At 72.4% G+C, this 50,464-nt stretch carries 46 protein-coding genes; 26 read left to right on the plus strand and 20 right to left on the minus strand.

The features are described 5' to 3' along the window. Positions 1–250: 250 nt before the first annotated feature. From ACFY6U_RS34000 to ACFY6U_RS34010, 3 genes are all read right to left on the minus strand, one after another. Positions 251–1,075 (minus strand): purine-nucleoside phosphorylase, encoded by an 825-nt coding sequence (locus ACFY6U_RS34000; RefSeq protein WP_351485257.1) that lies wholly within the window; start codon positions 1,073–1,075, stop codon positions 251–253. A gap of 149 nt (positions 1,076–1,224) precedes the next feature. Then, positions 1,225–1,503: a hypothetical protein gene (locus ACFY6U_RS34005; protein ID WP_351485255.1), complete on the minus strand. Its 279-nt coding sequence runs from the start codon at positions 1,501–1,503 to the stop codon at positions 1,225–1,227. 49 nt (positions 1,504–1,552) lie between these two features. Continuing rightward, positions 1,553–1,993 carry a gamma-glutamylcyclotransferase gene (locus ACFY6U_RS34010; protein WP_390044379.1) on the minus strand — a complete coding sequence of 147 codons (441 nt, stop codon included), beginning with the start codon at positions 1,991–1,993 and terminating at the stop codon, positions 1,553–1,555. A 97-nt stretch (positions 1,994–2,090) separates the two neighbouring features. On the opposite strand from ACFY6U_RS34010, the gene ACFY6U_RS34015 reads away from it, so the two are divergent. Beyond that, the gene (locus ACFY6U_RS34015) at positions 2,091–3,539 is read left to right on the plus strand and encodes an NAD(P)H-quinone dehydrogenase (RefSeq protein ID WP_351485252.1); all 1,449 of its coding nucleotides are present in this window, start codon (positions 2,091–2,093) and stop codon (positions 3,537–3,539) included. 166 nt (positions 3,540–3,705) lie between these two features. After that, the gene (locus ACFY6U_RS34020; RefSeq protein ID WP_351485251.1) at positions 3,706–4,671 is read left to right on the plus strand and encodes a DeoR/GlpR family DNA-binding transcription regulator; all 966 of its coding nucleotides are present in this window, start codon (positions 3,706–3,708) and stop codon (positions 4,669–4,671) included. Positions 4,672–4,756: 85 nt separating this feature from the next. Here ACFY6U_RS34020 and ACFY6U_RS34025 read toward each other — a convergent pair whose 3' ends face one another. Both ACFY6U_RS34025 and ACFY6U_RS34030 read right to left on the minus strand, forming a co-directional pair. Next, on the minus strand, positions 4,757–5,323 hold the full coding sequence (locus ACFY6U_RS34025; protein ID WP_390044381.1) for a TetR/AcrR family transcriptional regulator: 567 nt from the start codon (positions 5,321–5,323) through the stop codon (positions 4,757–4,759). A 77-nt stretch (positions 5,324–5,400) separates the two neighbouring features. Continuing rightward, positions 5,401–7,173: an acetyl/propionyl/methylcrotonyl-CoA carboxylase subunit alpha gene (locus ACFY6U_RS34030; RefSeq protein ID WP_390044383.1), complete on the minus strand. Its 1,773-nt coding sequence runs from the start codon at positions 7,171–7,173 to the stop codon at positions 5,401–5,403. 373 nt (positions 7,174–7,546) lie between these two features. Here ACFY6U_RS34030 and ACFY6U_RS34035 point away from each other — a divergent pair, with 373 nt between their 5' ends. After that, positions 7,547–8,101: a hypothetical protein gene (locus tag ACFY6U_RS34035; RefSeq protein ID WP_390044385.1), complete on the plus strand. Its 555-nt coding sequence runs from the start codon at positions 7,547–7,549 to the stop codon at positions 8,099–8,101. Here the strand turns inward: ACFY6U_RS34035 and ACFY6U_RS34040 are convergent. From ACFY6U_RS34040 to ACFY6U_RS34055, 4 genes are all read right to left on the minus strand, one after another. Continuing rightward, positions 8,073–8,675: a Maf family protein gene (locus ACFY6U_RS34040; RefSeq protein ID WP_390044387.1), complete on the minus strand. Its 603-nt coding sequence runs from the start codon at positions 8,673–8,675 to the stop codon at positions 8,073–8,075. The genes ACFY6U_RS34035 and ACFY6U_RS34040 overlap by 29 nt on opposite strands. A 37-nt stretch (positions 8,676–8,712) precedes the next feature. Further along, positions 8,713–8,841: a morphogenic membrane protein MmpB gene (mmpB, locus tag ACFY6U_RS34045; RefSeq protein WP_093499434.1), complete on the minus strand. Its 129-nt coding sequence runs from the start codon at positions 8,839–8,841 to the stop codon at positions 8,713–8,715. A gap of 106 nt (positions 8,842–8,947) precedes the next feature. Next, positions 8,948–9,157: an acyl-CoA carboxylase epsilon subunit gene (locus ACFY6U_RS34050; protein ID WP_390044389.1), complete on the minus strand. Its 210-nt coding sequence runs from the start codon at positions 9,155–9,157 to the stop codon at positions 8,948–8,950. Positions 9,158–9,166: 9 nt separating this feature from the next. Beyond that, entirely contained in the window at positions 9,167–10,759 is a 1,593-nt protein-coding gene (locus ACFY6U_RS34055; RefSeq protein ID WP_390044391.1) for an acyl-CoA carboxylase subunit beta, read from the minus strand. A 110-nt stretch (positions 10,760–10,869) separates the two neighbouring features. On the opposite strand from ACFY6U_RS34055, the gene ACFY6U_RS34060 reads away from it, so the two are divergent. Then, positions 10,870–11,745 carry a biotin--[acetyl-CoA-carboxylase] ligase gene (locus ACFY6U_RS34060; RefSeq protein WP_390044393.1) on the plus strand — a complete coding sequence of 292 codons (876 nt, stop codon included), beginning with the start codon at positions 10,870–10,872 and terminating at the stop codon, positions 11,743–11,745. Positions 11,746–12,088: 343 nt separating this feature from the next. Beyond that, positions 12,089–13,195 carry an adenylate/guanylate cyclase domain-containing protein gene (locus ACFY6U_RS34065; protein ID WP_351485238.1) on the plus strand — a complete coding sequence of 369 codons (1,107 nt, stop codon included), beginning with the start codon at positions 12,089–12,091 and terminating at the stop codon, positions 13,193–13,195. On the opposite strand, the gene ACFY6U_RS34070 is transcribed toward ACFY6U_RS34065, so the two are convergent. After that, the gene (locus ACFY6U_RS34070) at positions 13,170–13,727 is read right to left on the minus strand and encodes a hypothetical protein (protein ID WP_390044395.1); all 558 of its coding nucleotides are present in this window, start codon (positions 13,725–13,727) and stop codon (positions 13,170–13,172) included. The genes ACFY6U_RS34065 and ACFY6U_RS34070 overlap by 26 nt on opposite strands. A gap of 214 nt (positions 13,728–13,941) precedes the next feature. On the opposite strand from ACFY6U_RS34070, the gene ACFY6U_RS34075 reads away from it, so the two are divergent. From ACFY6U_RS34075 to hutH, 3 genes are all read left to right on the plus strand, one after another. Beyond that, complete coding sequence (locus ACFY6U_RS34075) at positions 13,942–14,736, plus strand: enoyl-CoA hydratase-related protein (RefSeq protein ID WP_351485234.1); 795 nt, start codon at positions 13,942–13,944, stop codon at positions 14,734–14,736. Between the two features lie 193 nt (positions 14,737–14,929). Then, on the plus strand, positions 14,930–16,075 hold the full coding sequence (locus tag ACFY6U_RS34080; RefSeq protein WP_390044397.1) for a diguanylate cyclase domain-containing protein: 1,146 nt from the start codon (positions 14,930–14,932) through the stop codon (positions 16,073–16,075). A gap of 104 nt (positions 16,076–16,179) precedes the next feature. Continuing rightward, positions 16,180–17,718 (plus strand): histidine ammonia-lyase, encoded by a 1,539-nt coding sequence (gene hutH / locus ACFY6U_RS34085; RefSeq protein WP_390044462.1) that lies wholly within the window; start codon positions 16,180–16,182, stop codon positions 17,716–17,718. A 102-nt stretch (positions 17,719–17,820) separates the two neighbouring features. Here the strand turns inward: hutH and ACFY6U_RS34090 are convergent, their stop codons facing one another. Beyond that, positions 17,821–18,600: a hypothetical protein gene (locus ACFY6U_RS34090; protein WP_390044399.1), complete on the minus strand. Its 780-nt coding sequence runs from the start codon at positions 18,598–18,600 to the stop codon at positions 17,821–17,823. A 41-nt stretch (positions 18,601–18,641) separates the two neighbouring features. Further along, positions 18,642–18,959, minus strand: coding sequence for a hypothetical protein (locus ACFY6U_RS34095; RefSeq protein ID WP_390044401.1), 318 nt, complete (start codon positions 18,957–18,959; stop codon positions 18,642–18,644). A gap of 109 nt (positions 18,960–19,068) precedes the next feature. Here ACFY6U_RS34095 and ACFY6U_RS34100 point away from each other — a divergent pair, with 109 nt between their 5' ends. Beyond that, a complete protein-coding gene (locus tag ACFY6U_RS34100) occupies positions 19,069–19,413 on the plus strand; it encodes a hypothetical protein (RefSeq protein WP_390044402.1) in 345 nt (114 codons plus the stop codon). A gap of 223 nt (positions 19,414–19,636) precedes the next feature. Next, a complete protein-coding gene (locus tag ACFY6U_RS34105; RefSeq protein WP_351486182.1) occupies positions 19,637–20,881 on the plus strand; it encodes an Ig-like domain-containing protein in 1,245 nt (414 codons plus the stop codon). A gap of 66 nt (positions 20,882–20,947) precedes the next feature. Here ACFY6U_RS34105 and ACFY6U_RS34110 read toward each other — a convergent pair whose 3' ends face one another. Further along, a complete protein-coding gene (locus ACFY6U_RS34110) occupies positions 20,948–22,024 on the minus strand; it encodes a helix-turn-helix domain-containing protein (RefSeq protein ID WP_390044404.1) in 1,077 nt (358 codons plus the stop codon). A gap of 650 nt (positions 22,025–22,674) precedes the next feature. Here ACFY6U_RS34110 and otsB point away from each other — a divergent pair. The 8 genes from otsB (at position 22,675) to ACFY6U_RS34150 (ending at position 31,480) form a co-directional block, all read left to right on the plus strand. Further along, entirely contained in the window at positions 22,675–23,589 is a 915-nt protein-coding gene (otsB, locus tag ACFY6U_RS34115; protein ID WP_390044406.1) for a trehalose-phosphatase, read from the plus strand. Continuing rightward, positions 23,586–24,560 (plus strand): ParB/RepB/Spo0J family partition protein, encoded by a 975-nt coding sequence (locus ACFY6U_RS34120; RefSeq protein WP_390044408.1) that lies wholly within the window; start codon positions 23,586–23,588, stop codon positions 24,558–24,560. Before otsB ends, ACFY6U_RS34120 begins: the two co-directional genes overlap by 4 nt. A 391-nt stretch (positions 24,561–24,951) precedes the next feature. Beyond that, complete coding sequence (locus ACFY6U_RS34125; protein ID WP_390044410.1) at positions 24,952–26,166, plus strand: acyl-CoA dehydrogenase family protein; 1,215 nt, start codon at positions 24,952–24,954, stop codon at positions 26,164–26,166. Between the two features lie 55 nt (positions 26,167–26,221). Further along, entirely contained in the window at positions 26,222–27,298 is a 1,077-nt protein-coding gene (locus ACFY6U_RS34130) for a zinc-binding dehydrogenase (RefSeq protein WP_390044412.1), read from the plus strand. A gap of 136 nt (positions 27,299–27,434) precedes the next feature. After that, positions 27,435–28,943, plus strand: coding sequence for a trehalose-6-phosphate synthase (locus ACFY6U_RS34135; protein ID WP_390044414.1), 1,509 nt, complete (start codon positions 27,435–27,437; stop codon positions 28,941–28,943). A gap of 29 nt (positions 28,944–28,972) precedes the next feature. Continuing rightward, positions 28,973–29,914 (plus strand): UTP--glucose-1-phosphate uridylyltransferase, encoded by a 942-nt coding sequence (locus tag ACFY6U_RS34140; RefSeq protein WP_390044416.1) that lies wholly within the window; start codon positions 28,973–28,975, stop codon positions 29,912–29,914. Positions 29,915–29,940: 26 nt separating this feature from the next. After that, positions 29,941–30,495 (plus strand): flavin reductase family protein, encoded by a 555-nt coding sequence (locus ACFY6U_RS34145; RefSeq protein WP_390044418.1) that lies wholly within the window; start codon positions 29,941–29,943, stop codon positions 30,493–30,495. Then, positions 30,485–31,480, plus strand: a complete 996-nt coding sequence (locus ACFY6U_RS34150) for a Gfo/Idh/MocA family protein (protein ID WP_390044420.1) — start codon at positions 30,485–30,487, stop codon at positions 31,478–31,480. Before ACFY6U_RS34145 ends, ACFY6U_RS34150 begins: the two co-directional genes overlap by 11 nt. A 125-nt stretch (positions 31,481–31,605) precedes the next feature. Here ACFY6U_RS34150 and ACFY6U_RS34155 read toward each other — a convergent pair whose 3' ends face one another. Next, positions 31,606–32,205, minus strand: coding sequence for a CGNR zinc finger domain-containing protein (locus tag ACFY6U_RS34155; protein ID WP_390044422.1), 600 nt, complete (start codon positions 32,203–32,205; stop codon positions 31,606–31,608). Between the two features lie 156 nt (positions 32,206–32,361). Between ACFY6U_RS34155 and ACFY6U_RS34160 the strand changes: the two genes are divergently transcribed. From ACFY6U_RS34160 to ACFY6U_RS34180, 5 genes are all read left to right on the plus strand, one after another. Further along, a complete protein-coding gene (locus ACFY6U_RS34160) occupies positions 32,362–33,627 on the plus strand; it encodes an MFS transporter (RefSeq protein ID WP_390044424.1) in 1,266 nt (421 codons plus the stop codon). A gap of 148 nt (positions 33,628–33,775) precedes the next feature. Then, positions 33,776–35,305: a GMC family oxidoreductase gene (locus tag ACFY6U_RS34165; RefSeq protein ID WP_390044426.1), complete on the plus strand. Its 1,530-nt coding sequence runs from the start codon at positions 33,776–33,778 to the stop codon at positions 35,303–35,305. A 195-nt stretch (positions 35,306–35,500) separates the two neighbouring features. Continuing rightward, entirely contained in the window at positions 35,501–36,985 is a 1,485-nt protein-coding gene (locus ACFY6U_RS34170; protein ID WP_390044428.1) for an ABC transporter permease, read from the plus strand. Between the two features lie 252 nt (positions 36,986–37,237). Then, positions 37,238–37,921: an ABC transporter ATP-binding protein gene (locus ACFY6U_RS34175; protein ID WP_390044430.1), complete on the plus strand. Its 684-nt coding sequence runs from the start codon at positions 37,238–37,240 to the stop codon at positions 37,919–37,921. Between the two features lie 230 nt (positions 37,922–38,151). Beyond that, positions 38,152–41,457, plus strand: coding sequence for a S8 family serine peptidase (locus ACFY6U_RS34180; RefSeq protein WP_390044432.1), 3,306 nt, complete (start codon positions 38,152–38,154; stop codon positions 41,455–41,457). 98 nt (positions 41,458–41,555) lie between these two features. Here ACFY6U_RS34180 and ACFY6U_RS34185 read toward each other — a convergent pair whose 3' ends face one another. Further along, complete coding sequence (locus ACFY6U_RS34185) at positions 41,556–42,470, minus strand: helix-turn-helix domain-containing protein (protein ID WP_390044434.1); 915 nt, start codon at positions 42,468–42,470, stop codon at positions 41,556–41,558. A gap of 174 nt (positions 42,471–42,644) precedes the next feature. Here ACFY6U_RS34185 and ACFY6U_RS34190 point away from each other — a divergent pair, with 174 nt between their 5' ends. Beyond that, positions 42,645–43,688 carry an NAD(P)-dependent alcohol dehydrogenase gene (locus ACFY6U_RS34190; protein WP_390044436.1) on the plus strand — a complete coding sequence of 348 codons (1,044 nt, stop codon included), beginning with the start codon at positions 42,645–42,647 and terminating at the stop codon, positions 43,686–43,688. Between the two features lies 1 nt (position 43,689). Here the strand turns inward: ACFY6U_RS34190 and ACFY6U_RS34195 are convergent, their stop codons facing one another. From ACFY6U_RS34195 to ACFY6U_RS34205, 3 genes are all read right to left on the minus strand, one after another. Continuing rightward, a complete protein-coding gene (locus ACFY6U_RS34195) occupies positions 43,690–44,766 on the minus strand; it encodes a FecCD family ABC transporter permease (RefSeq protein ID WP_390044438.1) in 1,077 nt (358 codons plus the stop codon). Between the two features lie 173 nt (positions 44,767–44,939). Next, on the minus strand, positions 44,940–45,932 hold the full coding sequence (locus ACFY6U_RS34200) for a FecCD family ABC transporter permease (RefSeq protein WP_390044440.1): 993 nt from the start codon (positions 45,930–45,932) through the stop codon (positions 44,940–44,942). Next, a complete protein-coding gene (locus tag ACFY6U_RS34205) occupies positions 45,933–46,985 on the minus strand; it encodes an ABC transporter substrate-binding protein (protein ID WP_390044464.1) in 1,053 nt (350 codons plus the stop codon). It abuts the gene before it with no gap. Between the two features lie 91 nt (positions 46,986–47,076). Between ACFY6U_RS34205 and ACFY6U_RS34210 the strand changes: the two genes are divergently transcribed. Continuing rightward, a complete protein-coding gene (locus ACFY6U_RS34210) occupies positions 47,077–47,460 on the plus strand; it encodes a VOC family protein (protein ID WP_390044442.1) in 384 nt (127 codons plus the stop codon). A gap of 16 nt (positions 47,461–47,476) precedes the next feature. Here the strand turns inward: ACFY6U_RS34210 and ACFY6U_RS34215 are convergent, their stop codons facing one another. Continuing rightward, positions 47,477–48,592 (minus strand): serine hydrolase domain-containing protein, encoded by a 1,116-nt coding sequence (locus tag ACFY6U_RS34215; protein ID WP_390044444.1) that lies wholly within the window; start codon positions 48,590–48,592, stop codon positions 47,477–47,479. 505 nt (positions 48,593–49,097) lie between these two features. Between ACFY6U_RS34215 and msrA the strand changes: the two genes are divergently transcribed. Continuing rightward, a complete protein-coding gene (gene msrA / locus ACFY6U_RS34220; protein WP_351486150.1) occupies positions 49,098–49,610 on the plus strand; it encodes a peptide-methionine (S)-S-oxide reductase MsrA in 513 nt (170 codons plus the stop codon). Between the two features lie 90 nt (positions 49,611–49,700). Here msrA and ACFY6U_RS34225 read toward each other — a convergent pair whose 3' ends face one another. Next, positions 49,701–50,231 (minus strand): hypothetical protein, encoded by a 531-nt coding sequence (locus tag ACFY6U_RS34225; protein ID WP_390044446.1) that lies wholly within the window; start codon positions 50,229–50,231, stop codon positions 49,701–49,703. Between the last annotated feature and the right edge of the window lie 233 nt (positions 50,232–50,464).

Below are 50,464 nucleotides of genomic sequence, written 5' to 3' on the forward strand. Positions count from 1 at the left end.
CTCGTGCCGTGCGGGTCGACCGACGCCGGCCACTGCGGGCGGGAACTCCCCGTCCCCTCCCCGCCGTGGGCGGCTGCAACCCGCCGGGGGCCGGGGACGGCACCTGTCCGGCGGGGGTGGCAGCAGCGGCCCGTCCGCTTTTCGGCGGGGTGAGTGCAGCGTCCCCGTAAGGGGCGCGGCAAACTGCGCGAGGGGCCACGACGGGCCTGTGGACGCGGTCGGACCGTGCGTGGCAACCCGGATGGCGTCCTCAGAGCCTGCCCAGCACCTGGGCGAGCAGCTCGCCCATGCGTGCCGCCGAGTCGCGGCCCGCCTGGAGGACCTCCTCGTGGTTGAGGGGCTCGCCCGTCATGCCCGCGGCGAGGTTGGTGACGAGGGAGATGCCGAGGACCTCGGCGCCCGCCTCGCGCGCAGCGATCGCCTCCAGGACCGTCGACATGCCCACCAGGTCCGCCCCGATCACGCGGGCCATGCGGATCTCGGCCGGCGTCTCGTAGTGCGGGCCGGGGAACTGCGCGTAGACGCCCTCTTCGAGGCTGGGGTCGATCTCCTTGCACAGGGCGCGCAGGCGGGGGGAGTAGAGGTCGGTGAGGTCGACGAAGTTGGCGCCGATGATGGGGGAGGTCGCCGTCAGGTTGATGTGGTCGCTGATGAGGACCGGCTGGCCGGGGCGCATGCCCTCGCGCAGGCCGCCGCAGCCGTTGGTGAGGATGATCGTCTTGCAGCCCGCGGCCACGGCGGTGCGGACGCCGTGGGCGACGGCGGCGACGCCCCGGCCCTCGTAGTAGTGCGTGCGGCCCAGGAAGACCAGCGCGCGCTTGTCACCGGAGGAGTACGAGCGGATCTTGCCGCCGTGTCCCGCTACGGCCGGCGGCGGGAAGCCGGGCAGCTCGGTGACCTGGAACTCGGCGTCGGGAGCGCCCAGGGCGTCGACGGCCGGCGCCCAGCCGGAGCCCATCACGAGGGCGACGTCGTGGGTGTCGGCGCCCGTGAGTTCGCGCAGGCGGGCGGCGGCCGCGTCGGCGGCGGCGTGGGGGTCGCCCTGGATGTCGTCCGGAAGAAGAGATGCGTTCACGCCGACGAGAGTAGCCGGTCCGGGCCTACGCGCGTAGATGACGGAGCTCATGGGATTGCGATCGTTGTCTTGTCGTTTCCGACGAGGGGCGTGACGCAGGGCAACCTTTGTGGTTGCTGTGAGGGGTCTGTGTGGCTTTCGGCGTGCGGTCACTCGTCGGTGACGAGGACGTCCTTGTCGTTGAAGACCTCGACGATGAAGATCAGCAGGCGGCCACGGCTGACCGTGTACTCCACGAGGACGTTCTGGGTGAGACGGATGGTCCGGTCGTCCCCCGTGGAGCTTATGGGGCGGGACACGGAGAGGAAGGGGTCGCGGGCGAGGAGGGCGATGCCCTTGTCGAACGCGATGCGCTGACGGTCCTCCAGCCGGTCGCGGGCGGCCGCGGCCTGCACCGTGTAGTAGACGTCGTACGTGGTGGGGGACATCTGCTCTCCCGTTGGTGCGTCGGTCACACAAGTGTAGGGACGCGGCGTCTCAGCAGGGTCGCTTGCGCAGCTCCATCACGTAATCGTGTGGGGCGCCCGCGGATTCCGCTGCGTCGGCGATCTCGCCCAGGTAACGGGCCGAGGGCAGGCCGCCCTCGTAGCCGTCGAGGACGTAGAGCCAGGCGGTCTCCTCGCCCTCCAGGGTGTGCACGCGTGCGCGTGCGCGGCGGTAGATGCCCAGGCCGACGCCCTCCCAGCGGTCCATGGACTCCTCGTCCATCGGGGCGATGTCGTAGAGACCGACGAAGACCTGGGACATCGGGTCCTCGACGATCGTCGCCAGGGCGCCCTCCCAGCCCATCTGCTCGCCGCCGAAGGTCAGCCGCCATCCGTTCAGCCACCCGGTGGCGCGCAGGGGCGAGTGCGGGGCGCGGCGGGACATCAGCCGCGCGTCGAGATTGCCGGCGTACGCGGCGTAGAGCGACGACATGGAGAGAGGGTACGGCAGGCGTCACGGGTGTCACTCCCGTCCCGGGAGGCGCCGGGCGCGGCCCCCCGGGCAGTAGCACCTTGAAGCGTGCGGGACAATGGAGTACGTGACTCGGATCGTGATCATCGGTGGCGGACCCGGCGGCTATGAAGCGGCGCTGGTGGCCGCGCAGCTCGGCGCGGAGGTGACCGTCGTCGACTGCGACGGTCTGGGCGGAGCGTCGGTGCTGACCGACTGCGTGCCGTCGAAGACCCTTATCGCTACGGCCGAGGTCATGACGACCTTCGACTCGTCGTACGAGGAGCTGGGGATCATCGTCGCCGATGACACCCCGCCGCTGGAGCAGGCGGCGCGGGTGGTGGGCGTCGATCTGGGGAAGGTCAACCGGCGTGTGAAGCGGCTGGCGCTGGCGCAGTCGCACGACATCACGGCTTCGGTGACGCGTGCGGGTGCGCGGGTCATGCGCGGGCGTGGGCGGCTGGAGGGCATGCAGGCCCTGGACGGGTCGCGCAAGGTCGTCGTCAGCGCTGCGGACGGCAGTGAGGAGACTCTTGTCGCGGACGCGGTGCTGATCGCGACCGGCGGGCATCCGCGGGAGGTGCCCGACGCCCTGCCCGACGGCGAGCGGATTCTGAACTGGACGCAGGTGTACGACCTGACCGAGCTGCCCGAAGAGCTGATCGTGGTCGGGTCGGGTGTGACCGGTGCCGAGTTCGCCGGTGCGTACCAGGCGCTCGGGTCGCGGGTCACGCTGGTGTCCTCGCGGGACCGGGTGCTGCCGGGTGAGGACCCGGACGCGGCCGCCGTCCTGGAGGACGTGTTCCGGCGCCGTGGCATGAACGTCATGGCGCGGTCGCGGGCGGCCGCGGCCAAGCGGGTCGGGGACCGGGTCGAGGTGACGCTCGCGGACGGGCGGGTCATCAGCGGTTCGCACTGTCTGATGGCCGTCGGTGCCATTCCGAACAGTGCGGGGCTGGGCTTGGAGGAGGCCGGCGTCAAGCTGCGCGACTCCGGGCACATCTGGACCGACAAGGTGTCCCGGACGACGGCTCCGGGGGTGTACGCCGCCGGTGACGTGACGGGTGTGTTCGCGCTGGCGTCGGTGGCCGCCATGCAGGGGCGGATCGCCATGTACCACTTCCTGGGCGACGCGGTGGCCCCGCTGAACCTGAAGACCGTGTCGTCGAACGTCTTCACCGACCCGGAGATCGCGACGGTCGGGTACACGCAGGCCGATGTGGACGCCGGCAAGATCGACGCCCGGGTCGTGAAGCTGCCGTTGCTGCGCAACCCGCGCGCGAAGATGCAGGGCATCCGGGACGGCTTCGTGAAGATGTTCTGCCGGCCGGGCACCGGGATCGTGGTGGGCGGTGTGGTCGTCTCGCCGCGGGCCTCGGAGCTGATCCATCCGATCTCGATCGCCGTCGACAACAATCTGACGGTCGAACAGATCGCGAACGCGTTCACCGTGTATCCCTCCCTTTCGGGGTCGATCGCCGAGGTGGCGCGGCAGCTGCACACCCGGAAGACCGGCAGCGAACTCTGACGGCCGGAACCGACTCCCCGCTGGTCACGGGGAGTTGTCGGGCATGCGTACGGCATAGTCGGGCGGGGTAGGCCCTATACCACTCCTGACCCTGCTGTGCGAACAACTTCTGCTATTCGGCGCAAACTGCTGAAAGCAGACGGTCGTTGGGGTTACTGTCAGTTTCGTGTTCGCTGCAGAACGTCGCCAATTGATCCTCGAAATGGTGCGAGCGAACGGGGCCGTGTCGCTCCGTGAGCTCGCCCGCGTCGTCCAGACCTCCGAAGTGACCGTACGGCGGGACGTGCGCGCACTGGAGGCAGAAGGACTCCTCGACCGCCGGCACGGCGGTGCGGTACTGCCGGGCGGGTTCACGCGGGAGTCCGGCTTTCCGCAGAAATCTCATCTCGCGACCGCCGAGAAGACGGCCATCGCCGATCTCGCCGCGGGCCTCGTCGAAGAGGGCGAGGCCATCGTGGTCGGGGCGGGTACCACCACGCAGGAGCTCGCCCGCCGGCTGGCGAGAGTGCCCGGCCTGACCGTCGTCACCAACTCGCTGCTGGTGGCGCAGGCGCTGGCCCATGCCAACCGGGTCGAGGTCGTGATGACCGGCGGGACCCTGCGGGGCTCCAACTACGCGCTCGTCGGCTCCGGTGCGGAGCAGTCCCTGCAGGGGCTGCGCGTGTCGAAGGCCTTCCTGTCGGGGAGCGGCCTGACGGCCGAGCGGGGGCTGTCCACGTCCAACATGCTGTCGGCGTCCGTCGACCGGGCGCTGGTGCAGGCCGCCGCGGAGGTCGTCATCCTCGCCGACCACACCAAGCTCGGTACGGACACGATGTTCCAGACCGTGCCGACCGATGTCATCACCCGGCTGGTCACCGACGAGCCGCCGCCCCACGACGACCGTGCGGTCACCGAGCTGCAGGCCCTTGCCGACCAGGGGGTGCAGATCGCCGTGGCCGGGGCGTCGGGAAACCCGGGGGGTGATCAGGTCCCGGCGCGGCAGCAGCATCAACAGCGTCGGGACGTCGCCCTGCCGGGGCCGCGGCGGAGTCAGGGGCCGGGGGCGGGGTTGCGGTCGGCTTCGATGCTCCAGGGAGAGCCGCCGACGGGGGGCGAGCGGGGGCGGGTTGCCGATATGCGGCGGCGGTGAGGGTGCCTAGTCGCCGTAGGGGTGGGGCTCGTGGGCGGGTGCGGGGCCCATATGGCTGGTCGCGCCCACGCGGCGGAGCCGCATATCAATACAGCCCCACGCCCCTGGGTTTCTCAGGTTTGAGTCCCTTCAGGGTCAGGGTCAGCAGTCTGTCCGCCAACTGCGGGTCTCCCGGTGACTCCTCCGCTGCCAGGGCGATGGCGTGGGTGAGTTGGAGCAGGTCGGTGATCTGTACGTCGGCCCGTACTGTGCCCGCTTTCTGAGCTCGGGTCAGCAGGGCTGCTCCCGCCTCGCGCATCGGGGTGCCGCAGCGGGACAGGGCCGAGGCCGGTGAGGCCGACATCAGGGCCCTCGACAGGCCCCGGTACGCCGCTGCGTGGACGACCACCTCGTGGAGCCAGGTCAGCAGGGCCTGGCAGGGATCGGGAGCGGTCTGCAACTCGTGGGCTCTGGCCAGGAGTTCACTCAGCGCGTCCTCGAAGACCGCGCTCATCAGGGCGCCCCGGGTCGGGAAGTGGCGGTAGAGGGTGCCGATGCCCACGCCCGCCCGGCGGGCCACGTCCTCCAGCGAGGCGTCCGTGCCGTGCTCGGCGAACACGGTGCGGGCCTCGGCCAGCAGCCGGTCGTGGTTTCGGCGGGCGTCGGCGCGCATGGGGCGTTCCACGTTCCAGAAAGTCGGGTGCCCGGCGAACGGGTGACGTTCGCCGGGCGGTGTGGTGCGGGGTGGCGTCAGTCCTTGATCTCGCAGATCACGGCGCCGGAGGTGAGGGAGGCGCCGACCTCGGCCGCGAGGCCCTTGACGGTGCCGGCCTTGTGGGCGTTGAGGGGCTGCTCCATCTTCATCGCCTCGAGTACGACGATCAGGTCGCCCTCCTTGACCTCCTGGCCCTCCTCGACCGCGACCTTGACGATCGTGCCCTGCATGGGCGAGGCGAGGGTGTCGCCGGAGGCGGCCGGGCCGGACTTCTTGGCGGCGCGGCGCTTCGGCTTGGCGCCGGCGGCGAGGCCGGTGCGGGCCAGGGTCATACCCAGGGACGCCGGGAGGGAGACCTCCAGGCGCTTGCCGCCGACCTCGACGACGACCGTCTCGCGGCCGGCCTCCTCCTCGGCCTCGGCGTCGGCCGGGGCGGTGAAGGGCTTGATCTCGTTGACGAACTCGGTCTCGATCCAGCGGGTGTGGACCGTGAAGGGGTCCTCGGAGCCGGTCAGCTCGGGGGCGAACGCCGGGTCACGGACGACGACGCGGTGGAACGGGATCGCCGTGGCCATGCCCTCGACCTGGAACTCGTCCAGCGCGCGGGCGGCCCGCTGCAGGGCCTCCGCACGGGTGCGGCCGGTGACGATCAGCTTGGCCAGGAGGGAGTCCCAGGCGGGGCCGATGACCGAGCCGGCCTCCACTCCCGCGTCCAGGCGGACACCGGGGCCGGAGGGGGCGTCGAAGCGGGTGACGGTGCCGGGGGCGGGCAGGAAGTTGCGGCCCGGGTCCTCGCCGTTGATGCGGAACTCGAAGGAGTGGCCGCGCAGCTCGGGGTCGTCGTAGCCGAGGGCCTCGCCGTCGGCGATGCGGAACATCTCGCGGACCAGGTCGATGCCGGCGACCTCCTCGGTCACCGGGTGCTCGACCTGGAGGCGGGTGTTGACCTCCAGGAAGGAGATCGTGCCGTCCTGGCCGACCAGGAACTCGCAGGTGCCCGCGCCGACGTAGCCGGCCTCCTTCAGGATGGCCTTGGAGGCGCGGTACAGCTCGGCGACCTGGGCCTCGGAGAGGAACGGCGCGGGGGCCTCCTCGACCAGCTTCTGGTGGCGGCGCTGGAGCGAGCAGTCACGGGTGGAGACGACGACCACGTTGCCGTGGGTGTCGGCCAGGCACTGGGTCTCCACGTGCCGGGGGCGGTCCAGGTAGCGCTCCACGAAGCACTCGCCGCGGCCGAAGGCGGCCACCGCCTCACGGACGGCGGAGTCGTACAGCTCCGGGACCTCTTCGAGGGTGCGGGCGACCTTCAGGCCGCGTCCGCCGCCGCCGAAGGCCGCCTTGATGGCGATCGGCAGGCCGTGCTCCTCGGCGAACGCCACGACCTCGTCGGCGCCCGAGACCGGGTCCGGGGTGCCTGCCACCAGGGGCGCGCCGGCGCGCTGGGCGATGTGCCGGGCGGCCACCTTGTCGCCGAGGTCGCGGATGGCCTGCGGCGGCGGTCCGATCCAGGTCAGGCCCGCGTCCAGGACCGCCTGCGCGAACTCCGCGTTCTCGGAGAGGAAGCCGTAGCCCGGGTGGACGGCGTCCGCGCCTGCTTCGCGGGCGGCGTTGAGCACCTTCTGGATGTCCAGGTAGCTGGTGGCGGGGGTGTCACCGCCCAGGGCGAACGCCTCATCCGCGGCGCGGACATGCAGAGCGTCCCGGTCCGGTTCCGCGTAGACGGCCACGCTCGCGATCCCGGCGTCCCGGCAGGCCCGGGCAACGCGGACAGCGATTTCGCCACGGTTGGCGATGAGCACCTTGCGCACGATTGAGGCTCCCTCCTTGAAACAAGCCGAGTTTAGGGACTGCCGACACGGCACTTCGACCCGTCCCCAATGGTGACCTTGCCCACACGGAGCGTGATGCGAAGCTCACCCGACCCGGGAAATCCCTTGTCGCACCTCGGTACGCAGGGCTCCTTCGGGAAACCCTAGCCCCGTCATGTGGTCAAGGTCTCTGTGAGAGCGTGCCGCGCCCCACTCCGTTTCTTTGTTGAGTCCCTACGAATGGCCCAACGTTTCTTTGCTGCCGACCGAACCCTTGTCCCCGGGTTTACCCGTTAGTAGCGTTCGCGATGTCTTGAACGAACTTCAAGTAACACCGGCTTGGTCGAGCCGAGATCGAAAGTGGGTGGGGCCGGTGGTGCGCAGACCGGTGGCGTGGGTCGTGGCGGTCGTACTCTTCGCCGAGGCAGTGGGCATCGCGGCACTCAACTGGTTCATGGGAGTGGTGGTCGACCGCCAGGACATGTCCCTGGCCGGTCTCGACCCGGACCGGATGTCGATGTCCGCGAAGGCCGGTGCCGTGGTCTTCGGCCTCTACTTCGCGCTGTGCGGCCTGGTGGCCCTGCTGGTCGCCGTCCGCAACCGGCCGCCCGCCGGCCTCGGCCGGGTGCTGCTGATCAGTGTCGCGGTCGTGCACGCCCTCCTGGGCGCCGTGTCGTGGGGGCTGATCGGGTGGCGGGCCTTCCTGTTCATGGTGGTCGTCCTCGCGCTCGTCGTGCTGCTGCTGATGACGTACGACCGGGTGGACGGGGCCGGTGGGGCCGGGGCGGAGGCCGACGGCGGGGGCGAGGGCGGTGCGGGACCCGCGGGCGACCCGGAGCCGGAGCCGGGAGCAGGATCGGGAGCGGAGGCGAAGGGCGACACGCCGCCCGCGGGGCCGTTCACTCCCCCGGCGCCCACAACTCCGTGATGCCGACGCCGAGCTCCGCCAGCAGCCGGCGGACCAGGGGGAGGCTGATGCCGATCACGTTGCCGTGGTCGCCGTCGATGCCCTCGACGAACGGCGCGCTGCGGCCGTCCAGGGTGAACGCTCCCGCCACGTAGAGGGGTTCGCCGGTGGCGACGTACGCGGCGATCTCCTCGTCGGTGGGCTCGCCGAACCGCACGACCGTGGACGCGGTCGCCGACACCCAGCGCTTGCTCGCCGTGTCCCAGACGCAGTGCCCGGTCTGCAGGGTGCCGGCCCGGCCGCGCATCGACTTCCAGCGGGCGGTGGCCTCCTCGGCGTCCGCCGGCTTGCCGAGGGCCTGGCCGTCCAGGTCCAGCACCGAGTCGCAGCCGATCACGATCGCGCCCTGGACGTCGGGGCGGGCAGCGACGACGGAGGCCTTCGCCTCCGCGAGGGCGAGGGCCAGCTCGGCGGGGGTGGGGGCGGTGACGGCGTCCTCGTCGACGCCGCTGACGATCACCTCGGGGGCGAGACCCGCCTGGCGCAGGAGGTTCAGCCGGGCGGGGGACTGGGAGGCGAGGACGAGTCTGCGCATGGGGGCAGCGTATCGGTGAGGGCCGACAGAGGGTCGCTCACCTCACGCCGAGCACGATCATCAGGACGACCATCACCAGGGCCAGGAAGACGCCGAGCCGCCGGAGGGTGTTCTGCATGTCCTGCAGGTCCTTCGGCGGCTCGTCTTCGGGGTCCGACCACAGCATGTCACCAGCGTGGGGCTTGGCCGACCTCGGGCGCCTGAGTAGGGGTACTCAGATTGGGGCCCCGGGTTCCGCTTGGGTGCGCGGTTCCCCGCCCCCAGGGGGTGGCTCAGGAGGGCCAGTAGGTGCGGGTCCATGCGCTCGGGCTCGGGGACGGGACCCGGTGTTGGGCGATGCGGCCCGGGTCGGACCAGGCGCTCGTTGCCGGTGGGGTGCCGGGCGGGACGGCTGCCAGGGCCGCCGCGCGGGCCCGCACCACCGCCAGGGCGGCGGCCAGTTCCTCCGGGGTCGGGTTGCCCCGTATGACCTTGATCGTCACAGCGGCTCCTTACAGGGGGATGTTGCCGTGCTTCTTCGGGGGCAGGGACTCGCGCTTGGTGCGGAGCTGGCGCAGGCCGCGTACGACGTGGCGGCGGGTGTCCGACGGCATGATGACGGCGTCGATGTAGCCGCGTTCGGCCGCCGTGTAGGGGTTGAGGAGGGTGTCCTCGTACTCCCGGATGAGCTGCGCCCGGGTGGCCTCGCCCTCTCCCGAGCCCTCCGCCTCCGCGATGGTGCGGCGGTGCAGGATGTTGACGGCGCCCTGGGCGCCCATGACGGCGATCTGGGCGGTGGGCCAGGCGAGGTTGAGGTCGGCGCCCAGGTGCTTGGAGCCCATGACGTCGTAGGCGCCGCCGAAGGCCTTGCGGGTGATCACGGTGATCAGGGGGACGGTGGCCTCGGCGTAGGCGTAGATCAGCTTGGCGCCGCGGCGGATGATGCCGTCGTGCTCCTGGTCGACGCCGGGCAGGAAGCCGGGGACGTCGACGAAGGTGATGACCGGGACGTTGAAGGCGTCGCAGGTGCGGACGAAGCGGGAGGCCTTCTCGCTCGCCTTGATGTCCAGGCAGCCGGCGAACTGCATGGGCTGGTTGGCGACGATGCCGACCGGGTGGCCCTCCACGCGGCCGAAGCCGGTGACGATGTTCGGGGCGAACAGGGCCTGCGTCTCGAAGAACTCGCTGTCGTCGAGGACGTGTTCGATCACCGTGTGGATGTCGTACGGCTGGTTCGCGCTGTCCGGGACCAGGGTGTCCAGCTCGCGGTCCTCGTCGGTGACCGTGAGGTCGGCCTCCTCGGGGAAGACCGGGGGCTCGGAGAGGTTGTTGGACGGCAGGTACGACAGCAGCTGCTTGACGTACTCGACGGCGTCCTTCTCGTCGCCGGCCATGTGGTGGGCCACGCCGGAGACGGAGTTGTGGGTCCGGGCGCCGCCCAGCTCCTCGAAGCCGACGTCCTCGCCGGTGACCGTCTTGATGACGTCCGGTCCGGTGATGAACATGTGGGACGTCTGGTCGACCATGACCGTGAAGTCGGTGATGGCCGGGGAGTACACGGCACCGCCGGCGCAGGGGCCGACGACGAGCGAGATCTGCGGGATCACGCCGCTGGCGTGGGTGTTGCGGCGGAAGATCTCGCCGTAGGCGCCGAGGGAGGCGACCCCCTCCTGGATCCTGGCCCCGCCCGAGTCGTTGATGCCGATGACCGGGCAGCCGGTCTTCAGGGCGAAGTCCATGACCTTCACGATCTTCTGGCCGTAGACCTCGCCGAGGGCGCCGCCGAAGACGGTGAAGTCCTGCGAGAAGACGGCGACGGGGCGGCCGTCGACCGTGCCGTACCCGGTGACGACGCCGTCCCCGTAGGGGCGGTTCTTCTCCAGGCCGAAGTTGGTGGAGCGGTGCCGGGCGAACTCGTCCAGCTCGATGAAGGAGCCCTCGTCGAGGAGCAGCTCGATCCGCTCACGGGCCGTCAGCTTGCCCTTGGCGTGCTGCTTTTCTACGGCGCGCTCCGAACCGGCGTGTGTCGCTTCGTGGACACGGCGCTGGAGATCCGCGAGCTTCCCCGCGGTCGTGTGAATGTCGATCTCTTCCGGCTCGGACATCGGGATGCGGCTCCCTGCCTGCTCAAAAGGGGGGACGGTTACTCATCCGTAGAGTAGTGGGGCACCTACCAAACGGCAGTGCGGCGTACAACACACCTAGGGTGGCTTGCATGACGCCGCGAGACCCAGCAGATGCGAACAACAATCGTTGGTCCGACCTGGACCGTCCACCGCTGAACGGGGCGGGGCTGCGCAGGGCCCTGGTGCGGGACGGCGGCCACGGGGGCCTCTACTCCGACATCGAGGTCGTGGACAGCACCGGGTCCACCAATTCCGACCTCGTGGCCCGGGCCGTGTCGAAGGGCGCCGACGAGGGCGCGGTCCTCGTCGCCGAGGAGCAGACGGCGGGCCGGGGCCGGCTGGACCGGCAGTGGACGGCGCCGGCCCGCTCGGGGCTGTTCTTCTCGGTGCTGCTGAAGCCGGCCGAGGTGCCGGTGGCCCGCTGGGGCTGGCTGCCGCTGCTCACGGGGGTGGCGGTGGCGACGGGGCTGGCGCGGGGCGCGGGCGTCGACACGGCGCTCAAGTGGCCGAACGACCTCCTCGTCACCGTCGGTGACGAGGAGCGCAAGGCCGGTGGCATTCTCGCGGAGCGGGCCGGTGAGGACGGGGTGGTGGTCGGCGTCGGCATCAACGTCACGCTCCGCGCGGCGGAGCTGCCGGTGCCGCAGGCCGGTTCGCTGGCGCTGGCCGGGGCGGTGAGCACGGACCGGGAGACGCTGCTGAGGGCCGTCCTGCGGTCCCTGGAGGACTGGTACGGGCGCTGGCGCGCGGCGGGCGGCGATCCGGGCGTGAGCGGGCTCCAGGAGGCGTACGCGGCGGGCTGCGCGACGCTGGGGCGGTCGGTGCGGGCGGAACTGCCCGGAGACCGGTCGCTGGTGGGGGAGGCGGTGGCGATCGACGGCGACGGGAGACTGGTGATCGCCACGAAGGAAGGGGTTCAGGAGCCGGTGGGCGCGGGGGACATCGTGCACCTGCGGCCTGCGTGAGGGCGGGGGCGGGGGCGCTTGCCGGCGCTTGCCGGGTGCTGCCCGCGCCCACCCTCTTTCACTCTCGGCTTCGCTCGAGCGGGGGGACCGCACCGCCCCAGCGGCACGACTGCCCGCGGGTGGGGAGATGCGGCGGGCGAAGCGCCCCGTAAGGGGCGCAGGGGGTACCCCCGGCCGAAGGCTGGGGGAGGAACTGCGCGGCCGGCCCTCACCCACCCGCACCAGGAAATCGACCCCTCACCACCCCGATGTCGGCTTTCCTCACGAAGTGAGCTACCGCACAGCTGCCGTAGAGTTGAGGCCGGTCGGTATGCGACCGCGGTAGATCGGAAGGGCAGCAGGCGTGACCGTCGACGACACGGGCTCCGGCGAGGGCGCGGACGCCGCCGACTCCGGCGAGGACCCCCTCGCGCTGCGTCTCGAAGGCCTGATCCTCGGGGCCGAGCGCCGCTACACCCCCTTCCAGGCGGCCCGCAGCGCCGGCGTCTCCATGGAGCTGGCGTCGCGGTTCTGGCGGGCGATGGGCTTCGCGGACATCGGGCAGGCCAAGGCGCTGACGGAGGCCGACGTGCTGGCCCTGCGCCGGCTCGCCGGCCTCGTCGAGGCGGGGCTGCTCAGCGAGGCCATGGCCGTGCAGGTGGCGCGGTCCACGGGGCAGACCACCGCCCGTCTGGCGGAGTGGCAGATGGATTCCTTCCTGGAGGGCCTGACCGAGCCGCCCGAGCCGGGCATGACCCGTACCGAGGTGACGTACCCGATCGTCGAACTGCTCCTGCCCGAGCTGGAGGAGTTCCTCGTCTACGTCTGGCGCCGCCAGCTCGCCGCGTCGGCCGGCCGGGTCGTGCAGGCCACCGACGACGAGGAGATGGTCGACCGCCGCCTCGCCGTCGGCTTCGCCGACCTCGTGGGGTTCACCCGGCTGACCCGGCGCATGGAGGAGGAGGAACTCGGCGAACTGGTCGAGGCCTTCGAGACCACCGCCGCCGACCTGGTGGCGGCCCGCGGCGGCCGCCTCATCAAGACCCTCGGCGACGAGGTCCTGTACGTCGCCGACGACGCGGGTATCGCCGCCGACATCGCGCTGCGTCTGGTCGAGACCATGGCGAACGACGAGACGATGCCGGAGCTGCGGGTCGGCATGGCCTTCGGCACCGTGACCACCCGAATGGGCGATGTCTTCGGTACGACCGTGAACCTCGCCTCCCGTCTCACCTCCATAGCCCCGCGCGACGCCGTGCTCGTCGACAGCGCGTTCGCCGAGGAGCTGATCCGGGTCGGGGAGGCGCCGGCCTCGGAGGCGGCCGCCGCGGAGGAGGCGGCGACCGCCGAGAAGGAGGGCGAGGAGCCCCCGACGTACCGCTTCGCGCTGCAGCCGATGTGGCAGCGTCCGGTGCGTGGCCTGGGGGTCGTGGAACCCTGGCTGCTCACGCGCCGGGACGGGGAGCCGTAGCCGCGAACGGGTCCACGCACAGGCCGACGACCGGCAGGCAGACCCCGCTGCCGGGCTGATGCGCGCTGGGCGTCGGCGTCGGGGTGGGCGAGGGGCTCGCGGCCGGTGGCGGCGGAGTGCCCGTCGGCCGGGTCGGGGCCGTCGGGACGGTGGTCGGCACCGTCCCGGTCCCGGTGCCGGGCAGTGCGGTGGGCGAGGCGGAGGACGGTGACGCGGCGGCCGTACGCGATGCGGTGGCCGTCGGTGCCGTGCTCTCGCCGCCCATGACGGTGGCCGCCGAGGGCGTAGCCCTGAGGACCGTACCGACGGTGGCGGCCGCGTTCGCGGAGCGGTCCGTGGCCTCGGCGGTCGGATCGAGGCGGGGCTCCGCCTCCGCCGTGCCGGGTGCGCCGACACCGCCGCCGTCCGACGTGATCCGTACGAGGCTCAGCGCACCGGCGGCCAGCGCCAGCCCTCCGGCGGCGAACAGCAGCTTGCGGGGCCGGGGCTTGCGGTGCCGTCCCCGGCGACTGGCTGCCGGCATTCCTGTCATGAGGTTCCCTCCCCGCTGCGCGCCCCCCGATGCGCCGTGGCGAGCGCACGTTATGCGCTCTCGTGGGGCGTGCGCCGGGAGTCTCCCGGGATGTCACTCGAACGAGGGTGTCCGCGACGGGTCGGTGCCCCTTTCCTCCGGCCTGCCCCGGCTGCGATGATCGGGGAGTTAACAGGCGTTAACCCGTAGCCGGGTCGAGCGGAGGGTGACTGACATGAGCGAGGAGCGGTACGGGGAGTTCGTGCTGGTACGGCGGCACGGGCACGTCGCGGAACTCGTGCTGGACCGGCCCAAGGCGATGAACGCGGTGTCGACGGCGATGGCCCGCTCGGTCATCGCCGCGTGCGCCGCGCTGGCCGCCGACCGGGACGCCCGGGTGGTCGTGCTGACCTCCTCGCACGAGCGGGCGTTCTGTGTCGGCGCCGACCTGAAGGAGCGCAACGCGATGAGCGACGCGGAGCTGCTCCGGTCGCGGCCGCTGTCCCGTGGGGCGTACACCGGCGTGCTGGAGCTGCCGATGCCGACGATCGCCGCCGTGCACGGCTACGCGCTCGGCGGGGGCTTCGAACTGGCCCTGTCCTGCGACGTGATCGTGGCCGACGCTACGGCCGTGGTGGGCCTGCCCGAGGTGTCGGTGGGCGTGATCCCGGGCGGCGGCGGTACGCAGCTGCTGCCGCGTCGGGTGGGGGCGGCGCGGGCGGCCGAGCTGGTCTTCTCGGCGCGGCGGGTGGAGGCGCCGGAGGCGCGTGCGCTGGGTCTGGTCGACGAGCTGGTGGAGGCGGGGCGGGACGGCGAGGCGGCGCTGGAGCTGGCGGCGCGGATGGCGGCGAACTCGCCGGTGGGGCTGCGGGCGGCGAAGCGGGCGTTGCGGCTGGGGCACGGGCTCGATCTGCGGACGGGGCTGGAGGTCGAGGACGCGGCGTGGCGGACGGTGGCGTTCTCGGGGGACCGGGCGGAGGGTGTGGCGGCGTTCAACGAGAAGCGTCCGCCGGAGTGGCCGGGGGAGTGAGGTGCGGGTGGGCCGGGGCGGGGGGTGGGGACGCTTGCCGGCGCTTGCAGGGTGCCTCCCCCGGTCGAAGGCTGGGGGAGGAGCTGCGCGATCAGCCCCCACCGGCCCGCGGTCCGTGACGGCGCCCCACCCGGCAGCACCTGTTCGCCTTACCAATGTCCCGAATAAACCAAATCATCCCTAACCTGGAGTAATGGGTGAGGACAACCGGCTGGCAGCCGTCGTCGCGCTGGCTCAGGGCATGGCCGCGGCTCACACCCCACGTGAGTGCTGGCACGCCGCCGCGGCCGGCGCCTGCCGTGCGCTCGACGGCAGCTTCGCCGCGCTCTCCGTCTGGGAGCGCGAGCTCGGCCGGCTCCGGGTCCTCGTGAACGTCGGGGAGCGCGCCCCGGACGAGGAGGAGTTCCCGGAGGCCGAGGCCTATCCGGTGCACCAGTTCCCGGAGATCACCGAGTTCCTCCACGAACGCTGGGCGGGCGGCGGCGGCCCCAACGCCTGGGTCGAGACGGCCGAGGGCCCCGCCGCCGGCCGCCCCGGTTACTCCCACCAGCGCGTCGCCGCCCTGCGCCGCCGGGGCCGAGGCTGCTGCCTGGTCGCCCCGATCGTGCTGCACGGCAGGGCCTGGGGTGAGCTGTACGTGGCCCGCGCCGTCCGCACCCCCGTCTTCGGCCGCGCCGACGCCGACTTCGCCACCGTTCTCGCCTCCGTCGTCGCCGCAGGGATCGCGCAGACCGAGCGGCTGGAGGAGGCGCGCCGGCTCGCGTACACCGACGCCCTCACCGGGCTCGCCAACCGCCGCGCCGTCGACGTACGGCTCGACGAGGCGATCGAGCAGCACCGCGCGGAAGGGGCCGTGGTCAGCCTCGTCGTCTGCGATCTCAACGGGCTGAAGAAGGTCAACGACACCTGCGGGCACGCCGTCGGCGACCGTCTCCTGGAGCGCTTCGGCTCGGTGCTGTCGCTGTGCGGGGCGATGCTTCCGGGTGCGCTGGCCGCGCGGCTCGGCGGGGACGAGTTCTGTCTGCTCGCGGTCGGCCCGCCGGCCGACGACGTGGTCAAGGCGGCCGGTGAACTCTGCAGCCGGGCGGGGGAGTTGGAGCTGGGCGAGGGGGTCGCGTGCGGGATCGCCTCGACCGCCGACCCGATCGGGCCGGTGCGCTCGGGGCGCCGGCTGTTCCGGCTCGCCGACGCGGCCCAGTACCGGGCCAAGGCGCTGCGCGCCGACCGGCCGGTGGTGGCCGGGCGGGAGGGCCCGGACGATCCCGTGGTGCGGCTGGCCGACGCGCCGCCTCCGGAGCGGGCCGAGCGGCGGAGCTTCCGCGGGCGTCGGGGGGTGTGACGTACAGGCTGTGGCGTAGGGACTGTGACGTAGAAGTAAGGGGCAACCCCGTACCCCAGTAGTGACAGCTCCCGCATTCACTGCGTACGCTCCTGAATATGGATATGCACACTGTGGTGGTGGGGACGTCCGGTGTCACCGCGTCCGACGTTCTCGCCGTGGCGCGCGGCGGCGCCCGGATCGAACTCTCCGCGGAGGCGGTCGCGGCGCTCGCGGCGGCCCGCGAGATCGTGGACGCGCTGGCGGCCAAGCCGGAGCCGGTCTACGGCGTCAGCACCGGCTTCGGCGCCCTGGCGACCCGGCACATCAGTCCGGAGCTGCGGGCCCAGTTGCAGCGCAACATCGTCCGTTCGCACGCGGCCGGCATGGGGCCGCGGGTGGAGCGCGAGGTCGTACGGGCCCTGATGTTCCTGCGGCTGAAGACCGTCTGCTCCGGACACACCGGTGTGCGTCCCGAGGTCGCCCAGACCATGGCCGACGTCCTGAACGCCGGAATCACCCCGGTCGTGCACGAGTACGGCTCCCTGGGCTGCTCCGGGGACCTGGCCCCGCTCTCGCACTGCGCCCTCACGCTCATGGGCGAGGGCGACGCCGAAGGCCCCGACGGGGTCGTCCGGCCCGCCGGTGAGCTGCTCGCCGAGCACGGGATCGCCCCCGTGCAACTGCGCGAGAAGGAGGGTCTGGCCCTCCTCAACGGCACCGACGGCATGCTCGGCATGCTGGTCATGGCCCTCGCCGACCTGGACATGCTCTACAAGTCGGCCGATGTCACGGCCGCGTTGAGCCTTGAGGCGCTGCTCGGTACGGACAAGGTTCTCGCGCCCGAGCTGCACGCCATCCGGCCGCATCCGGGGCAGGGCGACAGCGCCGCCAACATGCTCGCCGTGCTCCAGGGTTCCCAGCTCACCGGGCACCACCAGGACGACGCGCCGCGCGTCCAGGACGCGTACTCGGTGCGGTGTGCTCCGCAGGTCGCCGGGGCCGGGCGGGACACGCTCGCGCATGCGCGGCTGGTGGCCGAGCGGGAGCTGGCGTCGGCCGTCGACAACCCGGTCGTGCTCCCCGACGGCCGGGTGGAGTCGAACGGCAACTTCCATGGCGCGCCGGTCGCCTACGTCCTCGACTTCCTCGCCATCGCGGTGGCCGACCTCGGGTCCATCGCCGAGCGGCGGACGGACCGGTTGCTGGACAAGAACCGCAGCCACGGGCTGCCGCCGTTCCTGGCGGACGACGCGGGCGTCGACTCGGGGCTGATGATCGCCCAGTACACGCAGGCGGCGCTGGTCAGCGAGCTGAAGCGGCTGGCCGTTCCGGCGTCGGCCGACTCGATCCCGTCCTCGGCGATGCAGGAGGACCACGTGTCGATGGGGTGGTCGGCCGCGCGCAAGCTGCGGACGGCCGTGGGCAATCTGACGCGGATCATCGCCGTCGAGCTGTATGCGGCCACCCGGGCCGTCGAGTTGCGGGAGGGGCTGGCGCCGGCGCCGGCGTCCCGGGCCGTGATCGACGCGGTGCGCTCCGCGGGGGTGCAGGGGCCTGGGCCCGACCGGTTCCTCGCGCCGGATCTGGCCGCGGCGGAGGAGTTCGTGCGGGGCGGGGGCGTTGTCGCGGCGGCGGAGAAGGTGACCGGGGCGCTGCGGTAGCCGTCTGGCCGCGGGCGGGTGGGGGCCGGTCGCGCAGTTCCCCGCGCCCCCAAGATTGCGCAGTTCCCCGCGCCCCCAAAGGGGCGCGGGGAACTGCGCGATCTACGTCAGCTTCGCCGACTGGGCCTTGATCACCGCCGGTGGGACCGTGTACGTCTTGCCGGTCATCATCGCGCCGATGTTCATCGTGAAGTACGTGGCGACCGTGTTGCCGTAGCGGACCACCTCCGCGTGCAGCGGCCCCTTGTCGCCGTCCATGTCGGTGGTGGCGGTGAAGGCGATCGACTCGTCGCCCGATCCGGACGCCTTGGCCGGCGTGACCTTCGTGACCTTCTGTTCGTCGCCGGAGGTGCCGCCCGTGAAGCCCGTGGTGCAGTTCTCGAGGGCGGCCGAGAGGGCCTGCAGGGCCTGCCGCGCGCCGTCGCCGTCGTACGACGACAGGTCGAGGGAGGTGATGTCGAGGTTCAGGGAGTCCTTGAGCGCGCTCTCGAACTTGCCGTCGGCCATGTCGTCGAGGGAGGTCGCGTCGTCGGTGGGGTCCTTCTTGTCCTCGCGTACCGTGCGGCCGATCTCGGACGCCGGGTCGGCCGGGGCGAGGCCGGTGAGGACGTAGGCGAGCGGGCGGCACTTCTCGTCGCTGGACCTGACGGTGTTCCGGGTCGCGGCCTCGCCGATCGCGTTGACCTTGTAGCCGTCCACCTCGCCCTGCGCGAGGATCCGCTGCTTCAACTCCGCGGTGCCCAGCGCCTTGACGGTGGACGCCTTGTGCGCGGTGTCCGAGGCGTCCGTGGAACTCCCGTCGGAGCAGCCCGTGATGAGGGCGAGGGACAGCACGCCGCCTACGGCGAGGGCGCAGGTCCGCACGCCCGGTGATCTCTTCATGAGAGGACTGTGAGTCCCCGGTCAAGGAGTGGTCAAGTTGTTTAGAACTCCAGGCGTTCCCGGCGGACCGAATAGACCACGAAGCCCGCGCCGACGGCGAGGAAAAGGGTGCCGCCGATGACGTACGGGGTGGTGTCCGGGCTGCCGGTGTCGGCGAGGTGGGTGGCGTCCCCGGTCGCCTCGGACGTGGCCTCGGACAGCGCCCTCGCCTGCTGGGTGACCCGGGTCGCCGTACTCTCCGACGTGCCGGTTCTCGTCTGGGCGTCCTGCGACGCGTGGGCGGACGGAACGAACCACAGAGCGCACAGGAGCGTGCCTGCGGCGGTGGCGGTCAGCAACGGGCGGCGAGCGGATGACACGGAATATCGATCCCCTTGTGACGCTGGCGAATTGGCCGTGTGGGCAGATGTTAGTGAAAATCGCGGGTCACGGGAAAGTCACGGGAGGTTTCGGTCGTACGCTCCCGCCATGAGCACTCCAGAGACATCACGTTTTGTGCGGCTTCGGGTGGAGCTGGTCCTCGAGGTGGAGGACACCGCCGGACTCACCAAGGCCGCGCTGCGCCGGATCGCCGCGGATCCCGACCTGCCCGGCGAGGAGCGGACCCAGGCCGAGGCCGCTGTGACGGAAGACACCGCCGAGGCTCTCGCCTATCTCGTGGATCCGTTCGACCTGGTCAGCGAGGTGCCCGGGGTTGAGCTCCAGCAGGCCTCCTGGTCCAGCGAGCGGATTTCCTACGATCCTGATTCGCCGGACTGGGATCTCGACGAGGATGATGGCGAGGGCGACGACGAAGAGGGCGGCATCGGCTGAGTGATCCGGGGAACCGGTGACCCCGGGCGGCAACCGCCGTCCGGGGTTTCGTCGTCCCAGGGGGCGCGCGGACCGGTCTCTCCCGCACCGGCCGCCCCTGTGGGCGTGTTGTGCCCCACAGATCCGAAGAATGTGGAACGGGACGACGCGGCCGCAGCGTTGGGACTTCCTGACGGGGACTCTCGGTGTGTTCGCGGACTCGGCAACGATGGAGAAGCGTGTGATGACGGACAGTAAGCGGCGCAAGGGCCTGGTGGCCGCGTCCGCACTGCTCGGCGGTGTACTGGTGCTCACGGCGTGTTCCGGCAGCGACGACAAGGCGTCCGGCGGCGGCCAGAGCTCGCAGGCCCAGGCGGACGAGGCCGCGGCCAAGAAGTCGTCGAAGGCCGACATCACCATCACGCCCAAGGACGGCTCGTCCAACGCGTCGATCAACAACTCCGCGGCCGTCACCGTCAGCAAGGGCACGCTCACCGGCGTCACCATGACCACCGCCGACGGCACGGCGGTCGCCGGCGCGCTGTCCGCGGACAAGACCAGCTGGAAGCCCTCCGCCCAGCTGGAGCGGTCCACGACCTACAAGGTCGCCGCCGAGGCCAAGGACTCCGCCGGCCTGGTCGCGCACGAGAACGCGTCCTTCACCACGGTCTCCCCGGCCAACAGCTTCATAGGCACCTTCACCCCCGAGGACGGCTCGACCGTCGGCGTCGGCATGCCCGTGTCGATCAACTTCGACAAGCAGATAACGAACAAGGCCGCCGTCCAGAAGGGCGTCACGGTCACCTCCAGCAGCGGCCAGGAGGTCGCCTGCCACTGGTTCTCCACCCAGCGCATGGACTGCCGCCCCGAGGACTACTGGAAGGAGAACTCCACCGTCACGCTGAAGCTGGCGCTCGACGGCGTCGAGGGCGCCTCCGGTGTCTACGGCGTCCAGCAGAAGACGGTCACCTTCCACATCGGCCGCAACCAGGTCTCCTACGTCGACGCCCAGACCAAGGAGATGAAGGTCACCCAGGACGGCAAGACCGTCAAGACCATCCCGATCTCCGCCGGTTCGCCCGACAACAAGACGTACAACGGCATCATGGTGATGTCCGAGAAGTTCAAGGAGACGCGCATGAACGGCGCGACCGTGGGCTTCACCGACAGCGACGGCAAGGGCGAGTACGACATCAAGGACGTGCCGCACGCCATCCGGCTCACCAGCTCCGGCACCTTCCTGCACGGCAACTACTGGGGCGCCAAGTCCATCTTCGGCGCCGTGAACACCAGCCACGGCTGCGTGGGCCTGTCCGACACCAAGGGCGCCAACGACACCAGCACGCCGGCCTACTGGATGTACAGCCACTCGATCATCGGTGACGTCGTGGTCGTCTCCCACACCGGTGACAAGACCGTGTCCCCCGACAACGGCCTCAACGGCTGGAACATGAACTGGGCCGACTGGAAGGCCGGTTCGGCCGTCTGAGTCGCCCGCGAGCTGTAGGGAGGGCGGCCGTCCCGCGGGGACGGCCGCCCTCGGCGTTCGCGGGGACTACTCGGCCGGTGCGTCGAACCAGCCGCGGCGCTGGGCCTCGGCGCCCGCGGCGAAGCGGGTCTCGGCGGCGAGTTCCTCCATGAACTCGCTGATCCGGCGGCGCACGGTGCGCGGGGTGAGCCCGAGGCGCCGGGCGATCGACTCGTCCTTGAGGCCCTGCCGCATCAGCGCCGCGATCTCGTGGCGCTGTCCCTCCCGGTCCCCGTTGCCGGAGGAGCCGGAGAGCGTGAGCGGCCGGGCCTCGCGCCACAGCAGCTCGAAGTAGTGGCGCAGCGCGTCCACGGCGACCGGCGAGGTCAGGTGCAGGGCCGCGCTGGAGCCGGTCGGGGTGAGCGCGAGCAGGGCCTGGGCGCCGTCGGTGACCTTCAGCTTCATCTGCAGCCGCGGCAGCAGCCGTATCTCCTCTCCGGCCGCGGCGCAGCGCTCGATGATCCCGGCGCCCACGGGATCGCTCAGGAAGGCGGCCTCGTAGATGCTGCGGTGCCGTACACCCCGGGCGATGGAGGCGGCCGTGGGCGGCTGCGCGGAGCCCTCCGACAGGGGCAGGTCGTAGCGGAACGTCTCCAGCGTCAGGTGCTCCGCCGTGGCCGCCGTGCCGATGGTGTTGGACAGGGCCGCGATGTCGTCGGAGTCGGTGAGCACCCGGGCGAGCCGGTGCGAGGTGGCCTCCTGGGCCTGCCGGTGCGCGAGCCGGCGGATGTGCGCGGCCTCGCGCTGGGAGCGGGCGACGATGTCGTACTGGGCGTTGAGTTCGTGCTGTTTGTGGGCCAACGCCGCTTCCAGGGCCGGTACCGGGGCCGCCGCCGCGAGGACCGGCGGGTCGTGCGGCAGGACGTGCGCGAGGCCCAGGTCCAGCAGGCGGGCGGCGCTTCCCGGGCCGCCGAGCCGCCGGTCGGCGTCCGCCAATGGAACCGGACCGTCCGTTTCGGCCAGGGTCCGGTAGCTCGCGGCGATGTCCGAACCCGTGAGCGCCGTCAGGGTGCTGACGGTCTGGTCGAGGAGCTCCGAGGCCGTGGTGGAGAAGCCGTCCGATCTGTCAATGAGTCGCGCGTCTCCGGGTGGCCTGCTGTCCACATCTTCCTCCCCGTTTGCTTCATTGAATTCTGTACGTTCAGGTAGGGTCCGCGCCGACCCTCCGAATCTGCCGGATCGTAGTGCGAAATGCCGGATGGGCGGTGTCCTCGCAGGTCGGTGCGGTGCGGCCGGCGGGCCGGTGGCCGCAGCCCCGGACCGGAAGCCCGGCGTCCGGGCGGTGCCCGAGCGGATGGACAGGGGCCGGCGGGCGGGGAGTTGGCCGCTTGTGTCCAATCGGCCACAACTTCCCCTGGCCTTCGAAGGCCGGCGCCCTGTGGACTCGCCACTGCGCAGAAGTCCGTGTGAACGCGTGTGAACACACGACGGGGGATGTCCGAGTATGTACAGCAGCAGCACGATCGTGGCCGAAAGTGCACCGAAGCCGGCGCCGCTGCGGTCGCCCGGCACTGGTCTCCAGTGTCTTCGGTACTGCCCACCCATGTGACGTCTTCTCCCGCGAGGCCCCGGTCCTCGCGTATGCGAACTCCTCGCGAATGTGAACCGCCGCGCCTCCCTCCGCACCGGTGACCGATGCCCTGCCGTCAGGCGGCCGGCCGTCCGGGCGAGGGCCACCGGCCGTGGACCGCCGATGTTCCCGGCTGCCTCAGCGCCCGTCTTTCCACATGTGGACGCCAACGGAGACACCGACCATGACCAGCACGTCATCGCTTCGCCCTGTCCGCACGGCGGACGAAGAGCTGTGGCCGGCCTTACGCAAGGCCGGTTCCGCAGGGATCTCGCCCGCGGGCTCACAGGGCCTGAGGGCGCTCCTCGACCGGCCCGCGGAGGCGGTCGTGGCCGTCGACTTCGACGGCACCCTCGCCCCGATCGTCACCGACCCCGCCACCGCCCGCCCACTGCCGCAGGCCCTCGCGGCCCTCGTCACCCTCGCCCGGCACGGGGTGCGCGTGGTGATCGTAACCGGCCGCCCGGCCGGTTACGTGGTGGCCGCGGCCGCCCTGCGCACCGGTACCGGCGCACCCCGGATCACGGTGCTCGGCCACTACGGCCTGCAGCGCTGGGACTCGGCGACGGGCCGGCTGTGCACCCCCGCACCGCACCCGGCGATCGACCGGCTGCGCCGGCAACTGCCCCCGCTGCTGGCCCGGCACGGCGTCGGCGCCCGTATCGAGGACAAGGCGCACAGCATCGGCGTGCACACCCGCGGCTGTCCGGACCCCGGCGCCGCCCTGCGGCTCCTGGAACCTCCGGTCCGGGCGCTGGCCGACGGCCTCGGGCTGCGAGTGGAGGCGGGCCGCCTGGTCCTGGAGGTACGGCCGCACGGCGTCGACAAGGCCACGGCCCTGACCGGCTTCCTCGCCGAACGGCCCGCGCACGCCGTGCTGTACGCCGGTGACGACCTCGCCGACCTCCCGGTCCTGCGGCTGCTGACCGGACGCCGGGCACAGGGGCTGCCCGCCGTCACCGTCTACAGCGCGCCCGCCCTTCCCGCCGAGGCCGTCCCGGAGCTGCGGGACCACTGCGACCTGCGGGTGCCCGGTCCCGCCGGGGTGGCCACGCTGCTCGCCGTCCTCGGCCGAGGGCTCGTGGACCGCCGGCCATGACCACATCCCCACCCCCCACCCGGCCGGACCCGGTGCTGTCCCAGGTGCAGAGCGTGCCGGTCGCCGCACTGGCGCCCGCCGACTCGCCCCGGTCCGAGGACGTGGACCTGGCCTACGCCAGATCCCTCATGGAGATCGGCGAACTGCCCCCGATCCTGGTGAACCGCCGCACCCTGCGGGTCGTCGACGGCATGCACCGGCTCACCGCGGCGCTGCTGGCCGGCCGCCCCGAGATCGAGGTGCGGTTCTTCGACGGCGACGAGCGGGAGACGTTCGTGGCCTCCGTGCGGGCGAACCTGCACCACGGGCGGCGACTCAACCAGCAGGAGCGTTCCGCGGCCGCCCGCCGCGTCCTGGCCGCCTACCCGGAGTGGTCGAACCGCGCGATCGCGCAGGCCACCGGGCTGTCCACGAAGACCGTCGCGACCCTGCGGACGCGTTCATCCGGGGACGGGCCCCAGTTGAACACCCGGGTGGGACGGGACGGCCGGGCCCGTCCCGTGGACCCCTCCGCGGGACGGGAACGCGCCGCCGCGTATCTGCGCGCGCATCCGGACGCGTCACTGCGCCGGATCGCCTCCGCCGCCGGGGTGTCGGTGGGCACCGCCCGGGACGTGCGGGCCCGGGTGGAGCGGGGCGAGGACCCGGTCCCGGCGCGGCGGACCGCCGCGTCCGGGGGACCCGCGCCGCTGGCCGCGGTCGCTCCCGCCGACGTCCCGGCCCGCCCGGCCCTGCGCCGCGTCCGCGCCAAGGACCCGCTCGCCGCGCTCGCCCGCGATCCCTCGATCCGCTTCTCGGACCCCGGCCGGCTCCTGCTGCGGATGCTCGACAACCGTGCGCTCCTCGGCGCCGAGGGCGCCGTACTGGCGGACGCCGTGCCCGGCCACTGCCGAGCCGCGCTGATCGCCGCCGTCCACCAGCACATCGACCTGTGGCTGGCCTTCGCCGGCCTCCTCGAACAGACCGGCTGACCCTCCCCATCCCGTCAGGGCGGCCCGCGGACTCCTGCGGGCCGCCCTTCTCCGTCGCCCGAGAGGCTGCGGCGAGGGCCCGGGTGCCCGTCGCCTTGCGGAGGCCGTCGCGGGCCGGCCGTTTCCGCCGCCGGGGCTGTGCCGTGGGCCGCCCGGCCCTGCCGTCGCCCCGTGCTGTGCCGCAGGGCGCCGCCGCGGCTGCCCCTGATCCTCCTCGGCCCGCTCCCCTTTGCCGTTCCTTTCCCGCCCCTTGCCGTCCCCGCGTGCCGCTCTTTGCCGGGCGCGGACGGGGGCCGGAACCGCCGTTCGGCGCGTGCTCGTACCGTCCGGTTTCCCGTATTGCACACGTGTTCGCGCTGCCTACGCTCCCAGCGACTTCAAGGAGGTGGGTATGGACCACAACCACGACGGCGGGGAGTTCTTCGCCCTGCTCGACGGGAAACCCGTGTCGGCGCAGACGGCCGACTGGCTGGGCCGGGTCGACGCGATCGCCCCCGTCATCGAGAAGTGGCGCGAGGAGGGCGAGCGGCAGCGGTTCTCGCCGCTCCCGGTGTTCGAGGCGCTGCGCGACGCGGGCTTCCCCCGGATGCTGGTCTCCCGTGAACTGGGCGGCTCCCAGGTGCCGTTGGAGACCGGGTCGCAGGCGCTGCAGGCGCTGGCCCGGCTGGACCCGGCGGTCGGCTGGCAGATGGGGGTGCAGGCGGCCATCGGGCGGCTCTCGGACTACCTGCCGGAGCCGCAGGCCCGCGAACTGTTCCTGGACCAGGACGCGTTGGTGGTCGGCTCGGTCAACCCGACGGGCACGGCCGAGGCGGTCGACGGCGGGTACCGTCTCTCCGGCCGCTGGGGCTTCGCCAGCGGTTCGGCGCACGCCGCCTGGCTGGTGTGCGCGGCCCGCGTCACCGTCGGCGGCACACCCCGCACGACGGACCGGGGCGGCCCGGAGATCCGGATGCTGTTCGTCCCGAAGACCGCCGTACGGATGCTGGACAACTGGCACACGCTCGGCCTGCGCGGCACCGGCAGCGAGGACTACGAGGTCGACGACGTGTTCGTCGCCGAGCAGTACACCGTGGACCAGCGGGACATGTTCGCCGCACCGCCGGCCCGCCCCTCCCGCGGCTACGGCATCAGCTACTACGACTTCGGGCTGTTCGGCTCGTCGTCGACCGTGCTGGGCGCGGCCCGCGGTGCGCTGCGCGAGTTCCAGCGGCTCGCCCTGACCAAGCGGCCGGCCGCCGGCACGAGCACGCTGGCCGCCGGTCACACCGTCCAGGACCGGTACGCCCGCGCCGAGGCGAAGGTGCGGGCCGCGCGGCTGCTGCTCGCGGACGCCGGCTGGCACGCCGAGCGGTACGGCGAGACCGGCGGCGACGCGCTGAGCGCCACGGTCCGGCTGACCGCGGCGACCGTGGCCGAGCTCAGCTGCGCGGCGATCACCTCGCTGTTCACCGTGGCGGGCACCTCCTCGCTGTACGCGAGCAGCCTGCTCGAACGCTACTTCCGCGACGCGCACTCGGCCGCGAAGCACATCACCCTCTCGCCCACCAACGTCGAGATGGCGGGCCAGTACCTGCTGGGCGGCGGCCTCGCCATGCGCCGCTGAACCGCCCCGGTACCGGCCCCACTTCCCCAACCGCGACCTGCCCGGAAGGACAACCATGCAGACCATGAAGGCCCTCCAGCTCCTCGCCCCGCGCCAGACCGTGCTCGCCGACGTGCCGCGCCCGGCGGCGCCCGCCGACGGCCTGCTGCTGCGTACCCGCTGCGTGTCGATCTGCTCGACCGACATCTCCTTCTTCGAAGGGCACCTGTTCCCCTCCGAGTACCCGGTGATCCTGGGGCACGAATACCTCGGCGAAGTCGTCGAGAAGGGGCCGGAGTTCAGCCGCTCCGACATCGCGGTCGGCGACCGGATCGTCTACTGGGGACAGACCGACTTCGGCGGCTTCGCCGAGTACCGGACGCTGCGCCCGGTCTTCTCCGGCGAGGTCAAGGAGGACGTGTTCTGGGCCGACCGCAACTTCAACGACGACCTGCGGGCCGCCGCGGTGAAGATCCCCGACGCCCTCGACGACCTCCAGGCCTCCTTCATCGAGCCGACCACCGGCGCGCTCCGCTCCATACTGGGCAACCCGCCGAAGATCGGCGACAAGGTGCTCATCATGGGCACCGGCCCGATCGGCATCATCGCCGGCAGCGTCATCAAGCGCCTGTTCGCCCCGAACCAGGTGGTCTCCGTCGACGCCAACCCGATGCGCAACCAGCACGCCACGGAACACTTCTCCGAGCGTGCCTACCTGCCCGAGGAGCTCATCGCGGAGGTCGCCGAGAACACCTTCGACTACGTCTTCGACGCGCTGCCCACCGTGCGCGTCGACGACGAGGAGAAGGACCCCCGCCGGGTGGCGATGCGCCGGCTGAAGCCCAAGGGCCGGTACGTGCTGTACGGGGCCTCCCAGGAGATGCAGAAGTTCGACACCTGGCTGATGCTCGCCAAGGGCATCAACATCAGCGCCTCGCCCTTCGACGTCACCGCGTTCCCGATGCACCACTCCGCGAACGTGATCCAGACGGCCATGCAGATGCTGCTGTCCGGCATCGTCGACGGCAGGCGCCTGCTCTCCACCGTGCACAGCTTCCGGGACTACGACGGGCTCGTCGAGATCTTCAAGAACTACCGCAGCACCACCGACCTCAAGACGATCGTCGACTTCCGCGCGGACGCTCCGCTTTAGGGGCCGTTGTTCGTCTGCGGGTTCGTTGTGGCTGGTCGCGCAGTTCCTCCCCCAGCCTTCGGCCGGGGGTGCCCCCAGCGCCCCTTCGGGGCGCGGCTCCACCGCGCCGTCACCCCATACAGAAGGGAAAGCAGGAGTGGACACGCCCAGGACCAGCCAGTCCCTCGCATCCGTGGCGTCCGACGCGGACTTCGTCGTCGTCGCCAACCGTCTCCCGGTCCACCTGGACAGCCAGGGCCCGGACGGGCCGCGCTGGCGGCGCAGCCCGGGCGGACTCGTCAGTGCCCTGGAGCCCATCCTGCGCGCCCGCCGGGGCGCCTGGGCGGGCTGGGCCGGGACCACCGTCGGCGGCGCCCCCGCGGACCTGCCCGACCAGGACGTCCGGCTGCACGCGGTCCCGCTGGACGAGACCGAGTACCGGGAGTACTACGAGGGCTTCTCGAACACCACGCTGTGGCCGCTCTTCCACGACGTGGTGGTGCCGCCCGACTTCGACCGCGGCTGGTGGCAGAGCTACCAGCGGGTCAACCAGCGCTTCGCCCGGCACGCGGCGGCCCTCGCCGCCCCGGGGGCGACCGTCTGGGTCCAGGACTACCAGCTGATGCTCGTCCCCCAACTGCTGCGCGCCCTGCGGCCCGACGTACGCATCGGCTTCTTCCTGCACATCCCCTTCCCGCCGCCCGAACTCTTCCTCCAGCTGCCCTGGCGCGGCCAGATCGTCGACGGCCTGCTCGGCGCCGACCTGATCGGTTTCCAACTCCCGGGCGGCGCCCAGAACTTCCTGAACCTGGTGCGCCGGCTGCGGCGGGCGGAGAGCGTCGGACACGCACCCCGCTCGTCCGTTCTCGGCACCGTCCTGGTGGGCGACCGCGAGGTCCGCGTCGGCGCCTTCCCGATCTCGGTCGACGCGGCCGGCCTGGAGGAACTGGCCGCCGGCGAGACCGTAAGGGTGCGGGCCCGGCAGATCCGCCGGCAGCTGGGCGAGGACCGCAGGATCATGCTGGGTGTCGACCGCCTCGACTACACCAAGGGCATCGACCAGCGGCTGCGCGCCTTCGAGGGACTCCTCGCCGACGGCCGGGCCACCGCACGGGACACCGTCCTCGTCCAGATCGCCACCCCGAGCCGGGAACGCGTCGAGCACTACCGGCGCCAGCGCGCCCGCATCGAGGCCCGGGTCGGGCACATCAACGGCACGTTCGGGCAGGTCGGCCAGGTCCCGGTGCACTACCTGCACACCACCGTCGACCGCACCGAACTCGCCGCCCTCTACCGGGCCGCCGACGTCATGCTGGTGACACCGCTGCGCGACGGCATGAACCTGGTCGCCAAGGAGTTCGTCGCCGCCCGCCCCGACCTGGGCGGGGCGCTGGTGCTCAGCGAGTTCGCGGGCGCCGCGCAGGAGCTCACCCGGGCCCTGCTGGTCAACCCGCACCACCGGCACGAACTCCAGGACGTCATGGCCACCGCCCTCACCCTGGACCCGGCGGACGGCCGGCGCCGCATGCAGGACCTGCGGCGGCACCTGAGCGAGCGGGACGTCCACCACTGGGCCCGCTCCTTCCTCACCGCCCTGGGCGGCGCCGGACACGGCGCGCTCCTCCCGGGACCCGGCGACCCGGCACCCCGTGCGAGCGTCGCCTGACGCCCTTCGACGAAGAGGACGTATCCATCATGACCCGACCGACGCCACGCGTCCGCAAGGCCGTCGTCCCGGCCGCCGGGCTCGGTACCCGCTTCCTGCCCGCGACCAAGGCCACCCCGAAGGAGATGCTGCCCCTCGTCGACAAGCCCGCCATCCAGTACGTCGTGGAGGAGGCCGTCGCCGCCGGTCTCGACGACGTCCTCATGGTCACCGGACGCGGCAAGCGGGCGCTGGAGGACCACTTCGACCGCAACGCCGAACTCGAGGCCGTCCTGTCCGGCAAGGGCGACACGGCCCGGCTCGACCTGGTGCGCGCCGCGACCGACCTCGCCACCGTCCACTACGTACGCCAGGGCGACCCCAGGGGCCTCGGGCACGCCGTGCTCTGCGCGGCCCCGCACGTCGGCGACGAGCCCTTCGCGGTGCTCCTCGGCGACGACCTGATCGACCCCGCCGACCCCCTCCTGCCGTTCATGACCGGACTGCGGGACGAACTGGGCGGCAGTGTCATCGCCCTGCTCGATGTCGGCGCCGACCACATCCACCGCTACGGCTGCGCCGCCGTCGAGCCCGGCGACCGGGACGGCGTCGTCCGCGTCACCGACCTGGTCGAGAAGCCCGAGCCGGGCCGGGCGCCCAGCACCCTCGCCGTCATCGGCCGTTACGTCCTCGACCCGGCCGTCTTCGAGGTGCTGGCCAAGACCGGCCCCGGGTGCGGCGGCGAGATCCAGCTCACCGACGCCCTGCGCACCATGGCGCGCGATCCGCGGATCGGCGGCCCGGTGCACGCGGTGGTCTTCACCGGCCGCCGCTACGACACCGGTGACCGCGGCGAGTACCTGCGCGCCACCGTCCGGCTGGCCTGCCGCCGCGAGGACATCGGCCCGGAGTTCCGTGCCTGGCTGCGGCACTTCGCGGCGGCGGAACTCGCCGGCCCGCCGACCGCACCCCCGCCGTCGCACCGTCCGTGACCACGCCCGAGGAGGCGCCGTATCCCATGTCCGTCGCTGCCGAAGAAGCCGCCGAAGAAGTCGCCGAAAACGCTGCCGAGAACGCCGCCGAAGAGCTCGGCTTCACGCGCGCCATGGCCCGGGTCCCCGGCCCGGTGGTCGTCACCACCACGGTCGACGACAGCGGACGCCGCTGGGGGTTCACCGCGAGTTCCTTCGTCTCCCTCTCCCTCGACCCGCCCCTGGTGACGGTGAGCCTGGACAAGAAGGCCAGTACGCACCCCGCGTTCGCCGTCGCCGGTCACTTCATGGTCAACGTCCTGGCGCACGACCAGTCGGAGATCGCCCGGCGGTTCGCGACCTCGGGCGTGGACCGGTTCGCCGCGGGCGACACCGAGCCCCTGGAACGCGGACTGCCCGGCATCCCCCGGGCGGTGGTCCGGCTGGCCTGCCGGATGCACGAGGTCGTGGACGGCGGCGACCACAGCATGCTGGTCGGCCGGGTCCTGGACTGCGTCACCTCCCACGAGCGGGAGGCGCTGGTCTACGTCGACCGGGGCTTCGTACGCCCCGCCGCACCGGAAGCCGCCCGTGCCCGCTGACCCCGGACCGGACCCGGGCCCCGGGGCGAGCCCGTCCCGGCCGCGGCTCGCCGTCCTGGGCACGGCCCACCCGCACCTGGCCGACCACCTCCGCGCACTCGCCGGCCGCGCGGAGGTGGTCGCCGTACACGAAGGGCGCCTGCCCTGGAGCGGGGCCGGTCCGCATCCCGGGCTGCGCGGGGTGCCCGTCGTACCCGATGCCGCGGCCGCGCTCGCCGGCGCGCAGCTCGCCCTGGTCTGCGCCACGACCGCCGAGCACCCCGAACTGCTCACGGCCGTCGCCCGGGCCGGTCTGCCGGTCCTGGTGGAGAAGCCCCTGGCCGCCGGCCTCGCCGGGACGCAGGAGCTGGCGGACCGGCTCGCGGCGGCCGGTACGGCGGTGACGACGGCGATGTTCCTGCGCTGTGCCCCCGCGCTGCGCCGGGCCCGGTCGCTGCTGGCGGAGGGGCGGCTCGGGCGGCTGGTGGCGTGCGACGCGTGGTTCACCCATCCCGGCCTGCTGGACGGGCTGTTCACCGATGCCGGGGCGGCCTGGATGCGGGACGCGCGGTGGGGTGCCCGGGGCGCCTTCGCGGATCTCGGGGTGCACCTCGTGGACCTGCTGCGCTGGCTGCGGCCCGAGGCCGGCCTCCGGGTCCGCGGCGCCGTCCTGCACCCGCCGCCGGACGGCCTGCCGGGCGACGCGGGCGGCACGGCCCTGCTGGACTGGGGCGCGGTACCGGCCGCCCTGCACGCGGGGTGGCTGTCGCGCCCCGGGGGCGTCCGGCTGCGCCTGGAGGGAACCCGGGGCACGCTCCAGGTGGCGGGCGGCGAGCTGACGCTGGCCACCGCGGACGGCACGCTCACGGAGGCCCACCGGCCACCGGCGGCCGGCGACGCCATGACCGCGTTCCTGACGGGCGCCGGGGAGTTGGCCGACGTGACGGACGCTGTGGCCTGCGCCCGCGTCCTGGAGGAGATCGCCGGGGCGGCCGTACGCGGGTGAGTGCTCTGCCGGAAGGGCGCCCCCGAAGGGGCGCCGGGGGTACCCCGGCCGAAGGCTGGGGGGGAAACTGCGCGACCAGCCACGACGGCGTTGCAGTCGACCGACGGCATGTCGCGGCCTGCCGCTCAGGGCGTTGCCGCGTGCCTGGTGCGCCAGGTCTGCTTCTTGGCCTGGTTGCCGCAGGTCTCCATCGAGCACCAGCGGCGGTTCCCGGGGCGGGACGTGTCGAGGAACCAGGCGGCGCAGTGCGGTCCGGAGCAGGACCGTACCCGGTCCAGCGCGGGCGAGGTGGCCAGCGCGAGCGCGTCGCGGGCGATGTCGGCGAGGACCGCGCCCACCGGATCCGCGGCGCTCCAGGTCACCGTGCCGTCCGCGGCGAGCACCGGAACCGGGGGAGCCGCGGCGGCGGCGCGGTTGAGCAACTCCCGCTCCCCGGGCGGGCAGCCGGCCGGGCCGGCGGACGAGCGGGCCGCGGTCAGCAGCGCGTGCACCGCCTCCCGTACCGCCCGCGCCTCGTGCAGCACGTCCGGTGCCGGGGCCGGGACGGCGGCGCCGTCGGGATAGGGGCCCAGCTGGGCGACCCAGGCGGTCAGGGCCTCGGGGGTGTCCAGCTCCTCGGTGGCGCCGTCCATGCCGCGCAGCCTGAGCGTGCGCATGAAGTCCAGGCAGATCCGGCCCGCGCCGCTGCGGAAGCGGGGGGCCGTGGGCACGGGTGTGTCGGGCATGAGAACCACCCTACTGCGGAACCAGTTTTACTGGTACCGTCGAAGAACCGGTTAAAGCGGTTCCCGGTGGAGCCCCCGAACCCTCCGGCTCCGCCCCTCTTCCTGGATTTCTCTGTCTCTCCCTGTCTCTGTCCCCTTCCTCGCCAGAGGTGTGTCGTGTCCGCTGGGCCTCCTTCCCCCTCGTCGCCGACGCTGAGCCGGCGCCTGATCCTGCTGCTCTCCGTCGCCTGCGGCGTCGCGGTGGCCAACATCTACTTCCCGCAGGCGATCAGCCCCCTCATCGCCGACGACCTGCACGTCTCCCCGGAGTCCGCGGCCGTCGTGGTCACCTGCGCCCAGCTCGGCTACGCGGCCGGCATCTTCCTGCTGGTCCCGCTCGGTGACCGGCTGCGCCACCGCGGCCTGGTCACCACCCTGCTGCTGGTGACCTGCGCCGGGCTGGTGCTGGCGGGCACCGCCACCTCCCTGCCGGTCCTCGCCGTCGCCAGCGCGCTGGTCGGCCTGACCACCGTGGTCCCGCAGATCCTCATCCCCATGGCGGCCGGCCTGACCGCACCGGAGCGCCGCGGCGCGGTCACGGGCACCCTGCTGTCGGGCCTGATCGGCGGCATCCTGCTGGCCCGCACCTTCTCCGGCACCCTCGGCGAGTGGCTCGGCTGGCGCGCCCCCTACCTGGTCGCCGCCGGCCTGGTGCTCGTCCTCACCCTGGCCCTGGCCGCCGCGCTCCCCAGCACCACACCGAGCACCGACCAGCCCTACCCGGCCCTGCTCGCGGCCTCCCTGCACCTGCTGCGCACCGAGCCGCAGCTGCGCCGCTCGGCCCTCAACCAGGTGCTGGTGTTCGCCGCGTTCAGCGCCGCGTGGACCGCCCTCGCGCTGTACATCACCGGCCCCGCCTACCACCTCGGCACCCCGGCGGTCGGCGTGCTCGCCCTGGTGGGCGCGGCCAGCATGTTCGCCACCCCGGTCGCCGGACGCCGCACCGACCGCCAGGGCCCCGACGCCGTGAACCTCGTCTGCATGGCGGGTGCCATCGCCGCCGGCGCGCTGCTGCTGACCGGCCACCTCGGCGGTGCCGCCGGCCTGGTCGGCCTGGGCGCCGGGATGCTCCTGCTCGACGTGGCCATGCAGTCCGGCCAGGTCGCCAACCAGGCACGCATCTTCGCGCTCCGCCCCGAGGCCCGCGCCCGCCTCAACACCGCCTACATGACCTGCGCGTTCCTCGGCGGCAGCGCCGGCTCCTGGCTGGGCGTGCGGGCGTACTCCGCCTTCGGCTGGAACGGCGTCTGCGGCCTGGTCATGCTCCTGGCCGGCCTCGCCCTCCTCCGGCACGTCCTGCGCGCCCGCCCCGCCGCGGCCCCGGCGCCGGAGCAGGTCACCGCCTCCGCCTCCGACTCCACCTCCGCCCCGGCGGCCCGCTGACGCACCGTCCGCCCGGTCACCCCGCAGTCACCCAGTCACCGCACACACAAGGAGCTGTCATGCCCGATAACCTCCGCCGGAAAAGCACCACCTGGGGCCTGACCACGCCCCCGGCCGGCACCGCCCGGGACCGGCAGGCGGTCGCCCGGTGAGCGAGTGGGACTACGTCATCGTCGGGGCCGGCTCCGCCGGCTGCGTGCTCGCCGACCGGCTCAGCGCGGACGGCACCGCCCGGGTGCTCCTCGTCGAGGCCGGTACCGGGACCGCCGGGGACCGCCCCGAGGTGCAGGTGCCGATCCTCTTCCCGCGGCTGTTCGGCGGCGACCTGGACTGGAACTTCAGCACGGTGCCCCAGTCCGGCCTCGCCGACCGCGCGATACCGATCCCGCGCGGGAAGGCGGTCGGCGGCTCCTCGGTGATCAACGCCCAGCTCTGGACCCGCGGCCACCGCGCGGACTACGACGGCTGGGCGCGGGCGGGGCTCGACGGCTTGGGCCACGACGACCTGCAGCCCTACTTCGACCGGGCCGAGCAGCGGATCAGCCTCTCCGGGCTGCGCTATCCGCTGCCCGTGACCCCGGCGTTCGTCGACGCCTGCGCGCGCCTCGGGTACACCCCGGCCGCCGAGGTCCAGGAGGGCTACGCCCTGGCCCGCGCGACCCACCGCGACGGCCTGCGGCACAGCTCCGCCGACGCCTACCTCACGCCGGCCCGGGAGCGGGCCAACCTGACCGTCCTCGCGGACACGCTGGTGCACCGCGTGCTGTTCGAGGGCACGCGGGCCGTCGGGATCGAGGTCGAGGGGGAGTCGGGCACCGAGACCCTGCGCGCCGGACGCGAGGTCGTCCTCTCGGCCGGCGCCGTCGGCAGCCCGCACCTGCTCCTGCGGTCCGGAGTGGGCCCCGCGGCGGAACTCGCCCGCCACGGCATCCCCGTGGTGCGGGACCTGCCGGGGGTGGGCCGCGACCTGACGGACCATCTGCTGGTCCCGCTGGCCTTCGAGGCCCAGGGCTTCTGGTCGCCCGGTTCGGGCACCTCGCCGGAGCAGATCGACCAGTACCTGCGCGACCGCCACGGCTCGCTGGACTCGATCATCTCCGAGGCGCTGCTGTTCCTGCGCACCCGGGAGGAACTCGACGCCCCCGACGTCGAGATCGTCCACCTGGTGGTGCCGCTGGGCGAGCACCAGCGGCCCGCGGCACACGGCATGGCCCTGGGCGTCATCCTCATGCGCCCGCACAGCCGCGGCACCGTCACCCTGCGCAGCGCCGACCCGTACGACGCCCCGCTGATCGACCCGGGCTACCTGACCGACGAGGCGGGGGAGGACCTGGGGACCCTGGTGGCGGGCGTGCGCGCGGCCCAGCGGATCCTGCGCCAGCCGGACCTGGCGCAGTGGCTGGGCAAGCCGCTCACGGACGGCGCGCTCTCCGAGGACCTCGACGACATCACCGCGTACATCCGCGCCACCGGTGGCAGCATCCATCACCTGGTGAGCACCTGCCGGATGGGCACGGACGAACGCGCCGTCGTCGACCCGGCGTTCGCGGTCCGGGGTGTGAGCGGTCTGCGGGTGGTGGACGCGGCGGCGATGCCGAGCCTGGTGAGGGCGCACACCCACGCCCCGGTGACCGTGCTCGCCGAACGCGCCGCGGACGTACTCCTCGGCGAGCGCTGAGGAAAGAGCCGCCAGCGACCCCGGCCGGTGACTCCCCCGCCCGGCCGGGGTTTCCGCGCGCCCGCCCCGCCGGGGTGTCGGGGCCCGGCGCTGACAGCCGGGTGCGGGGTCGTTCCTGGCCTCCGTACAGCCTTCTCATGCATCTCTTATTTAGGCCTTATCGAGCCATCACGGTGTGTCCCTACCTTGCGGGTCATGTTCTTCACCTACCTGAGGCGCGAACTGCGCCGCCGCAGAAAGGCGGCTCTCGTCGTCGCCTCCGGCCTCGCGCTGGGCATCGCACTGGTCATCGTGGTCAACTCCGTGTCCAACGGCATGGGGAAGGCACAGGACAAGGTCCTCCAGTCGCTGTACGGCCTGGGTACGGACATGACGGTCACCAAGGCCGCGTCGGCGACCACGAGCGCCTCCCAACGGCCCCGCTTCAACTTCGACGCGCAGAACAACGGTTCGTCGAGCACGCAGAGCAGTGACCGAGTCATGGTGCAGGGCTTCACCACCCTCGCCTCCACCACCGTCACCAAGGTCGGCGGCCAGAAGGGCGTCGCGACCGCGGTCGGCGGGCTGAACCTCAACGTGGTCAAGATCAGCGGCCAGTTCACGCGGGGTCAGTTCCAGCAGAACCAGGGCTCCGGCGGCAACGGCGGCAACGGCGGCGGCTTCGGCGGCGGCGGCAACGGCCAGCCGCAGGGTGAGGTCAAGGGCGGTGGCGCCAACTTCGACGTCAACTCGTACACGGTCTACGGCACCGACGTCACCCAGACCGAGGTCGGCCCGCTGACCTCGTCGAAGATCACCAGCGGCCGTACCTTCAAGACCACCGAGACGGACGCCAAGGTCCTGGTCGCCGACTCGGCGTACGCCAAGGAGAAGAAGTACAAGGTCGGTTCGACCGTCACCATCAACAAGGTCAAGTTCACCATCATCGGCATCGCGACGGCCGACAGCGGTGACGCGGCGGCCAACCTGTACATGCCGCTGAAGCAGGCGCAGACACTCGCCGACGAGAAGAACAAGGTCACCACGATCTACGTCAAGGCGACCGACTCCAAGCAGATCTCCTCGGTCAAGAAGACCATCCAGAGCAACGTCTCGGGTACGACGGTCACCACCTCCGCCGACCTCGCGGACACCGTCTCCGGATCGCTGTCCACGGCGTCCTCGCTCGCCACCAACGTCGGCAAGTGGCTGTCCATCGCGGTGCTCGTGGCCGCGTTCCTGGTCGCCGGCCTGCTCACCTCCTCGGCGGTCTCCCGCCGCGTCCGTGAGTTCGGCACGCTGAAGGCGCTGGGCTGGAAGTCCGGCCGGGTCACCCGGCAGGTCATCGGCGAGGCCATGGTCAACGGCCTGGTCGGCGGTGCGCTCGGGATCGCGCTCGGCCTGGTCGGCGCGTACGTCGTCACCTCGATCAGCCCCACCCTGGAGGCGTCCCTCGGCGGCGGCGGTGGCAACGCGGGTGGCGGCCCCGGTGGTGGCGGCGGCTTCGGCGGCGGCTTCGGCGGCGGTCCCGGCCGGCAGACCGCGAAGACCCTGGAGGTCGCCCTCACGGCACCGGTCAGCGTGACGACGATCGTCCTCGCGGTGGGCCTCGCGGTGGCCGGCGGCCTGATCGCGGGCGCGTTCGGCGGCTGGCGCGCGTCCAGGCTGCGGCCGGCGGATGCACTTCGGCGCGTCGAGTAGCCGACGCCGGCTGGGGCGGGGGTGGGGACGCTCACCGGCGCTTGCAGGGTGCCGCCCCCAAGCCTTCGGCCGGGGGGACCCCAGCGCCCACCTGTGCCGCCCCAGCGGCACGACTGCCCGCAGCTGGGAAGCCCCGTAAGGGGCGCCGGGGGTACCCCCGGCCGAAGGCTGGGGGAGGAACCGCGCGAGCAACCCCCTCCGGCCCGCAGTCGACACCCGACCGCCCCATCCCCATACCCTCCAGGAGCCACCATGTACGAACTCAGAAACGTCACCAAGCTCTACACCCGGGGCAAGGACACCGTCCGCGCCCTCGACGGCATCGATCTCACCATCGCCGACGGCGACCGCCTGGTCATCCAGGGCCCCACCGGCGGCGGCAAGTCCACCCTCCTGCAGATGCTGGGAGGACTCGACCGCCCCTCCTCCGGCGAAGTCGTCCTCGACGGCACCGACTTGGCGAAGCTCTCCGAGACGAAGCTGACCCGGGTCCGCAGCGAGAACATCGGTTTCGTCTTCCAGTCGTTCAACCTGATCCCGACGCTCACCGCCCAGGAGAACGTCGAGACCGCCCTCGTCCCGCTCGGCGTCAAGACCAGGGAACGGCGCGAACGCGCCGCCGAGGCGCTGACATCGGTCGGTCTCGGCGAGCGCCTCGGCCACCTGCCCTCCGAGCTGTCCGGCGGCCAGCAGCAGCGCGTCGCCATCGCCCGGGCCCTCGTCAAGCACCCCAAGGTGCTGCTCGCCGACGAGCCCACCGGCAACCTCGACGAGGGCATGCGTGACGAGATCATGGACGTACTGGAGCGCATGTGGAAGGAGCACGGTCTGACCTTCATCATGGTCACCCACGACTCCGCCATCGCGAAGAAGGCCCCGCGCCTCGCGACCATCCGCAAGGGCAAGATCACCGTCAAGGAGAACGCCGGCGCATAACACCGGCGCGCCGCGCCCAACCGCGCGGTTGTGTAACGGTGTTCACCCCGGCGCGTAACAGTTGTCCCGCACTCTTCTTACCGGTCTCTCATCTCTTGAGCCCGCTGATCGCCCCCCGGCATACTCCGTATTCCGGGGGGTTGACGTATGTGCGTACGAGACTGCCCCCGGCCGGGTGAACGGGGAATTCGCCCGGTACACCGTCTCCTGGGGGAGTCTTGCGCAGACAAGTGAAAAGAGCCGCCGCGGCCACGGTGGCCACAGCGGCGGCCGTCGCGCTCGCCGCGGGCATGACCAGCCCGGCATCGGCGAAGCCGGAATCGCGCGCCGCTTCGGCAGCGGCCGCCTCTTCGCTCACCGCCAAGCACCACGTCACCCTGATCACCGGCGACCGGGTCGCCCTCGACGCCAAGGGCCGGGTCGTCGGCCTGGAGCGGGCCAAGGGGCGCCAGCACATACCCTTCCGGATCAGCAAGGTCGACGGGCACACCCTCGTCGTCCCCGGTGACGCCGTCCAGCTGGTGGCCTCCGGCAAGCTGGACCAACGGCTGTTCGACGTCACCGAGTTGAACAAGGCCGCGACCCGCAGGGCGCAGAAGAACGGTCTGAAGGTCATCGTCGGGTACCAGGGCGCGGCCACCGCGACCAAGGCCGACGTCCGGGACGCCGGCACGCTGCGGCACAGCCTGAAGACGCTGAACGCGGACGCCGTGCAGACCCCGGCCAAGGAGACGCCCGAGCTGTGGGACGCGGTCACCAACGGCGACAAGGCCGCCTCCGGCATCGCGCACGTCTGGCTCGACGGCGTCCGCAAGGCCAGCCTGGACAAGTCCGTGCCGCAGATCGGCGCGCCCACGGCATGGAAGGCCGGTTACAACGGCAAGGGCGTCAAGATCGCCGTGCTCGACACCGGTGTCGACACCACCCACCCGGACCTCAAGGACCAGGTGATCGAGTCCAAGAACTTCAGCGCGGCAGCCGACGCCTCCGACCACTTCGGCCACGGCACGCACGTCGCGTCCATCGCGGCGGGCACCGGCGCCAAGTCGCACGGCAAGTACACGGGGGTCGCGCCCGGCGCGAAGATCCTCAACGGCAAGGTCCTGGACGACACCGGCTCCGGTGACGACTCCGGCATCCTCGCCGGCATGGAGTGGGCGGCGGCCGAGGGCGCCGACGTCGTCAACCTCAGCCTGGGCGGCTTCGACACCCCGGAGATCGACCCGCTCGAAGCCGAGGTCAACAAGCTCTCCGAGCAGAAGGGGATCCTGTTCGCGATCGCCGCGGGCAACGAGGGCCCCGAGTCGATCGGTTCGCCGGGCAGCGCCGCCGACGCGCTCACCGTCGGCGCCGTCGACGGCAACGACAAGCTCGCCGACTTCTCCTCCACCGGCCCCGCCGCCGACGGCTCCATCAAGCCGGACGTCACCGCGCCCGGCGTCGACATCACCGCGGCTGCGGCCAAGGGCAGCGTCATCGACCAGGAGGTCGGCGAGAACCCGCCCGGCTACCTGACCATCTCCGGCACGTCGATGGCGACCCCGCACGTCGCGGGCGCCGCCGCGATCCTCAAGCAGGAGCACCCCGACTGGGGCTACCAGGAGCTGAAGGCGGCCCTAGCCGGCTCCGCGAAGGGCGGCACGTACACGCCGTTCCAGCAGGGTTCGGGCCGGATCGCCGTCGACAAGGCCATCAAGCAGACCGTGCTCGCCGACCCCGTGTCGGTGAACTTCGGTGTGCAGCAGTGGCCGCACACCGACGACACCCCGGTCACCAAGCAGCTGACCTACCGCAACCTGGGCACCAAGGACGTCACCCTCAGCCTCGCGGCGACCGCCACCGACCCCAAGGGCGCGGCGGCCCCGGCCGGCTTCTTCAAGCTCGGCGCGACCAAGGTGACCGTCCCGGCGGGCGGCAAGGCCTCCGTCGACGTCACCGTCAACACCAAGCTGGGCGGCACCCACGACGGTGCCTACTCGGCGTACGTCACGGCGACCGGCGGCGGCCAGAGCATCCGCACGGCGGCCGCGGTCCAGCGCGAGGTGCAGTCCTACAACGTCACCGTCAAGCACATCGGACGCGACGGCAACCCGACCGGTGTCTACAGCACCGACCTCGTGAACTACTCGGGCCTCGGCGACGGCCGCGACTACGTCGTGCCGGCCGACAACTCCGGGACCGCCACCATCCGGGTGCCCAAGGGCACGTACCTGCTCGACGCCTGGATCGCCAAGGACTTCACCACCTTCGACGGCGGTCTCGACTGGCTGGTCAACCCGAAGCTGAGCGTCACCAAGGACCTCACGCTCACCATCGACGCCCGCACCACCAAGTCCGCCGACATCACGGTGCCGGACGCGCAGGCCACCCCGCACTCGGCGACCGTCGACTACATGTACGACCCGGCCGGCATCGGGTTCGGGGTCGGCTTCGACACCTTCGACAAGATCCGGCTCGCCCCGCTGGGCGGCGAGGTCAGCGGTCTGACCCAGACCTGGAGCGGTCAGTTCACCAGGGGTGCCGGCGAGGAGTACGACGTCGCCACCAGCGCCCAGGTCAAGAAGGTCCAGGGCGACAAGGTCCGGCACTTTAAGACCGGTGAGCTCGCCACGGTCACGAACGCCGTCGGCGCCTCCGCGCCGAACAAGACCGGCTCGGTCGCCCCGTGGGGCGTGGTCGGCGAGGACGTCGTGATGGGTGACGCGGTGGAGCAGAAGCTGCCCACCACCCGCACCTTCCACATCTCCACCGTGGACCACGCCCAGTGGGCCTTCGACGTCACGCAGTTCTCCGGCCACGACGCCCAGGGCGTGCCGATCGCCGACGCCTTCTACACGCTGGGCGACCCGAAGACCTACAGGGCCGGCCAGACCTACCGCAACACCTTCAACAGGGCCGTCTTCGGCCCGCACCTGAGCCGCGAGTACGGCCTGTTCCGTGACGGCAACCAGATCTTCGGCGTGGTCCCGCTGTTCTCCGACAGCGCCAGGCACGCCGGGTCCTCCGACTTCCTGTCGGTGAACACCACCCTGTACCGCAACGGCACCAAGGTGGGCTCCAACAAGGACCCGCTGTTCGGCGACGGCGTGTTCACGGTGCCGTCCGCGAACGCCGAGTACAAGCTGACCACCTCGGTCATCCGCTCGGCCAAGGTCGCCGCCGCCTCCACCCGGATCGACGCGAGCTGGACCTTCCACTCGAAGAAGCCGGGCAGCAGCACCACGCCGGCCCAGCTCCCGGCCTCCACCGCGCACTTCGGTGCCGCCACCGGCGCGGACAGCCGTGTCGAGGCGGGCAAGAAGGTCACCTTCCCGGTCACCGTCGAGGGCGCGGCCGCCGGCCGCAACCTGAAGTCCCTCACGGTCTACGTGTCCTACGACCACGGCCGGAACTGGCGGAAGGTGACGGTCAGCCACGGCAAGGTCACCGTCAAGAACCCGGCCAAGGGCAAGGCCGTCTCGTTCCGCGCCACGATCGTCGACAAGAAGGGCAACAAGTCGATGATCTCGATCTACGACGCGTACTACGGCAAGTGAGCCGTGACCGCTGAGTAGACACCCCAGCGAGCGGCCCGCCGGAAGCGCGGCTTCCGGCGGGCCGTTCTCCATGCCGTGGATGCCGTGGATGCCGTCGGTCAGGGGGCGGGGGCGACCCGGGTGGCGTCCGTGCCCCAGCTGGCCAGCAGGCGCAGCGCCTCGGCCGACGCCGAGCCCGGTTCCGCGTGGTACGTGACCAGGGCCTGGTCCTGGTCGCCCGCCATGCGGAACGACTCGTAGTTCAGGGACAGCTCACCCACCAGCGGATGGTGTATCCGCTTCACCCCGTACGACTTCTCCTTGACGTCGTGGGTCGCCCACAGCCGGCGGAACTCCTCGCTCTTGACCGAGAGCTCGCCGACCAGCGCGGAGAGCCGGGGGTCGTCCGGGTAGCAGCCCGCGTCCATCCGCAGCTGGCACACGATGTCGATCGCCTTCTGCTCCCACTCGACGAAGAGCTCACGGTAGTCGGGCCGCAGGAACGTCAGCCGGGCCCAGTTGCGCTCCGCCGCCGGCAGCTCCGCCCAGTCGCCGAAGAGCGCCGCCGCCATCCGGTTCCACGCCAGGATCTCCGAGCGCCGCCCCACGATGTACGCGGGCACGCCCTCCATCGACTCCAGCAGCTGCCCCAGCGACGCCCGCACCTGCTGCGGCCGCGCCGACGCCTTCTTCTTGTGCTGCTTGCCCTTGGCGAGGTGGGTGAGATGCGCGTGCTCGGCGTCGGTGAGCCGCAGCGCGCGGGCGATCGAGTCCAGCACCTCCGCCGAGACGTTCCGCCCGTTGCCCTGTTCCAGGCGTGTGTAGTACGCCACCGACACCCCGGCCAGCTGCGCCAGCTCCTCGCGCCTGAGCCCCGGCACCCTGCGGCGCCGCCCGAAGTCCGGCAGCCCCACGTCGGAGGGGCTCAGCCGGGCCCGCCGGGTGCGCAGGAACTCGCTGAGCTCGGCACGCCGGTCCAGGGACGGGGAGGCGGAGGCGGGGCCGGCTGCGGAGGGTAGGGGCTGGTCTTCCATACATCCAGTATTCACGGTCGTACGCACCCGAACCTGATCCCGCCAGTGGTAGGCACGGCAGACGTACGCAGAGGCGGGGGCTGGGTGACGGACGTAGCGTGGAGGAGCCTGGAAACGTGCCCGGGACGGAAGAAGGCGACCGGGTGCGAAGACACCTCTAGGAGAACCCCCCTCATGACCACTGTTGCTGCTTACGCCGCGCCCGCCGCCAAGGCACCGCTGGAGCGGACCACGATCGAGCGGCGCGCGGTCGGCGAGTTCGACGTCCTCATCGACATCGAGTTCGCCGGTATCTGCCACTCCGACATCCACCAGGCCCGCGAGGGCTGGGGTACGGCGATCTTCCCGATGGTGCCCGGTCACGAGATCGCGGGCGTCGTCTCCGAGGTCGGCCCGGGTGTCACCAAGTACGCGGTGGGGGACCGCGTGGGCGTCGGCTGCATGGTCGACTCCTGCCGCGAGTGCGACAACTGCAAGGCCGGTCTCCAGCAGTACTGCACCGGCGGCGGCCCGACCTGGACGTACAACGGGGTCGGCAAGGACGGGCAGCCGACCTACGGCGGCTACTCGCAGAAGGTCGTCGTCGACGAGAACTACGTCGTCCGCATCCCCGACGGCCTCCCCCTCGACGTCGCGGCCCCCCTCCTCTGCGCCGGCATCACCACCTACTCGCCCCTGAAGCACTGGAACGCCGGTCCCGGCAAGAAGGTCGCGGTCGTCGGCCTCGGCGGCCTGGGCCACATGGGCGTGAAGATCGCCGCCGCCCTGGGCGCCGAGGTCACCGTCCTCTCCCAGTCCCTGCGCAAGAAGGACGACGGCCTGAAGCTGGGCGCCACGCACTACTACGCGACCAGCGACCCGAAGACCTTCCAGGACCTCAAGGGCACCTTCGACATCATCCTCAACACGGTGTCGGCCCCGCTCGACTTCGACGCCTACCTCTCGCTGCTGAAGACCGACGGCGCCATGGTGAACGTCGGCATCCCCGAGGAGCCGGTGCACATCCTGCTCTCCTCCGTCTTCGGCAACCGCCGCAGCCTGAGCAGCTCCGGCATCGGCGGCATCCCGGAGACCCAGGAGATGCTCGACTTCTGCGCCGAGCACAACCTGGGCGCCGAGATCGAGCTGATCAGCGCCGACCAGATCAACGAGGCGTACGACCGGGTCGTGAACAGCGACGTCCGCTACCGCTTCGTGATCGACACGGCGACGATCTGAGTCACCGCCGCTGCCTCCGGCCGAGGAGCCAGAGCAGATAGGGGCCGCCGACCAGGGAGGTCAGCGCACCCACCGGGATCTCCAGCGGAGGGACCAGGGTGCGCGCCACCAGGTCGGCGGTCACCAGCACGAGCGCGCCCGTCAGCGCCGAGCAGACCAGCGGCAGCTGGGAGGTGCGGGTGAGCCGCCTCGCCAGCTGCGGCGCGGTCAGCGCGACGAACCCGATGGGCCCCGCGGCACCGGTCGCGGCGGCGGCGAGCACGACGCCGAGGGCGGTGAGGCCGAGCCGGGCCCGGTCCACGCGGAGGCCGAGGGCGGCGGCGGTGTCGGGGTCGAGCCCGAGCGGCCGCGCCGCCCGGCTCGCCCACACCAGCCCCGGCAGGGCGAGGAGGAGTACGACGGCGAGCGGCCCGGCCTGCTCCCACCCCCGCCCGTTCAGACTGCCGGTCAGCCACAGCTTGACCTGCTCGGCCGCGTCCAGCTCGCTGTCGGTGAGATACAGCTGGACGACGGCGGACAGGGCGACGCCGATACCGACGCCGGTGAGCACGAAGCGGCTGGGCTGCATGCCGTGGCGCCAGGCGAGCGCGTAGACCAGGGCGGCGGCGGTCAGCCCGCCGCCGACGGCGACGACGGGCATCGCGGCGGGCGAGGCGACGGCACCGGTGGCCAGCGCGAGCACGGTCGCGGCGGCGGCGCCGTGGCCCACCCCGATGATGTCGGGGCTGGCCAGCGGGTTCCGCGTGACGGTCTGCACGAGGGCCCCGGCGAGGCCGAGCGAGCCGCCGACGAGGGCGCCGAGCACGATGCGGGGGACGCGCAGCTCGTTGACGACGAGGCCGTAGGGGGTCTGCTCGCCGCGGAGGGTGCGCCAGACGCCGGCGGGGGAGATGTAGGTCTGACCGAGGCAGGCGGAGGCGGTCATGGCGACGGCGAGGAGGGCGAGCAGGGCGAGGGCGACGAGAATCGAACGCTTCTGAAGGACGAGGGAAAGGCGGGGGTGGGGCCGTAGCACCACGACTGCGGGCCGGTGGGGGCTGATCGCGCAGTTCCCCGCGCCCCTTGCGGGGCGCTGCACCGCCGCATCTCTCCTGCCGTGGCACCCGCAGACAGCGTCGCAGCTGCTCGGCTGGGGCGATGGGAGTCCCCCCGCGCGAGCGAAGCCGAGCGTGGGGGAGGGTGGGCGCAGCGGCGCCCTGCCAGCGCCGGTAAGTGCAACCCCCCGCCCCCGGCCCCGATCCCGGGTGCGGCTCACGTCACGGCCCCTTTCCTCCGTACCAGGGCCACCAGCACCGGCACCCCCACCAACGCCGTCATCACCCCGGCCGGCACCTCCGCAGGAGCCCGCACCACCCGGCCCACCACATCGGCGCCCACCAGCAGCCCCGCCCCGAGCAGCGCCGACAGCGGCAGCACGCGCCCGTACCCCCCGCCCCTGACCAGCCGCCGCGCCAGATGCGGTACCACCAGCCCGACGAACGCGATCGGCCCGGCCGCGGCCACCGCCGCGGCCGTCAGCAGCGTCGCGCCCAGCGCCGCGCACCCACGGACCACCTGCACCCGGTGCCCCAGCGCCCGCGCCGCCTCGTCGCCGAGCGCCAGCGCGTCCAGCCCCCGGGCGCAGGACAGCACCAGCACGGTGCCCACCGCCAGGAACGGCAGCATCCGTACGACCGTCCCCGCGTCCCGCCCGCTCAGCGCCCCCACCTGCCAGAACCGGAACTGGTCGAGCGTCGCCGAGCTGGAGGTGAGGACGACGGTCGTCGCGCCCGCGGTCATCGCGGACAGGGCGGTGCCGGCGAGCGCCAGCTTCACCGGGGAGGCCCCGCCCCGCCCGCGCGCCGCGACCCCGTACACCAGGCACGCGGCGGCGACGGCGCCGGTGAAGGCGTACCAGACGTAGGCCCCGAAGCCGTACCCGGAGCCGCCGAGGACGATGGCGAGCACGACCCCGGCCGCCGCCCCCTGGCTCAGGCCCAGGATGCCTGGATCGGCGAGCGGGTTGCGGGTGACCGCCTGGAGCGTGGCCCCGGCGAGGCCGAGCGCGGCGCCCGCGGTGAGGCCGACCTCGGTGCGGGGCAGGCGGAGGGAGCGGACCACGAGCGCGTCGGGGGAGGACCCGCCGTGCAGCAGGGCGTCGAGGACGGTCGCCGGCGGTACGGCACGCGTGCCGACGGCGAGGCTGAGCACGGCGACGACGGCCACCGCGAGGGCGGCCGTCGGCCAGAGCAGGGCGCGGCGCACTTAACGCAGGTGCTCGGCGAGCTGCCGTACGACCAGACGCGCGGCCGTGGGGCCGGCGTTGAGGTACCAGGGGTCGTCGTCGACCTGGACGGCGTGCCCGGCCCTGACCGCCTTCATCGACTTCCACAGCGGCCCGGCGAGCACGGCCGCCGCGTCCGTCTTCGCCGCGTCGCCCTGCACGGAGTAGAAGATCCAGTCGCCGTCGGCGGTGTCGACCTTCTCCGCGCTGATGTCCTGCGAAATGGCGTTGAACTGCTGGGACCTGGGGCGGGAGAGGCCCATGTCGACGGCTATCGAGCCGGTGAAGGAGGAGACGCCGAACATCCGGGTGCGGTCGGGCGTGAAGCGGACCATGGACACGGTGGCCGAGCCGTCGAGGGCGGAACCGCTTTCCTTCGCGTCGCCGGCGATGCCGTCGAGGAGTTCCTGCGCCTTCTGCCCCTCGCCGACCGCGTCCCCGACGAGCAGCAGGTCCCGCTTCCAGTTGATGCCGTTGCCGGCCGTGACGACGGTCGGGGCGATCTTCGACAGCTGGGGGTAGAGGTCGCCGAGCGAGTCGTTGACCAGGATCAGGTCGGGCCTGGCGGCGGCCAGGGACTCCAGGCTGGGGGACTGGCGGGTGCCCGCGTCGGTCATCGCGGCGAGCTTCTTCCCGTACTGCGGGAAGGCGTCGGCGAGGTAGCCGGGGACCAGTCCGGCGTTCTCGGCGCGGGTGCCTGCGGTCGGGACGATGCCGAGGGTGAGCAGGTCGTCGAGCTGCCCGGTGCTGAGCACCGCGATCCGCTTCGGCTGTGCCTCGATGGTGGTGCTGCCCTCGAAGTGGGTGACCGTGCGCGGGAAGACGCCGTCGGTGTCGGTGTCGGAGCCCATCCCGTCGGCGAGGGCACTCGGCGCGGCGGAGGGGCCCGCGGAGGCGCCGGCGACCTTGTTCACGGTTCCGTCGCCGTGGGCGGCGGCAGCGGCATCGTCGTCACCGCCGGACGACGAGCAGCCGGCCAGCAGGCCGCCCACCACGGTCACGGCGGACACCGCCAGGACGGCCCTCAACCTCAACGCACGCACGACTGACTCTCCCGATCAATGACTAAGGTGAGCCTTACCTTAGCTGGTGTCGGGGGTAGGTTGGACGGGAGGAGGTCCCACGATGACCGTGAACCTGAACCACACCATCGTCGCCGCGCACGACAGGCACGCCTCGGCGAAGTTCCTCGCCGACATCCTCGGTCTCGAAGTCGGCCCGGACTACGGCCCGTTCGCCCCGGTCGCGCTGCCCAACGGCGTCACCCTCGACTACATGGACACCCCCGGGGACATCCCGCCGCAGCACTACGCCTTCCTGGTCTCCGAGGACGACTTCGACCAGATCTTCACCCGGGTCCGGGAGGCCGGCCTCAGCTACTGGGCCGACCCGCACCACAGCCGTCCCGGCGAGGTCAACACCAACGACGGCGGCCGCGGCACCTACTTCGACGACCCCGACGGCCACCGCCTGGAGATCCTCACCCGCCCCTACGGCAGCGGCGGCTGACCCCGGGCGCCCGGCGTCAGGCCCGGAGCCCCTTGAGGCCGTCCTGGGCGGCCATGACCAGCTCGATGCCCCGGTTGTCGGCGGCGGGCTCGCGCATCTGGTTCGTCACGTACGCCATCGCCAGCCGCTCGTCGGGGTCGACCCAGACCAGCGCGCCGCCCCAGCCGCCCCAGCCGAGGGCGCTGCCGAAGAGGCCGTAGCCGAGGCCGTAGCGGGCCGGCATGCCGAGGACGCGGTCCTCGCCCTCGAACTGGAGCTCCCGGGCCCGCTCGCACCCCTCGGGGGACAGCACCCGCACCCCGCCGACGGTTCCGCCGCAGGCGAGCAGGGACTGGACGAGGGCGACCGAGCGGGCGTTGCCGTAGCCGCTCGCCGCGGGGATCTGCGCGCGGCGCCAGGCGAGGCTGTTGCCGTCCCGGACGCGGAGAGCGGTGGCGGTGGTGGGGGCGGCGGGGGTCGCGTCGCGGCTCGCCGCACTCGCCGTGTAGTCCTCGTCCCGGCCCGGCGGCGGCACGGTCAGCGCCACCCGCGGGTCGTGCTCGGGGCCGAGGCCGAGGTGGAAGTCGGCGCCGAGCGGCCCGGCCACCTCCGCGGCGAAGAACTCGCCCACGCTCCGCCCGGTGATCCGGCGCAGCACCTCACCCACGAGGAACCCCTGGGTGAGCGAGTGGTACCCGGCCGCGGTCCCCGGCTCCCACTGCGGGGCCTGCCCGGCGAGCCGGGCCGTGGCGGTCGTCCAGTCGTACAGCTCCTCGGCCGGTCCCACCCAGTCGGGCAGCCCGGCGGTGTGCGACAGCACCTGCCGCACCAGCACGTTCTGTTTGCCGGCCGCGGCGAACTCGGGCCAGTAGCGGGCGACCGGCGCGTCCGGATCCAGCGCGCCCCGGTCGATCAGGACGAGCGCGCACAGCGCGGTCATCGTCTTGGTCACGGAGAACACGTTGACGATCGTGTCCCGCTCCCACGCCCGGGTCCGTCCGGCGTCGGCGAACCCGGCCCACACGTCCACCACCGGCTTCCCGTCCACGAAGACGGCCACGGCGCCGCCCACGTCGCCTTCGTCGACGAATCCGGCGAGTGTGGAGGGCACGGCGGTGAACAATTCGTCGTACGAGCCCTGGATGTCGGCCATGCACATCATTGAGCCCGCAGAAGCGCGCCCCGGCAACCGAATATCGGCGCAGCGGAGCGCCCCGCAGGGGCGCTGGGGGTGCTCCCGGCCGAAGGCCGGGGGAGGAACTGCGCGACCAGCCGCGATGGCGCCGCAGTCGACAGACGGCACACCGCGGCACTCCCGGCAGAGCGCTCGGCGAATCAGCCCGACGCACCTCGGCCGCCCCGCCCGCGTCACCCGCGCGGAGCGCCGCCACCGGAGCCCGGACCCTCGGTCTGGTCCGGCCGGCCCTCGGCATCTGCTGCCTCGCCTGCCTCAGGAGGTGCTTGCGCAAGGCCCCGCCGGAGACGACCTTCGACGAAGACCCGGCCCCGGCCCCCGCGCCGGAAACGGCGACGGACCAGGCGCGGGACACGGAATCGCCGGGAACCCTGACGCGTTGAGGGGGATGGACATCGGAGGCCGCCGGTGTGCGAGCCGAGGAGCCCGGGTGATCGGGCCGACGAGTATTGGAGGGGTCGCGATGACTGTGCAGACGCAGAGGGCCGTGCTGGCGGGCGGATGTTTCTGGGGGATGCAGGACCTGATCCGCAAGCAGCCGGGAGTGACGGCGACCCGGGTCGGCTACACCGGAGGTGACGTGGCGAACGCGACGTACCGCAACCACGGCACGCACGCGGAGGCCATCGAGATCCTCTTCGACCCCGAGAAGACCGACTACCGCGCTCTCCTGGAGTTCTTCTTCCAGATCCACGACCCGAGCACCAGGAACCGCCAGGGCAACGACATCGGCCTCAGCTACCGCTCGGCGATCTACTACGTCGATGACGAGCAGAAGCGGATCGCCGAGGACACGATCGCGGACGTGGACGCCTCCGGGCTGTGGCCGGGCAAGGTCGTCACCGAGGTGGAGCCGGTCGGCCCCTTCTGGGAGGCCGAGCCCGAGCACCAGGACTACCTGGAGCGCTACCCGAACGGCTACACCTGCCACTTCCCGCGCCCGGGCTGGAAGCTGCCCGTCCGCGCGGAGGGCTGACGACGGGACGGCCCGGCACGCCGCGGAAGCCTTTGCCCGAGGCTTCGCGTGGCGCCGGGCCGTGTCCCACGTGCGTCCCGCGGTCCGGCGTCAGGCGTCCCGGCAGGCCCTGGCTCTGAACTGCGCCAGGGAGAGGGTGACGGCGGATTCGTCGCCGTCGTCCGAGACGTCGTCGTACAGGACCTTTCCCGGGGCGAGCCGGTCCCGGTCGGCCAGGGTGAAGGAGACGCTGCTCGACGACCAGGAGTTGTCCTTGGTCCAGCCGTACAGGGCATAGGTGGTCCCGGCGGTGAGCGGAGTGAGCGCACGGGTCGTGGTCCAGCCGGCGGCAGGCGCATCGAGGGGCCAGGTGACGAGACCGGCCTCGAGGTGGCGGTCGGACGTCCATGAACCGACCGTCACCGTCTTGTCGGCGTCGTCGCTGTCCACGTAGAGGGTCGCGCCGTCGATCCGATGCCCGCAGATCATCATGACGCCGAGCAGATGCCCGTCGCCGGTCACGGAGATGCCGGCGACGGCGTCGACGGGAACCGTGCACCCGGACGTCGCGGCCAGGGCCGCGCCCGCCACGAAGGCACCGACGAAGCGCCGGAACACCGGCCGTGAAGTGGTCGCCCGCACCAGCCCCCCTGCCCGGAGGGCGCGCACGGGCCCCCTGCCTCCGGATGGTAGGGGCGAGCGCCGTCGGGCGGCGGCGTCGCTGCCCGCCCGATGCGCGCTCGTTGTCGCCCCGTAGCCGCCCGTGGCGGGGGGGGGGGGGGGGGGGGGGGGGGGGGGCCCGGCGGGGGGGGGGGGGGGGGGGGGGGGGGGCGGGGCGGGCGGGGAGACTGGGGCTGAAGAGGGGGTGGGGGGGT

Origin of the sequence: Streptomyces sp. NPDC013157, assembly GCF_042899865.1 — a bacterium.
Classification (GTDB): Bacteria; Actinomycetota; Actinomycetes; order Streptomycetales; family Streptomycetaceae; genus Streptomyces.

Excerpts from the sequence above, each read along its gene's own strand:
- ACFY6U_RS34005 (WP_351485255.1), bottom strand. The coding sequence starts at position 1,503 with ATGTCCCCCACCACGTACGACGTCTACTACACGGTGCAGGCCGCGGCC.
- ACFY6U_RS34010 (WP_390044379.1), bottom strand. The coding sequence starts at position 1,993 with ATGTCGTCGCTCTACGCCGCGTACGCCGGCAATCTCGACGCGCGGCTG.
- ACFY6U_RS34015 (WP_351485252.1), top strand. The coding sequence starts at position 2,091 with ATGGAGTACGTGACTCGGATCGTGATCATCGGTGGCGGACCCGGCGGC.
- ACFY6U_RS34025 (WP_390044381.1), bottom strand. The coding sequence starts at position 5,323 with ATGCGCGCCGACGCCCGCCGAAACCACGACCGGCTGCTGGCCGAGGCC.
- ACFY6U_RS34040 (WP_390044387.1), bottom strand. The coding sequence starts at position 8,675 with ATGCGCAGACTCGTCCTCGCCTCCCAGTCCCCCGCCCGGCTGAACCTC.
- mmpB (WP_093499434.1), bottom strand. The coding sequence starts at position 8,841 with ATGCTGTGGTCGGACCCCGAAGACGAGCCGCCGAAGGACCTGCAGGAC.
- ACFY6U_RS34055 (WP_390044391.1), bottom strand. The coding sequence starts at position 10,759 with ATGTCCGAGCCGGAAGAGATCGACATTCACACGACCGCGGGGAAGCTC.
- ACFY6U_RS34060 (WP_390044393.1), top strand. The coding sequence starts at position 10,870 with ATGACGCCGCGAGACCCAGCAGATGCGAACAACAATCGTTGGTCCGAC.
- ACFY6U_RS34070 (WP_390044395.1), bottom strand. The coding sequence starts at position 13,727 with ATGACAGGAATGCCGGCAGCCAGTCGCCGGGGACGGCACCGCAAGCCC.
- ACFY6U_RS34075 (WP_351485234.1), top strand. The coding sequence starts at position 13,942 with ATGAGCGAGGAGCGGTACGGGGAGTTCGTGCTGGTACGGCGGCACGGG.
- ACFY6U_RS34080 (WP_390044397.1), top strand. The coding sequence starts at position 14,930 with ATGGGTGAGGACAACCGGCTGGCAGCCGTCGTCGCGCTGGCTCAGGGC.
- hutH (WP_390044462.1), top strand. The coding sequence starts at position 16,180 with ATGCACACTGTGGTGGTGGGGACGTCCGGTGTCACCGCGTCCGACGTT.
- ACFY6U_RS34090 (WP_390044399.1), bottom strand. The coding sequence starts at position 18,600 with ATGAAGAGATCACCGGGCGTGCGGACCTGCGCCCTCGCCGTAGGCGGC.
- ACFY6U_RS34100 (WP_390044402.1), top strand. The coding sequence starts at position 19,069 with ATGAGCACTCCAGAGACATCACGTTTTGTGCGGCTTCGGGTGGAGCTG.
- ACFY6U_RS34105 (WP_351486182.1), top strand. The coding sequence starts at position 19,637 with ATGACGGACAGTAAGCGGCGCAAGGGCCTGGTGGCCGCGTCCGCACTG.
- otsB (WP_390044406.1), top strand. The coding sequence starts at position 22,675 with ATGACCAGCACGTCATCGCTTCGCCCTGTCCGCACGGCGGACGAAGAG.
- ACFY6U_RS34120 (WP_390044408.1), top strand. The coding sequence starts at position 23,586 with ATGACCACATCCCCACCCCCCACCCGGCCGGACCCGGTGCTGTCCCAG.
- ACFY6U_RS34125 (WP_390044410.1), top strand. The coding sequence starts at position 24,952 with ATGGACCACAACCACGACGGCGGGGAGTTCTTCGCCCTGCTCGACGGG.
- ACFY6U_RS34130 (WP_390044412.1), top strand. The coding sequence starts at position 26,222 with ATGCAGACCATGAAGGCCCTCCAGCTCCTCGCCCCGCGCCAGACCGTG.
- ACFY6U_RS34140 (WP_390044416.1), top strand. The coding sequence starts at position 28,973 with ATGACCCGACCGACGCCACGCGTCCGCAAGGCCGTCGTCCCGGCCGCC.
- ACFY6U_RS34145 (WP_390044418.1), top strand. The coding sequence starts at position 29,941 with ATGTCCGTCGCTGCCGAAGAAGCCGCCGAAGAAGTCGCCGAAAACGCT.
- ACFY6U_RS34155 (WP_390044422.1), bottom strand. The coding sequence starts at position 32,205 with ATGCCCGACACACCCGTGCCCACGGCCCCCCGCTTCCGCAGCGGCGCG.
- ACFY6U_RS34170 (WP_390044428.1), top strand. The coding sequence starts at position 35,501 with ATGTTCTTCACCTACCTGAGGCGCGAACTGCGCCGCCGCAGAAAGGCG.
- ACFY6U_RS34175 (WP_390044430.1), top strand. The coding sequence starts at position 37,238 with ATGTACGAACTCAGAAACGTCACCAAGCTCTACACCCGGGGCAAGGAC.
- ACFY6U_RS34185 (WP_390044434.1), bottom strand. The coding sequence starts at position 42,470 with ATGGAAGACCAGCCCCTACCCTCCGCAGCCGGCCCCGCCTCCGCCTCC.
- ACFY6U_RS34190 (WP_390044436.1), top strand. The coding sequence starts at position 42,645 with ATGACCACTGTTGCTGCTTACGCCGCGCCCGCCGCCAAGGCACCGCTG.
- ACFY6U_RS34210 (WP_390044442.1), top strand. The coding sequence starts at position 47,077 with ATGACCGTGAACCTGAACCACACCATCGTCGCCGCGCACGACAGGCAC.
- ACFY6U_RS34215 (WP_390044444.1), bottom strand. The coding sequence starts at position 48,592 with ATGGCCGACATCCAGGGCTCGTACGACGAATTGTTCACCGCCGTGCCC.
- msrA (WP_351486150.1), top strand. The coding sequence starts at position 49,098 with ATGACTGTGCAGACGCAGAGGGCCGTGCTGGCGGGCGGATGTTTCTGG.